The sequence below is a fragment of the Geobacillus zalihae NBRC 101842 genome, from assembly GCF_001544135.1.
In the GTDB taxonomy this organism is placed as follows: domain Bacteria; phylum Bacillota; class Bacilli; order Bacillales; family Anoxybacillaceae; genus Geobacillus; species Geobacillus zalihae.
Genome location: NZ_BCPV01000006.1, coordinates 1 through 57,671, shown reverse-complemented (window position 1 = coordinate 57,671; position 57,671 = coordinate 1). Strand labels below are relative to the sequence as shown.

Here is a 57,671-nt window from a genome sequence, read left to right as displayed (position 1 = left end):
ACAAACGATTCGCAACTTGGCGAGAGCAGGAGTGAAAGTGATTTGTTACAACTTTATGCCGATTTTTGACTGGACCCGTTCTGATTTAGCCAAAAGGCGGCCTGACGGATCGACGGTGCTCGCCTATGAGAAACAAAAGATTGAACAAATCGATCCGGAGGAAATGATCCGCCGCATTGAAAGCGGAGCGAACGGGTTTTTGCTTCCGGGATGGGAACCGGAACGCTTGAAAACAATCAAGCCTCTTTTTTCGCTATATAAAGGGGTAACCGAAGATGATCTATTTGATCATTTGCGTTACTTTTTGGAACAAATCGTTCCAGTAGCGGAAGAGTGTGGCGTTCGGATGGCTCTCCATCCTGATGATCCGCCCTGGTCGGTGTTCGGATTGCCGCGGATTGCGACCAATAAGGAGAATTTGGATCGAATCGTTCATATGGTCAACAGCCCGGCGAACGGGTTGACATTATGCTCCGGATCGCTTGGAGCCAATCCGGCCAACGATGTTCCGGACATTTTCCGCCATTTTTTGCGAATGGGACGAGTGCCATTTGCTCATGTACGGAATGTCGAAATTCACGCGAACGGCGATTTTGAGGAAACGTCTCATCGCAGTTGCGACGGTTCGTTGAATATATGCGAGATCATGAAAGCGTTGCATGAAGCTGATTTTCAAGGGTACATTCGACCAGATCACGGCCGAATGATTTGGGGGGAACAAGCTCGTCCTGGTTACGGGTTGTACGATCGGGCGCTTGGCATTATGTACTTGCTGGGCATTTGGGATAGTTTGGAGAATGAAAAAAAGAAGCAGGAAGGTGAGAAGACATGCTCCCGATCCATCCAAGTTTAAAAGGCAAGGTAGCGGTTGTAACGGGCGGGGGTGGGGTATTATGCAGCTGCATGGCGAAAGAACTGGCCCGCCAAGGAATGAAAGTGGCGATTTTAAACCGAACGCTCGAGAAAGCTGAAAGAATCAAGAATGAAATTGAAGAGCGAGGAGGTGAGGCGCTGGCCATTTCGTGCGATGTTCTGGATGTCGAACGCGTCAAACAGGCGGCAGAAATGGTAGCGGACGTTTACGGGCCGTGCGATGTCCTGATTAATGGGGCAGGCGGAAACCATCCGCAAGGCATTACGACAAAGGAAATACTCGAGTTGCAGGATCTAGAGAATCAAGACATTACAACGTTTTTCGACTTGACGACAGAAGGGTTTTCCTATGTTTTTGATTTAAATATTCTTGGGACGATCATCCCGACGCAGCATTTTCTTAAACAGATGATAGGAAGAGGGGGAACCATCATCAATATTTCCTCGATGAGCGCTCCGCGGCCGATGACGAAAGTGCCGGCGTACAGTGCGGCTAAAGCGGGAATTGAAAACTTCACGAAATGGCTGGCTGTGCATGTCGCTGAGATCGGGGTTCGCGTCAATGCGATTGCCCCGGGATTCTTTTTGACGAAGCAAAATGAACATTTGCTCAAGCAGCCCGATGGATCGTATAGCGAGCGGACAAAAAAAATCTTGGCGCATACGCCAATGGGGCGGCTAGGTAGACCAGAAGATTTGTTAGGAACGCTTCTTTGGCTTGTCGATGATCAAACAAGCGGGTTCGTCACCGGCACCGTGATCCCGGTTGACGGAGGATTTTTAGCTTATGCCGGAGTTTGAAGGGAGAATAAACAAAGTCTCCCTTCTTTTTTCGTCTTATGTTATACTGATTTTAGCAAAAAAATTAAAGGTGATGAATGATGCGCACTGGTCTGTTGGATGGGAAGCTTTATCGGGCGTGCGAATGGGTGACAAGGCTCGCATACGTTAACTTGTTGTGGATTTTTTTTACTATTATCGGGCTGGTGATCTTCGGGATTGCTCCTGCGACAGTGGCGCTATTTACCGTTATAAGGAAATGGATATTTTTTCACGATACAGAGATTCCTGTGTTGAAAACGTTCGCCCGCACGTATAAGCGCGAATTTTGGCGAGCCAATCGGATCGGTTTGTTTCTTTTGGCAATGGGGTATATTTTTTACGTTGATATGCTTTATCTCGCTCATGTTTCGCCGGAATGGAAATTTCCATTTTCTGTAGCCTTGCTCGTCGTTTTTCTTTTTTATACCGTTGTATTGTTGTATGTGTTTCCGCTTTATGTCCATTACGAATTGCGTTTCTGGCAATATATGAAGTATGCTTTGTTGATCGGAATGGCCAATCCGCTTATGACACTTGTCATGTTGATTGGCCTCGGAATTCTGTTGTTCGTCCTCATGTATATTCCTGGGCTGATCCCGTTTTTCAGCATCAGCACGATGGCTTTGGTCGTGATGGGCACTGCATTGCGCGTATTTCGAAAAATGGAAGAAAAGCAGGAAATGTGGCAACAAGGAAAATAAAATGATGCGTGTGAAATGGGCAAATCAAGGCGACCTGCAGCGAAAAGGAGGAAACTCACCTCATCCGTTGGTGAAATGCGCGTTGCCATAACGAACCGGTTTGAACGTATGAAAATCCGATTTGGAGAAAGGTCGATTTTTTTACAGGGGAATGGTTTCGCCAAAGGATGTACTTGGCTTGTAAAGACAAACCTCATCATATTGCGTGAGGAATTAATTGGTGAAAAAGAAGAATGTGGTTTTCATTTTCTTGTCAAGTACAATTTTTAGCGAAGAGCTAAGGGAATAAAGATACTACCTTTCTTAAAACAGAAACAGAGAGGGGATCGTTACTTTCGACCTCCCTCTCTTTCCTTTTCGATCAGTCTCACTTATGATCGATAATGGCCCAATACGCAGGTTTTACGTGGTATTCGGGGTCGAACAGAAACGGCGCATCTTTTCCTTTCCCTTTTTCCACTTTTGCGTACGGAGCGTTCGGGTCAACCACAACATTCCCGTTGGCGTCATAGTACACATCCGCACGGCTGTCGAGCCACGTATGGTTGTCGGCGATGCCCCAGAAGGTGACGTTGCTGATTTTATCGCCAAGTTTTTCGTACAGCTTAAACAATCGGTCATAGCGAGCCGCTTGGTCCAAAAACTTTTGTTCCGGAATGGCGTCATACGACGGGTAGGCGCGCGGCGGCCAGCCGTACATGCTCACATCCAGCTCCGTAATTTGATTGTCTAACCCTAGATCGGCAAACATGTTGATCGTTTTTTCGATTTCTTCTTCAGAAGGCCAGCCAATTTGGATGTGGGACTGGTGGCCAATCCCGTCAATGGGAACGCCTTCTTCTTTTAATTGTTTCACTAAGTTATAAAGAGCGCTTCGCTTCGGTTCCACTTCGGTATTGTAATCGTTGATGTACAGTTTAATCTTGTTGCCGCCATATGTTCTCGCCGTTTGGAATGCTACCTTGATATAATCGATGCCGGCGATTTGATACCACGGGGAATTGCGCAATTTTCCATCATCCCCGACTACCTCGTTCACGACGTCCCAATATTTGATGTCGTCTTTATACCGTTCGACAATCGTTTTAATATGGGTTTCGAGCCGTTTCAGTAACAGCTGTTTATTTTGTTCGCGCTTTGCCGGATCCGTTTCATTGACCATCGGCTTGCCTTCCTTGTCAAGAAAGAACCATTGAGGTACTTGGCTGTGCCAAACGAGTGTATGGAAACGAATATCCATATGATGTTTTTTAGCAAATCGGACGATTTGATCCGCCTCAGCAAAATTGAATTTTCCTTCTTCGGGTTGGATGTTGATCGGTTTCATAACGTTCTCAGCGACAATGCTGTTAAAATGGCGTTTCAGCATTTGGACGTCTTTTTCGTTTTGCAACTGATAAGGTTCAACGGCCGCCCCAATAGTGAAGGAATCTTTGTAGCGCTGATCCAATTGAGGGGCGTGCAATGCGCTGATTCGCGGCTTTTTAGCGTACGCTGGTTCCGTTTTTGCCAATGCATTCGTCATCCCTAAAGGAAGCAGCAGCATAAACGAGAATCCAACGATCATCGCTTTCCGTGATTGTTTCCACACGATCAGGTCTCCTCCTTAACTTTTTCTATAGTATTCATCGCAAAACGACATGAACAATAGAAAGCGCTTACCACTTCCTTTCTTTGTAGTGGTCAACTTTGCGAGACAGATGCCGGATTGCGCGAGAAGACCGATGGTTGTTGAGAGGTTGACCTGATTTTATTTTAACAACACCAACTTGGTTTATCAATTAAATATACTAAGTTTTTTTATTATTGGCAAAACAGAAGCGGCCATTTTCATGTCCGGGTAAATCCGCTCTGTTGATCCGCCGCTTCATGCCAAGGAGAAGGAGCGGGATCTACTAGGACGGTTTTTCAGAAAGGAGTCAAGACGGAGGAGGGCTTATTCAGCTACCAACCTTTGAAGGAAGAGGAACATGAACCATGACGTCGATGGGTGTGGAAGGATGAATTCTGGCAAGATAAGGATTGATGTCCTGCCTAGAGCGGGAGGACTCTTGAAAATTTAAAAGATTCTTTATAAAATTAGTTTAAAGGATAAACATACTTAGTGGACTGAAGCGATTGAAGGAATTCAAATTTCAGAAAGGAATAAAGCGATGACTGTTACGGTTCAAACGGTGATGGAACGATTGACAGCCGGTGCAGAGCGCCTTTCCTCTACAGTAGATACGCTTAAATATGGGGATCCGGGCACGGAGGTGAGGGGGATCGCCGTCAGTTTCATGCCTACGTATCGCGTCATTGAGCAAGCTGTCCGAATGGGGGCCAATCTTCTCATTACTCATGAAGGGTTGTTTTATAGTCACGTTGACCATGATGAAACGGTAAAAAACGACCCGGTGTATCAAGAAAAAGTTCGCCTAATCCGTGAATCAGGCATTGCCATTTATCGTTTTCATGACTATTGGCATCGCTACCAGCCTGACGGGATTGTGGATGGTTTAGTCCGTGCTTTGGGGTGGGAGTCGTATGTTTCTAAATACGAACCGACTGCTGCAATTTTGACAATCCCTAGGATGGCGGCTACGGAGATGGTCAGCACAATAAAGGAAAGATTAGGCATTTCATTCATAAGGGTTGCGGGGGATGTCTCGGCCTTATGTACGCGTGTCGCGCTGCTGGCCGGCTATCGTGGCCACGGATCTTTGGCGATTCCGTTGTTTGAAAAAGAGAAGCTTGATGCCATCATTTATGGGGAAGGACCTGAATGGGAAACGCCGGAATACGTTCGAGACGCCGTACAGCAAGGGAGGCAACACGTATTGGTAGTGTTAGGGCATGCAGAAAGTGAGGAGCCCGGTATGAGATACTTGGCTGAGAAGCTAAGGGCCATGTTTCCGGCCATTCCTGTGTATTTTCTCTCGGAAAAACCAATTTTTCATTTTTTGTAATCATTGAAGGAGGAAAGAAACATGATCCTTGGCAAAGGGCAGAAGCTGTTGTTTATTGGCGACTCGATAACGGACTGCGATCGCGCCAAGCCAGAGGGGGAGGGATTATTCGGCGCGTTAGGCACAGGATATGTATCCTATGTCAACGGTCTTTTGCAAGCCGTTTATCCGGAACTTGGGATTCGGGTTGTCAATAAAGGAATCAGCGGCAATACGGTTCGGGATTTGAAAGCAAGATGGCAGGAGGATGTGATTGCCCAAAAGCCGGACTGGGTATCAATCATGATTGGGATTAACGATGTTTGGCGGCAGTACGATTTACCATTCATTAAAGAAAAACATGTGTACGTGGATGAGTACGAAGAAACGCTCCGCAGCCTTGTGATGGAGACGAAGCCGCACGTTACGGGAATCATCCTTATGACCCCGTTTTATATCGAAGGGAATGAGCACGATCCGATGCGCCGGACCATGGACGAGTACGGTCTCGTTGTCAAACAAATTGCCGAAGAGACAAACAGTATATTCGTTGATACCCAGGCTGCTTTTAACGAGGTATTAAAGACTCTTTATCCGGCGGCATTGGCTTGGGATCGCGTTCATCCGTCTGTTGCGGGACATATGATTCTAGCAAGAGCGTTTTTGAAGGCGATTGGCTTTGATTGGGGGAAATGAAATAACACCCAGCTGCTTGAAGGAACAGACATGTTTCTAAAAAAGCAAGGACTATCGTTTGGAAGGAAAAAGGGGGGATCGGGATGCATAAAGTCATGTTAGTCGATGATGAAATGTTTGTGCGGGAAGGCATGAAAACGTTGATTGATTGGGAAGGATGCGGATATCGAATTTGTGGGGAGGCGGATAATGGAGAGCAGGCGCTCCGTGAGGTAGCCAGGTTGCGTCCCGACCTTATCGTGACGGATATTCGGATGCCAGGAATTGATGGGCTTGAATTGATTCAGAGGGTATCCCGAAGCGGACAAACAGGAACGAAGTTTATTGTAGTCAGCGGATACAATGACTTTTTCTACGCGCAGCAATCGATTAAATATGGGGTTTGCGACTTTTTATTAAAACCGATTGATAAAAGAGAGTTTGAACAGTCGTTATCAAGAATAGCGGAAGTATTGAATCAGGAGAAGGAAACGAGAAAGAAGCAGCAAGCTGAGTTTTTGTTTTATGAATGGGTGACAGGAAAAAAGGGGACAAGTCTCAGGGAAATGGGAGATTGGGGAGTCTCTTCATCTATACTTTCGGGTTATGCGATCATCGAGATCAACAGCAAGGCCGATATGGTTCATCTAGCTGCCGATGCCGCCTACAAAACTAAAATTAAGGAGATTTATCATCGCGTTGTCAAACAGCCGATTCATTTCCCAATCTATGAGCACGGAAGGCAGCGATATGGGCTGTTATTTATTGGGGAGGGCGAAGAGGAGATACGTCATAATCTATACCGGTTCTCTGAGCAACTCGTGAACGTACCTCTTGATGTGACGATTTATGTTAGCGCTTTTTCGTCGCCTGCTGATTGTCTTCAAGAACGGATTCGGGAAGCAGGTGAAGCGTTGCGTTATAAATACGTCAACGACGAGAGAATCGTTTTTTATGAACAGGTAAAAGAAATCACGCTTTCTTATCCCAGCGTTGATGATGGACAATGCCAAACATTGGTGGAGTATATAGAAGAGGCGCGGCTGGAGCAGCTGATGACCGCCATAAAAGATCTGTTCGTCCAGTTTCGTGTTCGCCGCTTGTCCGCTGAGGCTGTGCAGACGTTTATTCTTTATTTCGTACAGAAAGCGCTTCAGCTCGTCAAACGAGCAGGAGCGTGTGAGGAACAACTGACGACTTTGCCCCGAGTGCTAGAATGTCAAGACTATCCTTTCCGTTTGGAAGAATTGAGGAAAAGGGTGATGGATTTTGCGGTGGAATGTTGCTGGGTAGTGGAAGAACAAAGGAAGCCGCTTTCACTATGTGAAATTCATAAAATAAAGAGATATATTGAGGAGCATTATACGGAAAATATCAGCCTAAAAAGCATTGCTAAACAATTTTATATGAACCCCGTTTATTTAGGTCAACTGTTCAAAAAAACATATGGTTTCTATTTTAAAGAGTTTTTGTTGCAGCTGCGCATTGGGCAGGCAAAGAAGCTTCTGCGGACGACGAATTTGCGCATCTATGAAGTGGCGGAGAAAGTAGGATTTGGGAGCGTGGATTACTTTGTTACACAATTCGAAAAAATGGAAGGGCTTACACCTTCGGAATACCGAAAGAAGTCAACACATTCCATATTATAGAAAATGGCTTGAGTCATTCCATCATATGAGGCTAAAAAATAAACTGACTTTTCTTTATTTGTTTGCTGTGTTGATTCCCACTACCGTCACGAACGGATTGTTTTATTATGTGGTGACGAATCAAGTAAGAACACAGAAACTGCACGATGCCTCATTAGTAATAGAACAATTGGCAAAAGATTTTGAGCAAGGAATCGATCAAGTTGTTGGCATTTCCTCTTTGTTATATACGGACAGCCGAATTAACGAAATGCTTGATCGACAGTATACTTCGGATGCGGAGTACGTCCAGCATTATCATGATGTATTTCCTGAATTTAACAAGTATCGTTATATGCATCCTTTCATTCGTTCCATCGTTTTTTTTACCGACAATTCGACTGTTATCTTTTCTGGTTCCGTTCAGCCCATTACTCCTCAGCTCCAACAAGCCGGATGGTACAGGGACATACGTTCATTTCCTGTCCTAGTTCGCACCGAGCGTTCGCTTAGTATTGTCCGAAAGTTGGATTATTTCTCCTTTTATAATAAGACAAACAGGATGGTTCGAATTGAATTAGAACCGATGGCTATCGATCATCTGCTTCGCACTAGGGCATTTCCTGGAGAGATTTATGTTGTTGATCGTCAAGGAAACATTCAATATTCGACTCGTGTGCAAAACAACGTTCATAATAAGGGGAAGCCACCTGCCCGGACCGAGAAGGGACGCATAGTTATATCCCACCGTTATAAAACGGCTCATTACCTCCATGGCTGGAGCATTGTTGGCGTCGTTTCCGAGGAAAAACTGGTGAACAACACTCGTTATTTCATGGCTTTTATCTTTTCGATCGCTTTTGTGAATTTCGTTGTTCCTACCATCATTCTTTTTCTTGTCTCTAAACCATTGCACGCAAGAATCGTCAATATTTTGAGTTACATGAAAAAGGTGGAGAGGGGGAAATTTGAAACGATCCATTCGGAACTTTATGATGATGAAATCGGGCAATTGGCTAAGGCGTTTAACCGTATGTCATTAACGATCAAGCGGCTCATTCAAGATGTTTATATGGCTAACATCCAAAAGAAAGAAATGGAACTGCAAAAAAAGCAGGCTCAATTAAATGCCTTGCAAAGTCAAATGAATCCTCACTTCCTTTTCAATGTGCTCGAAACGATTCGAATGAGAAGCCTCATGAAACATGAAGATGAAACTGCTGAAATGATCGAACATATGGCAAGAATTTTGCGGAAATCCATTTCATGGGGAAGTGACTGGGTCAAAGTGCGGGAGGAAATGGATATTGTTTCCCGGCTGCTTTCCATCCAGCGCTATCGATTTGGGGATAAGCTTCAGTATAGGATCGATATCGATGAGTCTGTCTTAGAACATACGATTCCGAATATGATCATCCTCCCGTTTGTTGAAAATGCATGTAAACATGGGGTGGAGTCCAAAGCAGGAAAAGGAAACATTGATATACAAGTGCGTGCAGAAGGACCGTGGTTGACGTTTACGATTCGCGATAACGGCCCGGGCATGAATGAGCAGCAATTGCTGCAACTCTGGCGTTCTCTCAATGAAGAGGAGGGGATTACTGAGCACGTAGGTGTTAGAAACGTCTACTATCGCCTTAAAATGTATTACGGTGAGCATTTTACGTTCCAAATGTACAATAACCGTGGATTCGTTGTGTTTCTCTCTCTCCCAATCCATGATGTGAAGTAGGTATCTCGAAAACAAAACGAGACACCTTTTTGTTCATCGGAACTTGTTGATTGCTACCGCCATCGTTCCATATCTTAACTTTTTTAAATATCGCCTTAAGTTTGTTAGGTTAAGAAAAAAGAAAAGCGATGTTACAATGGAAGCGATTACAAGAAAGGGGGCGAGATAATGGGCAATGGACAACTGATGATTAAAGGGGGGAGAGGAGTGAAAACAGCGCGAAAAAAAACGTGGGGAATCGTCTTTCTTTGCCTAATGATGATCGTAGCATTAGTGGGCTGTAAAGAAAGCGCAAGTGTGGACAATAAGGGAAATCCCTCATCAGCTGATGATAAGAAGCCATTTACTTTCACGTATTTTAACGCTGGAACATCAAAGAAGAACATCGAAGCCAATCAAACTAAAATCGGGAAAATATTTGAAGAGCAAACTGGGGTTAACGTCAAAATGGAATTTTTGGTGGGGGATATTAACACGAAAATTGGTACTATGATTGCCAGCGGGCAATATCCTGACGTATTGGTTCCGGATACTGCAATCGACAAGGTTCTCGATGCTAAGGCATTTATTCCTTTGAACGATCTGATTGATAAGTACGCTCCTAACTTAAAGAAATTATATGGTCCTTATTTGGAACAATTAAAGGCTGAAGACGGCAAGATTTATTTCCTGCCGTTTGGAGTTAATCACGGATATATTCCGAATCCTGACATTGATCAAGGAGCGTTTTGGATTCAACGCCGGGTGCTTAAAGAATTTGGCTATCCGAAGATTAAAACATTGGACGAATACTTTGACTTGATTGCCAAGTATAAGGAGAAGCATCCGGAAACAGATGGGAAACCAACGATTGGCTTTACTGCTTTAACTTATGACTGGCGGTTTTTCGTCATTTCTAACCCTCCTGCTCATTTGGCTGGATATCCGAATGACGGTGAAGTTATTGTCGACATGAAAACGCATGAGGCTAAGGTATATGGAAATGGGGAATATACGAAACGGTGGCTGAAAAAGCTCAATGAGATCAATGCGGCTGGGTTGTTCGATAAGGAAGCGTTTGTTTCAAATTATGATGAATATTTGGCAAAAATTGCCTCTGGTCGTGTGTTAGGATTTTTTGATTACGGATGGCAAGTCAACCAAGCACTGAACTCATTGCTGCAGGCAGGAAATGATGACTTGCGTTACATGCCGTTGCCAATCGTTTTTGACAAAAATATCAAGGATCAATATATTGATCCGCCGTCTTTCGCATCGAATCGCGGTATCGGGATTACAGTCAGCGCCAAAGATCCTGTTCGCATCATCAAATATTTCGATAATATGGCGAAAGAAGAAAATCAGAAGCTGATGACATGGGGAATCAAAGGGGAAACGTATGAAGTGGATGAGAAAGGGCGTTTCTATCGAACACCAGAACAAATCAAGAAGACGTCCGATGAACAGTTCCGTGAACAGTTTGGCTTCTCGTATTTTGAGTGGTATTGGCCGCGCGGCAACGGGGTGTTCTCGGATGGAAATGCGTGGGAGCCGCGCCGGCAGCCGGAAGTTGCCCAAGCTAGCTATACAGAAGGGGATAAGAAAATCTTAGCGGCCTATGGGGCAAAAGTATTTTCTGATTTATTTGCCAAACCGGATGAGCGGCCTTGGTATCCGGCGTGGAGTGCGCCCATCAAACAAGGTTCTCCGGCTCAAATTTATCAGCAAAAGAAACAAGATTTACAGAGAAAGTATTTCCCAAAATTGGTGCTTGATCCGCCAAGCAAGTTCGAGAAAAACTGGAAGGAATATGTGAAGGAATACAATAAATTGGATATTAAAGCATTTGAAGATGAAATCACAAAATATGTAAAAATGAAAGTTGAACAAAGTAAGAAATGAGAGAAAAGTGGATCCGTCTGGGCCGGTCGGCTGTGAATATATAGTTGGCCGTGCCCTTCTTTTCTGAAAAAGGAGGAAAATATACCCATCCGTGACCGCGAAGCGCACCCTAGGTCTGTAAGATATCCACAAAACTGAAAAAGGATGTAAGGGATTTTGTCGAAAAATATTTTTTGGACACCCCTGAGAGGCCGCAAAGCCTTGATACATCAACATTTCTAGAGGGAGGAAGGAAAAGTGGAGATTGAAAAGCATATAAAAACTATCACACCGGCTCCCGCTGCAGTGGAATCCCACTTATCTAAACGGAAAAACATCTGGAAAAAAATAGTGCAGCAAAAAACATTGATTTTGATGAGCTTTCCGTTTTTGATTTGGTTATTTATTTTTAAATATTTGCCGCTGTGGGGGTGGACCATCGCTTTCCAAGATTATCGCCCCGGCTTGCCGTTCAGTGAACAAGAATGGGTCGGATGGAAGCACTTTCGTTTTCTTTTTCAAGATGAGGCCTTTTTTCGAGTGTTGCGGAATACGTTAGCGATGAGCATCATCAACCTCGTTCTCGGATTTGTGACGGCTATTACGTTAGCGATTTTATTAAATGAGTTGCGCAATGGAAAATTTAAGCGAATTGTTCAAACGATTAGCTATATGCCGCACTTTTTATCGTGGGTCGTTGCGGCGAGCATCATTTCCTACGCTTTGTCATTAGAAAATGGCATTGTCAACATTGTTTTGCAAAAATTGCATGTTATTGACGAACCGATTTTATGGCTAGGGGTTGGAGAGTATTTCTGGGGAATCATTGGCGCCTCAGAAGTGTGGAAAAACCTAGGGTGGAACACCATTATTTATTTAGCGGCGATCGCCATGATTGATCCAGAACAGTATGAGGCGGCGGAAATCGACGGAGCTTCTCGCTTGCAACGCATTTTTTATATTACACTTCCTTCTTTAAAGCCTACGATTGTCATTTTGTTGATTATGAATTTAGGGAATATTTTGGAGACCGGGTTTGAACCCCAATATTTGTTAGGGAATCCGATGAACCTCGATTATTCGGAAAACCTTGACATTTTTGTGCTGAAGTATGGCATCGCCATGGGGAATTTTGCTTTAGCTACCGCTGCTGGGATTTTTAAAACCGTTGTCAGTTTTATCTTTCTGTTTAGCGCAAATTATATTGCTAAACGTTTGGGGCAGGCTAGATTGTTTTAAGAAGACGATTTCGTTAGGGGGAAAGGAGATTGAAGCAGATAGTGAAAAGATGGAGGATGCGTTATACGTCATGGGGAGATATGGTTTTTGATGTTTGCAACTATAGCTTGATGCTCGTTCTTTGTGTCGTTATGCTTTATCCGATGTTGAATACGTTGGCCATTTCTTTAAACGATGCCAATGACGCGATTCGTGGGGGGATTTATCTTTGGCCTCGGGAGTTTACACTTTACAACTACGAATATGTGTTAAAGGAAAATACGCTGCTTAATGCGTTACTCATTTCGGTTTTAAGAACCGTCTTAGGCACCGCCATTTCTGTTTTCTGTACAGCGATGGTGGCTTATGTCATCAGCCGGCCGGAATTTGTTTTTCGTAAGTTTGTCACGATTGCTTTTATCTTGACCATGTATTTTAATGGGGGGTTAATTCCTACCTATTTGCTGATGAGGGATCTCCACTTAATTGGAACGTTTTGGGTATATATTATCCCAGGCATCATTGGGGTCTTTAATTTGATTGTGATTCGTTCGTTTATTGAAGGTCTGCCGAACAGTCTGATCGAATCGGCACGGATTGACGGAGCAGGGGAATTTCGGATATTTCTTCAGATTGTATTGCCCCTTTCCTTGCCTGTGTTGGCTACAGTTTCCTTGTTTGTGGCCGTGTATCAATGGAACTCTTGGTTCGATGTTTTTCTCTATAATTCTTCCAACCCCAATTTAAGCACCTTGCAATATGAATTAATGAAGATTTTGCAAAACACGAATGCAACGATGTCTGGAAAAACAGCGGCTGATGCATTTGCGAATGCTCATGCGGATGCTAATACTGTCACTCCATCGTCCATTCGGGCCACAATGACCATTATCGCCAGTGTTCCGATCATCCTTGTCTATCCGTTTTTACAAAAATACTTTATTAAAGGATTGACACTGGGAGGAGTGAAGGGGGAATAAATCTAATCAGTCAATGTTTCGGCTAGAAGGGAGATGAAAAACAACAGATTCGCTCGACTTGTTGGAAATCAAAAGGAATAAATGGATGGTGTAACAAGGTTTTTCCATTTCGGAAACCATGCTGGACAGCCGTATTTTCCCTTAAATCACCGGTTTCCTAGAAGGCCGCGGAACACAGCGCTAGTTCGCTGAACAGCGGGATTCGCCAAAACGTCGATTCTTCGTTTAGGCTGAAAATGGCTGTTGCTAGACATGTGATGTTCACAAGCGGAAAGCGGTACCAGGTTCTCTCATTGAAAGCAGAAAGGCAGGAAAAGAGAGGGGAGAGAAAGTGTTGAAAATCAAAAACCCCATTTTAACCGGATTTCATCCCGACCCGTCCATTTGCCGAGCGGGAGACGACTATTACATTGCCGTTTCGACGTTCGAATGGTTCCCGGGGGTGAGAATTTACCATTCGAAAGATTTAAAAAATTGGCGTTTAGTAGCGCGCCCGTTAAACCGGTTAAGTCAATTGAATATGATAGGAAATCCGGATTCTGGAGGAATTTGGGCTCCGCACTTGTCGTATAGCGATGGGAAATTCTGGCTTATTTATACAGATGTGAAAGTCGTTGAAGGACAGTGGAAAGATGGCCATAACTATCTTGTGACGTGCGACACGATCGATGGTGAATGGTCGGATCCGATTTATTTAAATAGCTCTGGATTTGATCCGTCTCTCTTTCACGATGAGGATGGAAAAAAATACTTGGTGAACATGTATTGGGATCATCGGGTCGGCCATCATCCGTTTTACGGGATTGTGCTTCAAGAATACAGTGTGGAACAGAAAAAATTGGTTGGTGAGCCGAAAATTATTTTCAAAGGAACGGACTTAAGAATTACAGAAGGGCCGCATTTGTATAAAATCAATGGTTATTATTATTTATTGACGGCGGAAGGGGGAACGCGATACAACCATGCGGCGACGATTGCCCGTTCGCGCGCTCTCTATGGTCCGTATGAGGTGCATCCCGACAATCCGCTGATTACGTCTTGGCCTTACCCGCGCAATCCGCTGCAAAAGGCTGGCCATGCGTCGATTGTCCATACTCATACGGATGAATGGTTTCTTGTTCATTTAACTGGTCGGCCGCTGCCAAGGAAGGGACAGCCGTTGCTGGAACACCGCGGCTATTGCCCGCTCGGACGTGAAACAGCGATTCAGCGGCTTGAATGGAAAGATGGATGGCCCTATGTGGTCGGAGGAAACGGGCCTTCGTTAGAAATCGACGGGCCGAACGTTGAGGAAGTTCCGTGGGAAAAAGATTACGATGAAAAAGATGATTTTGATGGTGATACATTAAATCACCATTTTCAAACATTACGAATTCCTTTAGGGGAAGACATCGCTACCTTAAAGGCTCGTCCGGGACATTTGCGGCTGTACGGAAGAGAGTCGCTTACTTCCCGGTTTACACAGGCGTTTGTCGCCAGACGATGGCAGCACTTTCATTTTGTTGCCGAGACGAAAGTGTCCTTTCGCCCCACAACCTTTCAGCAATCGGCTGGTCTAGTAAACTATTACAATACGCAAAACTGGACGACGCTTCAAATCACATGGCATGAGGAAAAAGGACGGATTCTTGAATTGATGACATGCGACCATCTCGTGGTTGATCAACCGTTGCGGGGACGGGAGATTGTCGTTCCTGATGACGTTGAGTATGTGTATTTACGGGTAACCGTGCAAGCGACAACGTACAAATACTCTTATTCTTTCGATGGAATGAATTGGATTGATCTTCCTGTCACGTTTGAATCATATAAACTGTCGGATGACTATATCAAAAGCCGGGCTGCGTTTACCGGGGCGTTTGTGGGCATGCATTGTCGGGACGGTTCGGGGCAAAACAACTATGCGGATTTTGACTATTTTTTGTACAAAGAATTATAGAATACTTTGTTTATATGATAGACAAACAATCATGAAAGCGTTATAATAAAACTGAAACAAATCATTCTCGCTTATTTAAGGAGGACTTGGACATGGCGTATTTCCCGAATATCGGCACCATTCCATATGAAGGACCAGAGTCGCGCAATCCGTTGGCGTTTAAGTTTTATAATCCAGAAGAAAAAGTCGGCGACAAAACAATGGAGGAGCATTTGCGCTTTTCGGTCGCCTATTGGCATACGTTCACGGGGGATGGATCGGATCCGTTTGGCGTCGGCAATATGATTCGCCCGTGGGACAAATACAGCGGGATGGATTTGGCGAAGGCGCGCGTGGAGGCGGCGTTTGAACTGTTTGAAAAGCTGAACGTTCCGTTTTTTTGCTTCCATGACGTCGACATCGCGCCGGAAGGGGAAACGCTCAGCGAGACGTACAAAAACTTGGATGAAATCGTAGATATGATTGAAGAGTACATGAAAACAAGCAAAACGAAACTGCTGTGGAATACGGCGAACTTGTTCAGCCATCCACGCTTCGTTCACGGGGCGGCAACGTCATGCAATGCCGATGTGTTCGCCTATGCGGCGGCGAAAGTGAAAAAAGGGTTGGAGATCGCCAAACGGCTCGGAGCGGAAAACTACGTGTTTTGGGGCGGCCGGGAAGGTTATGAGACGCTGCTGAACACGGACATGAAGCTGGAGCTTGACAATTTGGCTCGCTTCTTGCACATGGCGGTCGACTATGCGAAAGAAATCGGCTTTGACGGCCAGTTTTTGATCGAGCCGAAGCCGAAAGAGCCGACGAAGCACCAATACGATTTTGATGTCGCGACGGCGTTGGCGTTCTTGCAAACGTACGGGCTCAAGGATTACTTCAAATTCAACATCGAAGCGAACCATGCGACGTTGGCGGGCCATACGTTTGAACATGAGCTGCGCGTCGCCCGCATTCACGGCATGTTGGGCTCGGTCGATGCCAACCAAGGCGATACGCTGCTTGGCTGGGATACGGACGAATTCCCGACCGACTTGTATGCGACGACCTTGGCGATGTACGAAATTTTGCAAAACGGCGGCCTTGGGCGCGGCGGCTTGAACTTTGACGCGAAAGTGCGGAGAGGTTCGTTTGAACCGGAAGACTTGTTCTACGCCCATATCGCCGGGATGGACAGCTTTGCGATCGGCTTGAAAGTCGCTCATCGCTTGCTGGAAGACCGCGTGTTTGAACAGTTCATCGAAGAGCGGTACAAAAGCTATACGGAAGGCATCGGCCGCGAGATCGTCGAAGGGACGGCGGACTTCAAAAAGCTTGAGGAGTATGCCTTGCAGCTCGGCGACATTCGCAATGCGTCCGGTCGTCTTGAGCGCTTGAAAACGCTGCTCAACCAATATTTGTTGGAAGTCAGCGTGCCGAGCGCATCCCGTTCGTGAAAGAGGGATGAGGATGGAATACGTCATTGGCGTCGATTTAGGAACGAGTGCCGTCAAAGTGCTGCTTGTCGACCGACACGGCGTGGTGAGAGGGGAATGGACCGAGTCCTATCCCCTTTACCAGCCGCATTCCGGTTATAGCGAGCAGCGCCCGGACGATTGGGTGGAAAAAACGATCGTCGCGCTCCGCCGCGTCTGGGAGACGGCGGGCGTTTCCCCCGAGTCGATCGCGGGGATTAGTTTTTCCGGACAGATGCATGGGCTGGTGTTGCTTGACGGCGACGGGAATGTCGTGCGCAACGCGATTTTGTGGAATGATACGCGAACGACGGAAGAGTGTCGGGAAATTGAAGAAAAGGTCGGCCGCGACCAGCTGCTTTCCATTGCCAAAAATGAGGCGCTGGAAGGGTTTACGCTGCCGAAACTTCTGTGGGTGAAAAACCATGAACCCGAACTGTACGAGCGGGCGCGGGTGTTTTTGTTGCCGAAAGATTATGTCCGCTTCCGCTTGACCGGGCACATGGCGATGGATGTATCGGATGCGGCGGGGACGCTGCTGTTGGATATTGAAACGAAAACGTGGAGCGAGGCGATTGCCCGTGCGGTCGGCGTCGATCTTTCGCTTTGTCCGCCGCTTGTTGAAGCGACGGCGTTCGTCGGGACGCTGCGCCCGGAGATTGCCGAGCAGACCGGGCTGCCGTCATCGGTGAAAGTGTTCGCCGGTGGGGCCGACAATGCGTGCGGTGCGGTTGGCGCGGGCATTTTGGCGGAAGGGCGCATGATGTCGAGCATCGGCACGTCAGGCGTCGTGCTGGCCTATGAACAAAGCGGGGAAAAAGATTTCGCTGGAAAAGTGCATTACTTCAACCACGCCGAGCCGGATGCCTACTATATCATGGGAGTGACGCTGGCGGCGGGCTACAGCTTTGACTGGTGGAAGCGGACGTTTGCGGAAGACGTGCCGTTTGCCGAGATCGTCAAGCGCGCCTCCGAGTCGCCGATCGGCGCGAACGGCTTGTTGTTTACGCCATATCTTGTCGGCGAGCGGACGCCTTATGCCGATGCCGATGTTCGCGGGTCGTTTATCGGCATCGACTCGCGGCAGACGAAATGGGATTTCGCCCGCGCGGTCATGGAAGGGATTACGTTCTCGCTCAACGAGTCGGTGGAGATCATCAAAGCGAGCGGCAAAACGATCGACTCGGTCGTCTCGATCGGCGGCGGAGCAAAAAGCGCCGAGTGGCTGCAAATCCAAGCCGATATTTTCGGTCTCCCGGTGGAGAAGCTGAAAAACGAACAAGGACCGGGGCTCGGCGCTGCGATGATCGCCGCGTGCGGCGTCGGTTGGTTCGATTCGCTCAAGCAATGCGCGGATGCGTTCAAACAAGTCGAATCCGTCGTCGAACCGCGGCCGGATGCGGTCGCCCGATACAAAGAGCTGTTTGCGATTTATCGCGATGTATATCCGCGTACGAAAGAACTGGCGAAACGGTTAAAGGTGTTTCGGCCGTGACGACAAACTCCCTAAACCAGTGGATGGTTTGGGGAGTTTTTTGTTTGATCAGGCCACGGGGCAGGATAACACGCCATGCTTGTTGAAAGAAGAACTGAAAAGGGGGAAGCGAAACATGGACATTCGAAAAGAATTTGAACATCTTCAATATTTCTTTGACTCGTATTACAATCAGACGTTTTATAATGCTGAATTGGAAGAACAGCTGTTGCAATTTCTAGCGGATGAGCCGAAATGGGTGGTTCGTGCCTTGAAGTTGGAAGTAGAGAAACTCGAACGCATCCATCATCGCAGCGATACGGAGACATGGGCAAAAATCGAAGAACTTGTCCATGAAAACAGCATGCGCTATTTTTCGTTTGAGGACGGCAAAATGTTTATCGAAGTGGCCAGCCGTTTGTTAAAAGATGTTGAATAAAGCGACCAATGCACAAACAAGCAGCCCGTTTGTTGGACGCCGGGGAACAGCGATTGGATATGGTTCGTGTCCGTCTATTGATCGAACCGCGGATAACATCTGTTTTTTTGATAGCGGATAACATCTGTTTTTTGATAATAGTATTTGAGGTGTGAAACGGACTATGCTGGCCGGGTAGCTGCTGGCATCGTCAGACGCAAAGATTCGTTTGCCAAGGGGCAGGAAATCCCTGCACAAAGCGCGAAAAAATAGGAGAGGGGCAAAACGGTTTTAGCTGAAAGAAGGGAGATACACATGTTCTCTACACTTCCCATCCCGATCATTCAAGCGCCGATGGCAGGCGGAGTGTCGACGCCCGCGCTGGCCGCGGCGGTGTCGAACGCCGGAGGGCTTGGGTTTTTGGCTGGCGGGTACAAGACAGCGGAGGCCATGAGGAAGGAAATTCACGAGCTGCGGACGTTGACGGATCGGCCGTTTGGGGTAAATGTGTTTGTGCCGGGGGACAAAACAGTGGATGAGGAGGCGGTCGAACGGTACCGTGTAGCACTGGCGGCGGAGGCGGAGCGGTTTGGGGCGTCAGTCGGCGAGCCGAAATGGGAGGACGACGACTGGGCGGCGAAGCTTGATGTGCTTCTTCAGGAGCGAGTGCCGGTTGTGAGCTTTACATTTGGTTGCCCGGACAAAGAAGTGATCGCTGCCTTGCAAAAGGCGGGATCGTTTGTGATCGTGACGGTCACGGCGGTGGAGGAAGCTGAAATGGCAGCCGAAGCTGGGGCGAATGCGCTTTGTGTGCAAGGGGAGGAAGCGGGCGGGCATCGGGCGTCGTTTGGCAACGATCCGGAACAAGATGAGGCGCTTGAGTTGTTTCCGCTGCTGGCCCGAGTGCGGGCGGCGGTCCGGGTTCCGCTCGCGGCGGCGGGCGGGATCATGGATGGGCGCGGCATTGCGGCGGCGCTTAAAGCCGGGGCGAGCGCGGTGCAGCTCGGGACGGCGTTTTTGCGCTGTCCGGAAAGCGGGGCGCACCCGCTTCATAAACAGGCGCTTGCCGATCCGCGGTTTGTGGAGACGGCCGTGACGAGGGCGTTTACCGGCCGGCCGGCGCGCGGGCTTGTGAACCGGTTTATGGCGGAGTATCGCGCCATGGCGCCGGCGGCGTATCCGCATGTGCACCATATGACAAAACCGCTGCGAGCTGCAGCCGCCAAGGCGGGCGACCCGGAGGGAATGTCGCTTTGGGCCGGGACGGGATATCGGCTGGCGCGGGAGCTTCCGGCGGCGGAGCTTGTCGAAGAGCTGAAGAGGGAGCTCGAGGAAGCTTGGCGAGCATAGGAGTTTGGTTATGCGGATGGAAAGAAAACGCGTTCATTCTTCCGAAAAAATGTTGAATAAGGGGGAGAGAAAACCATGACCGCATCCCGCATCGTCTTTCCGCCGCTCAGCTATGTCGGCTGGGGGGCGCTTACGCAGTTAGTTCCGGAAGTGAAAAGGCTTGGGGGCACACACGTGTTGGTGATCACCGATCCAGCGCTTGAAAAAATTGGCCTCGTCGAGCAAGTGACGTCCCCGCTCCGGCAAGCAGGATGCAGCGTGCATGTGTATACGGATGTTGTGCCGGAGCCGCCGCTTGAAACGGGGGAAAAGGCGGTGGCGTTTGCCCGCGGCGGAGAGTTTGACCTTGTCATCGGCGTCGGCGGCGGCAGCGCGATGGATTTGGCGAAACTGGCCGCTGTGTTGGCCGTGCATGAAGGTTCGGTCGCCGAGTATTTAAACTTGACGGGAACGAGAACGCTTGAGAAAAAAGGATTGCCGAAAATATTGATTCCGACGACATCAGGCACCGGGTCGGAGGTGACGAACATCTCCGTCTTGTCGCTAGACACGACGAAAGATGTCGTGACGCATGACTACTTGCTGGCCGATGTGGCGATCGTCGACCCGCAGCTTACGGTTTCCGTCCCGCCGCGGGTGACGGCGGCGACTGGGATCGATGCGCTCACCCATGCGGTCGAGGCGTACGTGTCGGTCAATGCGAGCCCGACGTCGGACGGCTTGGCGCTTCAGGCGATGCGCCTCATTGCCCGCTCATTGCGCAAGGCGGTGGAACATGGAGCGGACCAACAGGCGCGCATCGATATGGCGAACGGCAGCTACCTGGCTGGGTTGGCGTTTTTCAACGCCGGCGTGGCGGGCGTGCATGCGCTCGCGTATCCGCTCGGCGGGCAGTTTCATATCGCCCATGGTGAATCGAACGCCGTGCTCTTGCCGTATGTGATGGGCTACATTCGCCAAAGCTGCACGAAACGAATGGCGGACATGTTAAACGCCCTTGGCGGCAACTCAAGCTTTTTATCAGAGGAGGAGGCGTCGCGCCGCTGCGTCGAGGAGCTCGAGCGCCTCGTCGCCGATGTCGGCATTCCGAAGACGCTCGGCGGTTTTGGCATTCCGGAAAGCGCGTTAGAAAGTCTGACGAAGGACGCCGTCCAGCAAAAACGGCTGCTCGCCCGCAGTCCGATGCCGCTTTTGGAAGCCGACATCCGCGCGATTTACCAAGCGGCGTTTGCCGGGGCGATCGTGGAACCGAACAACCAGTGAGAACACAAAAACAGGGGCTGCTTCAGGCTCCTGTTTTTTCTTTGGCTGTTGGAAATAGGGTCTCGCTCCTCAGGTTGGATCCCCTTCCGCTCAAGGGGTGACGTTTTTCACGTTTTCTTGATGGTGAAGCAGGAATTTCCACATCGTGGAGCGAACTCATATACATAAGTCCCCTAAATTCGACAAAAGACGATTCCAGTTCTTGTGAAGGGAGAGCGTTTATGTTTACGACTGTCATTACGCCGCGTGTGTCGGAGACGGACGGCGTCGGCCATATTAACAATACGACCGTGCCCGTTTGGTTTGAAGCGGGGCGGCATGAAATTTTCAAGCTGTTTACGCCTGATTTGTCATTCAAACGTTGGCGGATGGTGATCATCCGTATGGAAGTCGATTATGTCAACCAAATGTATTATGGGCAAGATGTGACCGTGTATACCGGCATTGAACGCATCGGCAACACAAGCCTCACGATTTATGAAGAAATCCACCAAAACGGGGTGGTGTGCGCCAAAGGGCGGGCGGTGTATGTCAATTTCAATTTTGACACCCGGCGGCCCGAGCCGATTCCGGATGACATTCGGGCGAAATTGCGCGAACATGTATGGCAGCCAGGCGAGTAGACGAAAGGGGGTGAGTGCGTGAAGGAGCATCATCTTTGGGAGCAAGTGAAAACGAAGCTTGCGCAAAAGCTGCCCGGCCCGTCGTTTGACACGTGGTTTGCCTCGACGTCGGCGACGGTGGATGACGATTGGCTCATCATCGAATGCCTCAACGACATTCAATGTGAATGGCTGCAAACAAGATACGGCGAACTCATCAGTGAAACCGTCCGCGAAGTGTTCGGCCGCGAGATGCGCATCTTCGTCTCTGTCCACGGCGAGCGGCAGAAAATCGAAGAGCGGCTCGAACAGCGATTCGGCGCTCCGATGACCTTCCGTCAATACGTCACCCGCCTTGAGCGGCAGATGGAGGAGCTGGAGCGGCGCATTGACCACTACGCGCGCATCATCGATGAACTGCTGGAATCCCGTCCGATTCACTGATGATCCCCTTAACGAGCAAACCTCCAACAAGAAGCGGCCTCCGCTCCATCAAGCGGAAGGTCGCTTTTTTATGTTATAAAAAGTTACATATTTCCGACAAATACGTATATTAATCTGATTTTTTATATGTTTTTTTGTTAAAATCGCGTTATATAATCTCACATAAAAAATGCATGCTTCATGTTTGACGTGATATGATGGGCACAGCCAAGGCAAAGGGGAAATTGTGAGGGTGATGCGAACAAGAACGGTCGGATTATGGGAGCTGTTGGTGATGACGATTTGGCTTTGGCTGCATCGATGACGATAAACAAGGCAACGAAGATGGAGGGATGGCGACGTGAGACGAAAACTCGTGTTAATCGGCAACGGCATGGCAGGGGTTCGCTGCATCGAGGAGATTTTAAAATTTGACCGCGAGGCGTTTGAGATCACGATTTTTGGCAGCGAACCGCATCCGAATTATAACCGCATTTTGTTGTCGAAGGTGCTGCAAGGAGATACGCGCCTTGATGACATTACGTTGAACAGTTGGGAATGGTACGAACGAAACGGCATTCGGCTGTTTGCCGGCGAAACGGTGACGGAAGTCGACATCAAGCGGCGGCTTGTTCGGACCGACCGTGGGCGGGTAGTCGAATACGATGAATTGATTTTCGCGACAGGGTCGAATCCGTTTATCTTGCCGGTGCCGGGGGCGGATTTGCCCGGGGTGACGGCGTTTCGCGATATCCAAGATTGCGAGCGGATGATCGAATATGCGAAGACGTACAAAAAAGCGGCGGTCATTGGCGGCGGCTTGCTTGGCTTGGAGGCGGCGCGCGGCCTGCTTCACTTAGGAATGGATGTCGATGTCATCCATATTTTCGACTATTTGATGGAACGCCAGCTTGATCCGACCGCTTCCAAGCTGCTGCAGCGGGAGCTGGAGAAACAAGGGATGAACGTTTTGCTTCGCAAGGAGACGGCCGAATTGTTCGGCAACGGCCGTGTGGAAGGAGTGCGGTTTAAGGACGGTACGTCCATTGCCGCCGACTTGGTGGTGATGGCGGTCGGTATTCGTCCGAATGTTGATTTAGCGCGGAGAAGCGGCATTGAAGTGAATCGAGGGATCGTTGTCAATGACTACTTGGAAACGAGCGTGCCGCACATTTACGCGGTCGGTGAATGCGCGGAACATCGCGGTGTTGTGTATGGGCTCGTCGCTCCGCTTTATGAGCAGGGGAAAGTGCTGGCAGAGGCGATTTGCGGCCGAAAAGGAAAGCCGTATGAAGGATCGGTCGTTGCGACTCAGCTGAAAGTGTCCGGTGTCGACGTGTTCTCGGCTGGTGAATTTATGGATGGCGAAGGGACGGAGTCGATCAAACTGTATGACGAAGCACGCTCGGTGTACAAGAAAGTCGTCGTTCGCCAAGGGAAAATCGTTGGGGCGGTGCTGTTTGGCGATACGAGCGAAGGTCGAAAGCTGTTCGATATGATCCAGCGCGGCGATTCGGTTGAGGCGCTCTCGCTGTCGCTGTTTGCCCCAGCCGCTTTAGGCGGGAAGGGAAGCCTTGCGGCGGCGATGGCCGACACCGATGTGGTTTGCGGCTGCAACGGGGTGACAAAAGGCGCGATTTGTCAGGCGATTGCCGAACACGGGCTTAAGACGGTCGCCGAGGTGCGCGACTATACGAACGCGTCTCGCTCGTGCGGCGGATGCAAAGGGCTTGTCGCCGAGCTGCTTGAGCATATGCTTGGTGAAGAAGCGAACCGGTATGCGGTGAAAGAAACGATCTGCGGCTGCACGGACTTAAGCCGTGAGGAAGTGATTGCATCGATCAAAGAAAAACGGCTGATGACGGTCAAAGAAGTGATGAGTGTATTGGGATGGAAAAACGAGGAAGGCTGTTCCAAATGCCGTCCGGCGCTCAATTATTACCTGGGCATGTTGTATCCGGGCGAGTACGATGAAGAAGCGGAATCCTTGTTTGTCAATGAGCGGCTGCACGCCAACATCCAGGCCGACGGCACGTACTCCGTTGTCCCGCGCATATATGGCGGGGTGACGACAGCCGAACAGCTGCGGAACATCGCTGATGTCGCGGAAAAATACAACGTGCCGATGATTAAGATCACCGGCGGGCAGCGCATTGACTTGCTTGGGGTGAAAAAAGAAGATTTGCCGCGCATTTGGGCCGATCTCGGCATGCCGTCAGGCTACGCCTACGCCAAGGCGCTTCGGACGGTGAAAACGTGCGTCGGCAAGCAGTTTTGCCGCTTTGGGACGCAAGATTCGACCGGGCTTGGCATTCGGATGGAACAAACATTTGAGCGGCTGAAAACGCCGCATAAAGTGAAAATGGCCGTCTCCGCCTGCCCGCGCAACTGTGCGGAATCGGGCATTAAAGATGTCGGCGTCGTCGGCGTCGAGGGCGGATGGGAGATTTATGTCGGCGGCAACGGCGGCACCCATTTGCGTGCAGCTGACTTGCTTTGCACGGTCAAGACGGAAGACGAAGTGATCGAGATGACCGGTGCTTTTTTGCAATATTACCGCGAGTCCGCGCATTATTTGGAACGGACGTCCAAATGGGTCGAGCGCGTCGGGCTTGAGCATATCCGCGAAGTGTTGTTCGATGTGGAAACGCGCTGCGCGCTGCTTGAGCGGCTTCACAAAGCTCTTTCCGCGACAACAGATCCGTGGCGGGACATCGTCGAAAACGAGAGACTGCAGCAACTGTTGTTCCGCGATATCGGCGACAAAGAGCCGGTGCCGGTGGAATGAAGGGGGATGACGGCGGGCGGAAAAAGTTGATGTTCCGCCGCCTGGATTGATCATGGGTTAGGATCAATGCTGGAACGAAGAGAGGGAAATGATGGCCATCGTCCAGCCGGAAACGAGGTTTTCGTTTGCGAAACGACGATTTTACGTTGTTGTTCATGAAAGTTTGTAAAGGAATGGCCAAACAGGATCAGACATCGATGCAGGGGGAGGACGAAGAGAGGATGAAGGTGGAAGTGGGAACATTGGAACAGCTGCCGAAGCGGCTCGGAAAATGCGTGCGGGTCGGGAATCGTGAGCTGGCGTTGTTCCGGACGGGTGACGATCAAGTATTTGCCGTTGAAAACCGCTGTCCGCATAGAGGAGGTGATCTGTCGCAAGGCATTGTCAGCGGCGAGTATGTGTTTTGTCCGCTTCATGATTGGAAAATTTGCTTAAGAGACGGTCAGGCACAGGCGCCGGATGAAGGGTGTGTCAAAACGTACCGCGCGGCGGTGAAAGACGGCTTGGTATATGTCGAGCTGTAGGAAGCGGGGGAATGGCGATGACGAACGAATTGCTGCGCTACTTTCGCGCCAAGGAAAAAGAACGGGCGTCAGAAACGGCTGCCGCGACGCAATGTCCGTTTTGCAGCGTCCAGTGCACGCTTCAGCTGGTGGAGGAGCGGATTGTAGAGCGGCGCCGCTACAAGGCGGTCCCGACCGACAACCCGACGTCCAACGGCCGCCTTTGTTTAAAGGGGATGAACGCCCACCAGCACGCTTTGCATCCCGAGCGGCTGTTGGTTCCGCTTGCGAAAGTGGACGGCCGGTTTGTGCGGGTCCGTTGGGAGGAGGCGCTTTCGCTGATCGCGGAACGAATCATCTCCATTCAGAAGGAAGATGGAGTCGATGCGTTTGCTGTTTACGGCGGCGGATCCTTGACGAACGAGGAGGCGTATTTGCTCGGGAAATTTGCCCGCGTGGCGCTCAAGACGCGGCACATCGACTACAACGGCCGTTTTTGCATGTCGGCGGCCGCGGCCGCGATGAACGACGCGTTTGGTCTTGACCGCGGGTTGACGAATCCGCTCTCCGACATTCCACTCGCCCAGACGATCATTTTGGCTGGGACCAATGTCGCCGAATGCCAGCCGACGTTGATGTCGTATTTTTATGAAGCGAAGAAGAACGGCGCTTTTATCATCGTGGTGGATCCGCGGGAAACGAAAACGGCGGCGTTGGCGGATCTGCACCTGCCGCTCAAGCCCGGAACGGATGCGGCGCTGGCCGTCGGCATCGGGAAAGTGCTGCTTGACGAAGGATATATCGATGAAGCGTTTGTGCGCGAGCGGACGGTTGGGTTTGCCGAATGGAAACAGCACATAGAAGCAGTGGAGATGGATGAGATCGTCCGGCTGACTGACGTGCCGGAAGAGAAGATTCGCTTGGCGGCGCGAAAGTACGGGGAGGCGGCCGATGCGATCGTGCTCACGGCGCGCGGCTTGGAGCAGCAGACGGACGGCTATGCGGCGGTCAGACAGTGGATCAACGTCGTGCTGGCAACCGGAAACATCGGCCGTCCTGGCTCTGGGTTTGGCTCGATCACCGGACAAGGGAACGGGCAGGGCGGGCGCGAGCATGGACAAAAAGCCGATCAGCTGCCGGGCTACCGAAGCATTGAGCATTCGCAACACCGGCGGTATATCGCAAGCGTATGGGGCGTTGCGCCGGATGAGCTGCCGCGAAAGGGGGTGTCAGCGTATGAAATGATGCAAAAGATCGATGCGGGCGAGATCACCGGGCTGTTGGTCATGGGGTCGAACCCCGTCGTCTCGAGCCCGAATGCGGCGTTTGTGGCCAAAGCGATGCAAAAACTGAAGTTTCTTGTCGTTGCGGATATGTTTTTGTCCGAAACAGCCGAGCTGGCCGATCTCGTGCTGCCTGTTTCGTCGTATTTGGAAGACGAAGGCACGGTGACGAACGTCGAAGGGCGGGTGTGCTTTCGGCCGGCGGCTCGGAAGCGTCCTGGGGAGGTGAAACATGATTGGGAAATTTTATGCGCGATTGCGCACAAGCTTGGCAAGGGCCGCTTCTTCCCGTTCACGTCAGCCGAAGAGATTTTCAACGAACTGCGGTTGGCGAGCCGCGGCGGCAAAGCAGATTATTACGGTGTGACGTATGAGCGGCTTCGGCGCGAACGTGTCTACTGGCCTTGCCCCGATGCGCATCATCCTGGGACTCCTCGGTTGTTTACGGAACGGTTTGCTCATCCGGACGGCAAGGCTCGGTTTGCGGTTTTGCCGTTTCGGCCGGAGAAAGAGGAGACGGATGAATGGTATCCGCTTTATTTAACGACCGGACGGGTGCTTGCTCATTATTTGAGCGGAACGCAAACGCGGCGGAGCCCGGCGCTTTCGGCGCGGCAGCCGGAGGCGGTCGTGGAAATCCACCCGAGGACGGCCAAACGATACGGGATCGGCCCAGGGATGCTTGTGCGCATTGAAACGCGCCGCGGTGCGGCGGTCGTCCGCAGCCGATACAATGACCAAATTCGCGAGGATACGATTTTTGTCCCGTTCCACTGGAGCGGCCTTGGGCAAATCAACAACGTCACATCCGATGAGCTCGATCCGCATTGCCGCATGCCGGCGTTTAAGCGGTGCGCAGCTCGGGTGCGGCCAGTGGTCGATTTAGGGAGAAATTGACTTGTGTGGTTCATTTCGCCGGAAAAAGCGCTCTCTTTTCCGTCCGCGGCGGGGAATCATCCCCAGCGGGGCGCGCGGACCGAGACGCGCCATAAGAAAAAAAACTTCCCAGCAATACGGCGGGAAGTAGGTGGAGAAATCGCTTTCATTTCCATTTTAGCATAACGAACATTCTGTGCCAAGGGGGAGTTGGGGGAAGATGGCGAGGAAATCGTTTTGGCGCGTCGGGCATGCGCCGACGCTATTGTCGTCGTTTCTCTATTTTGATATTAGTTTCATGATTTGGAACTTGCTTGGTGCGCTCGGGGTGTTTGTCGCTGAACAGTTTGCGCTCACACCGGCGGAAAAAGGGCTGATGGTCGCCATTCCGGTGTTGGGCGGGGCGCTGCTTCGCATTCCGATGGGGCTTTTGGCAGACCGCTGGGGCGGGAAGCGGGCCGGTCTGCTTGGCATGGCGGTGACGGCTATGCCGCTTGTGTGGGGCTGGCGGTTTGCAGATCAGATGTCGGATGTGTATGCGCTCGGATTTTTATTAGGGGTGGGCGGAGCCAGCTTCGCTGTTGCCTTGCCGCTCGCGAGCCGCTGGTATCCGAAAGAGTATCAAGGGCTGGCCATGGGGATCGCCGGGGCCGGCAACAGCGGGACGGTGCTGGCGACGCTGTTTGGTCCGCGCCTGGCGGAGATGTATGGTTGGAACGCGGTGTTCGGGTTGGCGCTCGTACCGCTTGTTGTCGTCTTCCTTTTGTTCGCTTGGCTGGCGCGTGAATGTCCAACAGCGGTGAAGCCCATTTCCTTGCGTGAATACCGAGCAGTCCTCCAGCGAAAAGAAGCATGGCTGTTTTGTTTCTTCTACAGCTTGTCATTCGGCGGATTTGTGGGGCTGACGGGTTACTTGGGCATTTTCTTCTTTGATGAATACGGCATCAGCAAAGTCACGGCCGGCGATTTCGTCACCGCCGTCGTGTTTGCGGGCAGTTTCATCCGGCCGATTGGCGGCTATATCGCCGACCGGATCGGGGGAATGCGGCTTCTTTCCTTGTTGTTTGCCGCTGGGACTTTGTTGCTGGCTTGCATCGGTACATTGCCGTCTCTTTTCGTCCTGTTCGGATTGATGGTTGCTCTTTTCCTTTGTTTTGGCGCGGCGAACGGTGCGTTGTTCCAAGTTGTTCCGACGTGGTTTCCGAAAGAGGTTGGCTTGTTGACGGGCATCATTGGCGCCGCTGGCGGACTGGGAGGGTTTTTGCTGCCGAACGTGCTCGGGGTGATGAAGCAGTGGACCGGTTCTTCGGCGTATGGGTTTTGGATGCTGGTCTTCGTTTTCATGGCCGCGGTAATGGCTGCTCGCCGCCTTCAAGGAACTACGGTTGCGGTCGAATCGTTCTCTCAAAAAGCAGCAGAATGAATAGGGTAACCCAAAGAGACGCTGCAAACTTTCAAAGGAAATCGTTTGATTGAACGAAAAAACTGGTGGAACACAGTCCTTTCTTTAGGTTGACAAAGAGGGGGGTTCGCGGCGTTTCTTAAGTTTTTCCAGCCTTGGCGCTGATTTCGGAAGGATTTCTATTGAAGAATGAGGGTGAAAAAAGGTGCCCGTGAAGAAATTCAGGGCACTTTCGCATGATCGTTTTATAATCGATTTTGCAAAAATCGAAGCAGCTCATCCGCTTGATTGCCGATGAGGGCGATCAGCTGTTCAAACATCGCATCGCGCTCGAGGTCAAGTTCAATGATGCGCTTGGCCAGTTCGAGGGCTTGTTTGTCCATGGCGGCGTCCTCCTTCGATCGTCTGGGCGGGGTGGAATCGTTCATATTCGCGGCGCAGTTCGGCCATTGTCCACTCTTCGAGACGCTCGCGGTCGGCGGCTAAGCCGAACTGCATCAGTCGTTCGATGTAAAACTGCTTTTTCTTCCGCACGGCGCTTCTCATCCATGTCCCCATTCGATTCCCTCCCTGTTTTTACCTTTACCATATCATCTTTTTCTTCAGCATACAGCAAATGTGTTAAGCACATTTACAGGAAATTTAAAAAATATGTTAATTTTATTTACAAAAGTTAGCGGGCTAACATCATTTTTTGTATAATTACGTTAGAAAATATAACGAATTGAGGTGAGGAGTATGACAGCTCATCCGCAAGAAGATCACTACAAATACAAAAAAGTCATTTCGATCGGTGTCGTCAGCGAACTGACCGGGCTGTCGCAGCGGCAAATTCGTTATTACGAGGAACGGAAGCTGGTGTTCCCTGACCGTTCCAAAGGAATTCGCAAATATTCGTTCGCCGATGTGGAGCAGTTGATGAAAATCGCCAATCAGCGCGAGGAAGGGGTATCGACGTGGGAAATCCGTCAGGAAATGACGAAAGAGCTGCGCGAGCGGATGTTGAAAGGGCAAATGAATGCGCATTTTCGGATGCGTTCCTAGAAGGCAGGTGAAAAATGGCTGTCACGCGCAAATCAGCGGCATTTCGCCAAAAAAGAAAGATGGCCTCGCAAGGTTTCTCTAATTGAAAAACGTCTGGGATCAGCAACTTTTTGTACTAAATCACCAGCCCTCTAGGGGTTCGGACAGATTCGAATTTTGGATGCATCCCTGCTTGGAAGCAGAGCATGCGGAAAACCGCCTGGCCGTGTGCCAACAGGATGTAAACACAGCGGCGTTTGTCCAATAATAAGAGCATAGTTGCTTGGCGCGCACAGAGATTCGTGCGCGCTTTTTTTTGTTGCAGGATCAAAAGGTTGGTTTAAAAATATTAATCTTTTTTATTAAATGACTAGACAAATAAATATAAATGTATATAATTTAAATTGAAAACGATATCATTTGTTTTACTCAATGCAAAGAGGAGGAATGAACCATGAAACGGATTTTATTGGCGTGCAGTTCTGGAATGTCGACAAGCTTGCTAGTGACGAAAATGCAGGAGTATGCCAAATCCGTCGGTGAGGAGGCAGAGATTTGGGCGGTCGGCCAAGATCAGGCGAAAAAAGAGATGGCCAAAGCTGATGTCGTCCTTATTGGTCCACAAATGAGCTTTTTGAAAGGGGAATTGCAAAAAGAAGCGCAAAAATATGGCATTCCAGTCGATGTCATTGACATGGTGGCTTATGGGATGGCGGATGGCAAAAAAGTGTATGAGCAGGCATTAAAATTGATGGGGGACAAGTAAGATGGAAAAAATCGATGTCAATCAACTCACCAATGAACAAGTCGCTTTCCAGCTGATTTTGCATAGCGGTAATGCCCGCAGCAAAATCGTCCAAGCCATCCGTGAATACCGGACAGGACGAGTCGGAGATGCGGAACGGCTGATCCAAGAAGCAGAGCAAGACTTAAGCATAGCTCATGATGTTCATTTTCAACTTATTCAAAAAGAAGCTGGCGGCGAGCAACCCAATATTACATTGCTTCTCATGCATGCGGAAGACCATGTCATGTCAACGCTGGCGATGAAAGAGATTGTAAAAGAAATGCTCGCACTGTTGAAGGAACGAAACGTGTGAAGGGAGGATGGCGGCATGAACCAAGCATTATTCGAAAAACTAAGCAAAATTCTCGTTCCGATCGCGGGAAAGTTGAACAATAGCCGTTATTTACAAGTGTTGCGCGATGCATTTATGTTGGCGTTTCCGTTGACGATTTTCGGTTCAATCGCGGTCGTCATCGCTAACTTGCCGTTTTTGGACAAGGTGATGAGTGAAAACAGCCTCAATACACTCAAGGAGATGCTCGGCGTTGCTCCAAATGCAACGATGGGCGTGATGACGATTTTCGTTGTATTCGGCATCGGCTACTATTTATCGAAAAGTTATGAAGTCGAAGGGGTTTTTGGCGGTGCGATCGCGTTAGCTTCTTTTCTCTTGTTGACGCCATTCGTTTTGCAGGTTGAGGGGAAAGAGGCTGTGCAAGGAGTCATCCCGCTCGACCGCCTAGGAGCGAAAGGGATGTTTCTTGGCATGATTACCGCATTTACTGCTGGTGAAATTTACCGGAAGGTTGTACAAAAAAATATTACAATCAAAATGCCGGCCGGGGTGCCGCCGGCGGTTGCGAAGTCGTTTGCGGCGTTGATTCCGGCGGTGGTCACCCTGACCTTCTTCCTCGTTGTCAATATCATTGTAACACAAATTTTTAAGACAAACATGCATGATGTCATTTACAATGCAGTGCAAGCACCGCTTGTCGGGCTCGGAAGCGGCATTATTGCAACGATGATCGCGATTTTTGTCACGCAAATTTTGTGGTTTTTCGGGCTGCACGGGCAAATCATCATTAACTCGGTGATGGATCCGATTTGGAACACACTGTCGCTCGAAAACTTAAATGCGTATACAAAAACGGGGGAAGTTCCGCATGTCGTCAGCAAACAGTTTATTGAAATTTACACGGTCGGCATGGGCGGAACGGGAATGACGCTCGCTGTCATTTTCGCCATCTTGCTCTTTATGAAGAGCAAGCAAATGAAGCAGGTGGCTAAGCTCGGGCTCGGACCCGGAATCTTTAACGTCAATGAACCGATTATTTTCGGTTTGCCGGTCGTGATGAATCCGCTCGTCATCGTCCCGTGGATTTTGGCGCCGATGGTCGTCACGTTGGTGACCTATTTGGCAATGTCCTCAGGCCTTGTACCCCCGCCTAACGGCGTAGCGGTGCCATGGACGGTGCCGATTTTCATCAACGGCATTATGGCGACGAACTCGCTGGCCGGCGGATTGCTGCAAGTGGTCAATTTCCTGATTGTGCTTGTCATTTGGTTTCCATTCTTAAAGTTCATTGACCGGATGAACTTGCAAAAAGAGCGGGAAGAGGGGCAAGACGCTGCGAAAAGTGCATCATAACGATACAGCAAATGAGGTGAATCGCGATGGAACAACGATTAAAGCAACCAATCACGTATCGCTTTCCTGCCGGATTTTGGTGGGGAAGTGCGACATCCGCGACGCAAATCGAAGGAGCGGCAAACGAAGGGGGGAAAGGGAAGAACATTTGGGATCATTGGTATGAACAAGAGCCTCACCGCTTTTTTCAAGGCGTCGGCCCAGAAGTGACATCCGATTTTTATCATCGTTACAAAGAAGATATTGCGTTAATGAAGGAGATCGGCCATAATTCATTCCGGTTTTCCATTTCATGGTCGCGCTTGATTCCGGATGGGGTTGGTGAGGTCAACTCGGAGGCGGTGCGGTTTTACAATGCGGTCATCGATGAATTGCTGGCGAATGGGATTGAACCGTTTGTGAATTTGTACCATTTTGATATGCCGCTGGTGATGCAAAACATTGGCGGATGGGAAAATCGCGAGGTTATCGATGCTTATGCCCGCTATGCCAGCCTTTGCTTTCAACTGTTTGGCGATCGGGTGAAAACATGGTTTACGCACAATGAACCCATTGTCCCTGTAGAAGGCGGGTATTTGTACGATTTCCACTATCCGAATGTAGTTGACTTCCGCCGCGCCGTGCAGGTGGCTTACCATACGATGATCGCCCATGCCAAAGCGGTTGCCGCCTTCCGCAGGGCGGCGATACAGGGTGGAAAGATCGGCATTATTTTGAATTTAACGCCGTCTTATCCGCGCAGCCAACATCCGGCTGATGTGAAAGCGGCGCATATCGCTGATTTGTTGTTTAACCGCAGTTTCTTGGATCCTGCGGTAAAAGGAGAATACCCGCAAGATTTAATCGAGCTGTTGGCTGAACACCGTTTTTTGCCGGTGACGGAAGTCGGTGACCGCGAACTCATCAAAGAAAATACGATCGATTTGCTTGGCATCAACTACTATCAACCGCGCCGCGTCAAGGCGAAAGAAAATATGCCAAATCCGGAAGCCCCGTTTTTGCCTGAACGGTTTTTCGACTACTATGCCATGCCGGGGCGGAAAATGAACCCGTATCGTGGTTGGGAAATTTATGAAAAAGGAATTTATGATATTTTAATCAATATTAAGGAAAACTATGGAAACATTGAGTGCTTTATTTCCGAAAACGGCATGGGCGTTGAAGGAGAAGAACGGTTCCGTGATGAAAGCGGCATGATTCATGACGACTACCGGATTGAATTTATTCGCGAGCATTTAAAATGGGTGCATCGCGCGATTGAAGAAGGGGTCAATGTGAAAGGATACCACCTTTGGACATTTATGGACAACTGGTCGTGGACGAATGCCTACAAAAATCGGTACGGATTGGTCGCTGTTGACCTGGACAATCATTTGAAACGGACGATTAAAAAGAGCGGCTACTGGTTGAAAACAGTGGCGGAAAACAATGGGTTTTAAGTGAAAGAAAAGGCGTCCCGGACAGCGGGGCGCTTTTTGTCGGTCGGGAAACCAGGACGGCGAAATCGGTGAAGGAGAAAGCCGCATTGAGTATTGTGCAAACAGATGATTGTTCGTACAATGAAAATAGGATAATGACAAGGGATGAAAACGATGCCGAAATATGAGCAAATTTCGAATGAGATCCGCAGACGAATTAAAGAGGGAGTGTATTCCCTAGACGCGCCGATTCCAGACGAAATCTCGCTCGCCGAGGAGTTTGGCTGCAGCCGGATGACGGTAAAGCGGGCGCTTGATGTGCTCGTATCCGAAGGGCTGTTGTATCGAAAGCGCGGTCATGGCACGTTTATTGTAAAATCCGCCATGCTTGACGGATTGGTGAATGTCGTCAGCAACGAAACACTTGGCTTGACGAGTTTATTGAAAGGGCGAAAGGTGACAAGCCAAATCATTACGTTCGAAGTATTGTTTCCATCCGATGAAGTAGCCGCCCATTTGTGCATTGACACGAACACACCGGTGTACCACTTGATTCGGCTGCGCAATGTTGATGGGGAGCCGTACGTCATTGAACGGACGTATATGCCCGTCCATTTGATCCCGGGGCTCAATGAAACGGTGCTTCATGGCTCGATTTATCGTTACATCACTCACGAGCTCGGCTTAACGATTGCAGGGTCGCACCGGAAAATCCGCGCAGATAAACCGAATGAGCTTGATCGCCAGTACTTGCAGTGCGCGCCCGACGATCCAGTGCTGGAATTGGAGCAGGTTGGTTTTTTGAACAACGGGGAGCCGTTTGAATACTCGTTTTCCCGCCATCGGTATGACAAATTCGTATTCGTCACGGTAAGCACCCGCCGCTAAATGACGCCTGCTTTCGCGATCCGGGGAAGGCAGGCGCATTTTGGTGCCGTTCAGGGGGGGCTCTTTCTGTCTTTCTTCATAAAAGGTTGGTGACAACCAATCTTTTTATTTAATTCGGGTGGTAGTTGATCAGAAAGAAGAGCAGATCTGACAATGTTTCTCCAATTGAAATAGGGTTGGAATAATCCGCCTTTTGCATGAAATCACCACCCTTCTAGAAAGCTGGTGATTTAGTGAAAAGTCGCAGAAAACGGAATCTCTTCTCAAATGGAGAAGTCCTGTAACATCAACGCTTCTCTTTCAGCCGAAAGCAACGGGTTCGGCGAAATCGGTCGTTTTTCACCAGTCCTCTAGAGGGCCGGTGATTTAGTACAAAATGCCGCTATTCCATCTTTTTCTCAATTAGAGAAGCCTTGCGAAATCAGCCTTCTTTTTTTGGTGAAATGCCGCTGATTTGCTCGTGGCAGCCGTTTTTCACCGGCCTTCTAGGGCACAAGGCGCTTTCTGACACATCTTTTGTTTGATCGAAACAGCTGTGGTGCTTGATTCATTCGGAACGGCGGCTAAAAACTGCTTGTACAGGGGAAGTGTTCGATTAGGGCGAGGAAACAGAGATGTGACTTCAGTACGCGCGTCTCCCGACTGGTCATGCAGCGATCTTTTCTCCTTTTTTCTCCATTTATAATGCCGCTCGATCGATTCCATAATGTAAATGGATAGAACGAGCAGGGGAAGGATGCCGCCAATGAGAAGCAAAGCGACGCAGTGGCTGTTGTCTGTATGGGGACTGATGGATCCACTCTATTATGCATGTTCCCGCCTTGAATATGCTGGTGGGAAAGAGAACGGCTGTCGTTCCATTTTTCGCGTCCGTTTGCTTCGATACAAGGGTGAAACCATTCACCTTTCGGACGGAACGACGATTGCGGCCAATGACTGGCTGTTGAAAATTCACCTTCATAATGTTCGTCTGCTTCGCGAACTGATGCAGTATCGAAGCGATATTCAAAAAGGACGTTATATTTTCGAACAAGTGAAGGCCAGTTTGCCGTATGTTGCCCATTATCTTTACCATCACGAACAGTCCGCCAGCATAAAAGGGATTATCGGCGTGACGATGTTAAACAAAGGTTGTGAGAGACTCGGATTTGATGTCATTAACATTGGCAATTCATTTTACCGTTGGTTTAAAATGGCATCCCATTGGCCGATGATGACAGTGGCCCAACACCGTCTCATGCCGCTTGTCCGTCCGCCGAAATATTTGGTGATGTCAAAGGGAAAATTGTTTTCGTTGTACGGCTGCCATCTCATCCACTAACTCCCTCTTTCTTCTCTCCTCCATTTCACTATAATGGGTATCGAGGGAGGAGAGAAGACGATGACATTCTTTTTTGTTTTTCTTGCAATCTTGTCATTGCTTGCTTTGGTCATTCGCAAAGCCCACCGCAATACGTATGAAGCGGTTTTGCATAAAGTCCAAGTCGGTCGTTCAGAGGATGGAGATGGAGCCCTTCGGATTTTGCAGCTATCGGATTTGCATCTTGAAAAACTGTCGATCACCCCGGACGATTTATACGAAAAGCTGAAAGAGGAAGCGATCGATTTGATCGCGTTGACGGGCGACTTTTTGGACCGTGAGGAAAGCATCGCCAAGCTCGGTCCGTATTTGGCCGCGCTGAATGCATTGAAACCGACGTACGGCATGTATGCGGTGTTTGGCAACCACGATTACGTGCTGCAAGGCGAACCGTTTGCGCGCTTGAAAGCGACGCTTGAGGCGCACGGCTGCGTCGTCTTGCAAAACGAGACGAAAACGATCACCGTCAACGGTCAAACCGTCAATATCATCGGCATCGATGACTTTTACACGGGGCGCAGCGACATCGAAAAGGCGTATGCGGGCGTGAAAGACGGCATCAACCTTGTGTTGACGCACGATCCGGACATCGTGCCGCATATGAAAGACTATCATTTTGACTACTTGTTGTCCGGCCATTTCCACGGCGGACAAATTCATTGGCCAAAGCCGTACCATTTGGCGAAAATGAGCAAAACGCTCACCGAGCGGAACATGATCAAAGGTTATCATGAATGGGAGGGAAAACCGTTTTATATCAACGAAGGGCTTGGGCAAACCGGGGTGAACATCCGGATCGGCTCGAAGCCGGAAGTGACGCTCCACTTGTTGGCGCTGCCGTCCCGAAGAGAAGCGGTGAAAGCTGTCTAATTGGCAGCTTTTTATTTTTTTAGGTAGGAAAGCGGTTTCGCTTGCGCGTGCCACCATGCGGCGCGCTTTTTGTGTAGACTCGTCTCCCCGTTGTTGGGGGAAAATCAATGACAGTTTGCATAGACAAGGGAAACCATCGCCATACTTTTTAAAGAAAGGAGTGAATGGCCAATGGAACCGTCGTGGAAAGCTCTCTTGCCATTTTTAGTTGTCATCCCGATTTCGATTTGGACGAAGCAAGTCATCCCCGGGCTGTTTGTCGGGCTGTTGGTTGGCAGTTATTTGATGACCCCGTCCTTGCTTGGCGGGTTGCGGACGATGCTTCATTACGTTGTTGACAACTTAATGCAGACGAACAACATTCGCATCATCATTTTCTTGTATGTGTTCGCCGGTCTTGTGAGCATGATCAAATACACCGGCGGAATCAAAGGATTTGTCCATCTCGTCAGCCAAAAAGTGAAATCGGCCAAAACCGCTATGCTGCTGACGTGGATTTCGACGATGGTGACGTTTAGCGACCCCGATTTTCGCATCGTCACCGTCGCGCCGATCATGAAGGCGCTGCGCAAACGGCTCGGGCTGTCGTCCCAGCAAATCGGCTTTGCCATTGAGGTGACATCCAACCCGGTTGTCGCGCTCATCCCAATTGCCACCGCGTTTGTCGGCTATATGGTGTCGGTCATCGATAAGGCGCTTGATACGGCCGGCATCGGCGCGGAGCCGTACATCGTGTACGTCCGAAGCATTCCGTTTAACTTTTTCTCGTATGCCATTATTGCCGTCGGGCTCTACTACAGTTTTTTTGTCTATTCGCGCCAAAAACAAGCAGCAGTAAGCGAAAAGCGGAAAGAGGCGCCGATTCGGAGCTGGAACGAGCGGTTGGCGCTCGAAATGGCGGAAGAACAGCGGCCGGCTGACCATGAACCCAATGAAGCGCAAGGGGAAGAAGGGGACGCGATGCAGACATGCCCGCGCGCCTACCAAAAAGAAACGCCGGTCAAGCCGTGGAATTTGATCGTTCCGCTTTCGATCGTGCTTGTCTTGACGTTGTTTTTAAGCTGGTGGGACGGCCGCCGGGGGGCAAGAACGTTTTGGCAGGCGTTTTTGCAAAGCGATGCGCTCGGCGCGATGTTGGAGGCGCTGTTGTTTACCGTCATCATTACAGTTGCTTTCTTCCTTTGGCAGCGATTTAAATTGAACGATTTGTTGACGCATTTTGTCAAAGGCGGCAATGAGCTGATTTCCGTCATTTTAATGCTGGCGCTCATTTGGGCGCTGTCGGCTGTGGCGGAGGATTTAGGGTTTTCGCAATACATTACGGGCCATGTCAAAGAATGGATTCCGCCGTTTTTCGTCGCCCCGATTTTGTTTTTGCTTGGCGCTGTCATTTCCTATTTCATCGGCTCGTCGTGGGGGACGTGGGGGATGTTGATGCCGCTTGGTGTGACGCTAGCGAGCCAGTCGGGAACGAACATTTTGCCGGTCATCGGCGCGGTGTTTGCGAGCGGGACGTTCGGGGCGTTTGCGTCGCCGCTTAGCGACAATACGGTGACGCTTTGCACCATTTTGGATTTGCCGGTGATGGAATACGCGCGAACGAAGCTGATTCCGTCGTTGATCGCCGCCGGCATCGCCGCCGTTTTGTTCGGCGCGACATCGTTTCTTTTGCATTAACGCCGTTATCGCCCTCTTTCGCCTTCCGTGATACACTAAAAGAAAAAAGAAAGGGGAACGCTGATGGGAGAGGCGGAACGGCGGCTTGAGGAGCTCGGCCAATGGCGGGAGGAAGATCCGAAAGAACGGCTCGAGCAGCTGAATGAGCGGCTCGCGGTGGAGGATGCGTATTATCGGGCCGCAGAAGATGAGAGGGCGCGCGAACGGTATTACCGCCATCTGCCGCTTGAAGGGGACGGATTGATGTTGTTTGTCCGCTATCATGAACTGGCGGCGCACACCCATAAGCGGCGGCTGCCGTATTTTTTCAGCAAGGATGAGTATTTGTACACATGGGTCGACTTGCACCCGGACGGAACGGTGCGCAGCTTGTATTCCGGCGAGAGGAAAGATCCACGAACACTGATCGTTCAAGATGTGGAAACGATGAAGCGGCGTTATGAAGAGTTTCGTCAACTGTTGAGAAGGACGAAAAATGGATGGGGCGATGTGCACGAGCGGGTGAACACGATCGAGCAGCAATGGAAATTCAATGCGGAACATGTTGTCCCGCAGTCGTGGTTTGGCGCCCGCGAACCGATGAAAGGCGATTTGCATCATTTATTCGTTTGCCAGCCGGAGTGCAATACGATGCGGTCGAATTTTCCGTACGCGGATTTCCCGTTTTACAATCCGGAAGATCCCGACGAGCAAATCCAAAACCGCTGCGGCGTCGTCCATAACGGCTATTTCGAGCCGGAATACGGCAAAGGGACGGCGGCAAGGGCGATGCTTTACTTTCTGCTTCGCTACCCGAAGGCGATCGCGAAATCATTCCGGCGCAAAATCGATATTCCGCTCCTTGTCCGTTGGCACGAACAATTTCCGCCAACGGTGTATGAGCATCATCGCAACAGCGCGATTTTCTTCATCCAAGGCAACCGCAATCCGTTCATTGATTTCCCGGAACTAGCGGGAAGGATGGTGTTTCCGTTTGAGGGGGGCGCTGTGAAATGAGATTGAAGGCGAATATCGGCTTTTTTGTTTCCAAAGCGCATCTGAATCGCTTGGAAGTGGAGAAACAAGAGTGATGGCAAAAAAGCTGTCTCCCGAAATAAACGACCGTCTTTCGGGGACAGCTTTTTGCCTTGCTGCTAGACAAAGTGTGAAAGAGATCAAGCGGAAATGGTTTGTTCGTCCGCCGCGTGGCGGTCTGCTTGTTTGCGGAAGTACGTTGCGACAATCGGGCCGGAAATATTGTGCCAGACGCTGAAAATAGCGCTTGGAACGGCGGCGAGCGGCGAAAAATGGGCGGTCGCTAAAGCCGCACCAAGCCCAGAGTTTTGCATGCCCACTTCAATGGAAATCGCCTTTTGTTTTGGCGGCGACAGGCGAAACAGTTTGGCAAACCAATACCCAAGCAGCAAGCCCAATCCGTTGTGAGCGACTACAATCAGAAAAATAAGAAGCCCGCTTTTGGCAATGGCCGCTTGGTTTTGCCCGACGACGGCGGCGACGATGGCAACAATGGCGATGACCGAAACGAGCGGCAGCGCCGGGATGCACGCTTTTACTTGCTTTTGGAACAGCGCCTGGGCGATGAGCCCTAAAACAATCGGAATCAGCACGACTTTAACGATCGACCAAAACAAGGCGGCAGCGGACACCGACAGCCATTTTCCCGCTAAAAGCAAAATGAGCGACGGCGTCAAAATCGGCGCTAAAATCGTCGAAACAGAAGTGACGGCGACCGACAGCGCCGTATCCCCTTTCGCCAAATACGTCATGACGTTGGACGCCGTCCCGCCCGGGCAGCAGCCGACTAAAATAATGCCGAGCGCCACCTCACGTGAAACCGGCAGAAAGTAAGCGAGCAAAAACGCGACAAGCGGCATGATCAGAAACTGGGCAACGACGCCGATTAACACATCAAGCGGACGCTTGAACACCTCTTTAAAATCGTTCGCTGACAGCGTCAATCCCATGCCAAACATCACGATGCCTAGAAGCGGCACGATATACGGAGCGATCCACGTAAACGCGCCGGGAGCGAAAAAAGCAAGCGCTCCGAACAAAAGCACCCAGATCGCAAACGTATTGCCGACAAAGTTGCTGATTTTTCCTAGTGTGTTCATTGAGCTTCCTCCTTGAGCAAAGATGGGAAAGATATACAAAAGATTATATACACTTTTCAGAAAAATTCAACTGATGAGGTGGCGAATTTTGAAGAAATGATGACAATGAGGAATGATTGTGAAAAAAGTCACTCCTTTCTTCTTTGCTTATGGTATGATTGGAATTGAGAAGAAGAATCATTATTGAATCACAGGAGAGACGGATAGAAAAACAGGGGGAAATGATCATGGTGCTGACTGATTTGCATAAAGGGGAAACAGCGGTCGTCGTCCGTCTGGCCATTGAGCAGGAGGCACTGAAACAGCGTCTTCTTCATCTAGGGGTGAAAGAAGGGAAAACGGTGCGGTTGAAAGCCGCGATGCCGTTTGGCGGACCGGTGATGATCGAAATCGATGGACAGGCGATCGGCTTGCGGCGCAAAGAGGCGTCATCGATCGAGGTGAAATAAATGTCCTACATCGCTTTATTTGGCAATCCAAACACCGGCAAAACGTCATTGTTTAACTGCTTAACTGGGTCTTATGAATATGTGGGCAACTGGAGCGGGGTGACGGTCGAGAAAAAAATCGGAGTGCTCCGCCAGCACGGGGTTTCGGTGGTCGACTTGCCCGGCGTGTATTCGCTTCAGCCGCTGTCGCGTGATGAAGGAGTGGCGACCGATTTTTTATTGACCGAGCCGTGCTCAGCGATTGTCAATATCGTTGACGCGTCGCAGTTGCGCCGCAATTTGCATTTGACCGTTCAGCTGCTGGAATTTGGCCGTCCCGTTGTCATCGCGCTAAACATGGTCGATGTGGCGGAAAAACGGGGCGTGAAAGTGGACGCCGCTAAACTGTCGAAGTATCTTGGCGTTCCTGTTATCCCGGTCATCGCCCGAACAGGAAAAGGAACGAACGAATTGGTTCACGCCGTTTTGGCGGCAAAAGACAAGCCTCATTCCTCCATCGCCGTCGATTACGGCGTCGAGGTGGAGAATGCCATCCGGAGCATTGCCGAGCAGCTGCCGGACGATGTGCCTGGAAACAAACGATGGGCGGCGTTGCAGTTTTTGGAGGGGAATGAACGCATCGCCGCCTATTTGCGCGGGCGATTCGATTTGTCACCGTTGTTGGCGATCCGTGAGGAGACGGAACAGGCGCTCGGCTGTCAGGCAGCCAAGCATATTTATGAAACGCGTGACCGTTGGATCAGTGAAACAATCGCTGCGACGGCCATCGAGTTTGAGCAAAAACCGCTGACGCTAACGGAAAAAATCGACGCGGTTGTAACAAACCGTTATGTCGGGCTGCCGATTTTTTTGGCGCTGATGTATGTGGTGTTTATGCTGACGTTTAACTGGCTGGGGACGCCGCTTGCCGATCGGCTTGATGCGTTTTTCTCCGGTCCGCTGGCAGATGGGTTGTCCCGTTTTCTCGACTGGGCAGGGGCATCGCCGTTTATCAAGGCGCTCGTCTTGGACGGCGTTGTTGCTGGGGTCGGCGGGGTGTTGGTGTTTGTGCCGCAAATTTTCATTTTGTTCTTTTTCATTTCTTTGCTTGAAGACTCCGGATATATGGCGCGCGTGGCGATGGTGATGGACCGGGTGATGGAAGCGATCGGGTTAAACGGCAAGGCGTTTATCCCGATGATCATTGGCTTTGGCTGCAACGTTCCTGGAGTGATGGCGGCGCGGACGATTGAGCAGCCGAAAGAGCGGCTCATGACGATCTTGGCGCTGCCGTTCATGTCATGTTCCGCCCGCTTGCCGGTGTACGCCTTGTTTGCCGGCACGTTTTTCGCCCGCGAGCAGGCGCTTGTCGTGTTTTCGCTTTACGTGCTTGGCATTGTAGTGGCTTTGGGGCTTGCCAAGTTGTTCTCATCGACGCTCTTGAAAAACGAAAATTCGCTGTTTGTCATTGAATTGCCGCCATACCGCGTGCCGCAGGCGCTCACACTATGGCGAAGCACATGGGAAAAAGGGAAAGGATTCATCCGCAAAGCAGGAACCTTTATTTTCGGCGGTTCGGTCGCCATTTGGCTGCTGACGTATGTCGGGCCGCGTGGGGTTGGCGTTCCAATGGATGACAGTTTGCTGGCTGCGATCGGCGGGTTGATCGCACCGTTGTTGTCGCCGCTTGGCTTTGGCGCCTGGCAGGCAGGCGCCGCGTTGATCACCGGTTTTTTGGCGAAAGAAGTTGTGGTGTCGACGATGAATATTATTTACCACGTTCATGAGGAGAACGGGCTGAAGCAGGTGATCGCCTCCCATTTCACGCCGCTGTCGGCGTTCAGCTTTATGGTGTTCGTTTTGCTTTACACTCCGTGTCTGGCAACCGTGGCGGCGATCCGCAAAGAAACCGGATCGTGGAAATGGACGCTGTTGTCGATTGGCATCGCCTTAACGGTTGCTTATATGATTTCACTTCTTGTCTACCAAGCTGGAAAGATAGTAGGTTTTCCATGAAAGGAGAGAATATGATGATGGCGAATATCATCATTGGCGGAGCGATTTTTGCCTACGCCGGCTGGACGCTGGTCCGACACGTGAAAAAAAGCGCCAAAGGGGCGTGCGCGTCATGCCATGCAGCGGACCATTGCCGAGGCAGCTGCGGGACGGAGAGATAATCCGTTCAAGACAAACGGATTCCTGACGATGATCGGAATCCGTTTTTTCATTTTCCGACGAAAGACTTTCGCTTCCATGGTTGTAGGATAGCCAAAAAATAAGCGGGGATGCAATGGGTAAGCTGCTTCAACGGACCATCCGTTTCAACGGGCTCTGGAGGAAAAAAATCAGGCCGCCCTTTGTTTTGGCTGTTGGGTGTTGTTGCCTCAATGATGGCCGAAACACCGGGGGTAGAAAGCTTTTTTCGTTCAACCGTTGAAACTCAAGGGAAGACCGTGAGTGTGGAGGATAAACTTTTGACAATACTCAATACCTGCCGCAAGGTAAAAGTATGAAAAGCTGCGAATAGCGAAAAGGCGTCTTTGGATCAAGGTTCGCACAGTTGCGTAAAAACAAAGCAGCAAAAAAACGATGTTGTTGTCCTGTCATCCAAGTTTACTGTGTTGGCGATGGAATTTCACGCAATAATTGAACTTGACCCGGCTTTGGCCCGCTCTTTTCCTCACTCTTTTCCTCATTCTTTTCGTTTTTGGATGGGACGGATGTAACTCTCTAATTCGTGGGCAAGATGCTGGATGCAATCATTTCCCCGGAACTTGGCATCCTCGACAAGGTACACCGTGAAATCTTCCGCTTCTTTATTGGTCATCGTGAACTCATATCCATTCAAATCAAGGAACGTGACGAATACGGTTAAAGCCGTCCGCTTATTGCCGTTGTGGAAAATATGACCTGTCGCGATGGAATGGTAATAGCAGCAAGCCTTTTCAATAATCGAAGGGAACTGTTCCTCCCCGAACAATTTCGTTTTCGGTCTTTCCAACATCCACGCGAATTTATCGGGGAATTGGATCCCCGCTTGTTCTGCGTCGTCGTACATTTCCATGACCGTGTAATGGATAAATATGATTTCTTCCGCTGTCAAATAATAAACCATGTTTTCCTCCAGCTGCTCCTTTATCTATATTTCAAGTTGCGCAGCGCTTCGTCATATTTGGAGATCGCGCGGTTCATCGCCATCACGACTTCAGGACGGACTCCTTTTGGAATTCGGTTTGCGCGTTTCATCACGATTTCCCCTCGTTCCTTGTCGTAATATATTTCGATTTCATCGCCTTTATTTAGGTTTAGCATCGTGGCTAAATCTTTCGGGATGCTAACGGACAAACTATTCCCGACTTGGCTAATCCGACGTGTATACGTTTTGTCATCCTTGCTTCCCAACATTTCCGCGTCCATTTCTTTTTCATCTCCTTTCCATAATATGGACAAAAAGGACGTTTTTATCCATAAAATTATTACTGTATAAACAATTATAACAATGATCTTCCGAAAAGCAATACGGAATAATAAAAAAGGGCTTTTTGTCTTTCAACGAGAAAAACGCATGCCGCATTTGCAGTCGGGGGATCATTCCATTGAGGGTAGGTTCTTTTTCACTATTCAATGGATATACATGACGCTGTTTTTGTCGTTTCTTGTTTCAAAGAATGACGAAAACGAAAAGAAGGAAACGATATTCATCAAAATTTGTTTGTAGTTAGGACGAACGGACTATTTACATGGAATGAAAAAAACGGTAAAAATAGAAGTGAGGACAGTAGTTTAGAAAAAAGAGAAAATTCTGTTTATCAAGGGGACAGCATTATGGTTTACGATGGAATCATTTTGTCGTTGTTGATCGGCTGGTTTCGCGGCGGAAGCCTGAAAGGGTTGGCCAACATGAAATTGCGCGGCGGTTGGTTGTTTCCGCTCTTGTTGGCGGTGCAGTTTATCGTCTTTTTCCTTCAAGAACGCATCGAGTGGATCGCCAAAATGAGCAACGTTATTTTTCTTCTCGTCTATATCACAGGACTCGCATTTCTGTGGCTCAACCGCCATCAGCCGGGGTTTCCGGTCATCTTCGCCGGCGTCTTGCTTAACTTTATCGTCATGGCCGTAAACGGCGGACGGATGCCGGTATCGATCGAAGCCGCCCAATTTCTCGGCCGCGAATACATCGAAGCGTTAAAAGCCGGTCTGTACGGCAAGCACCAGGCGATCACATCGGATACACTTCTGCCGTTTCTCGGCGACATCATTCCGCTGTCTCCGCCGTACCCGCGCCAACAAGTCATCAGCATCGGCGACGTCGTGATGAACGTAGGGGCGTTCTTGTTCATCCAGCATCTGATGCTCAGCGCACCGCGGCATAGAGCAGATGATGCTGAAGAAACAACGGGTGCTCCTGCGATCAATAAATAAAATGTTAAGGGGGAAAAGGACATGAAATTCAAAGCAAAACAAGTATTGATCAATTTGTTCATCCTCGGTTCGGTGATTGTGGCGTTGACGTCGGGGTTTAAACTCATTGAGTAGAAAATAATAATGTTGATCTAATAAAGAGGGAGGCGATACTCCTTCTTTAAAATTTTTTAGCTGAGAGTGATTTTGTATGGTTTTTGAACGGTTAAAAAACAAAGAAAAACTATATACTGTTGTTGTCTCTCTTTTAGGGATGTGTATATTTGCTACAGAGGTTGATATCCATTCTCAATCCTTAAAAGATTGGGTTTTAGTATATATATTGACTGGTTCTGTCGTTTTGTTGAATCTTTTTCCTATTATCTTGCCCCCTAAAGCTAATTCTTTTTCAATGGATTCTGCTGTTTACTTGGCTACCCTGTTTTTATATGGATTGAACTTTACGTTACAGGTTCTTTTTATTTTTAGTTTGATAGAATTGTATCGTAATCAACGAATGTCTGCATGGAGACATTTATTTAATTTCTCAATGTATTGTTTGATGATATCAGGTGCTTATTACTCATTTTTATTCTTCGATGGGAATATTGGGAAGATAAATGTCCATCATTTACTTCCTTATTTGATTAGTTTGCTAGTTTATTTTAGTATTAATGTATTATTGATTTTTCTTTTCTTCTATTTCATTGGACAAATATTTAAAGGTGCTCTAGAGTTAGGCGTCTTAAAAGAGGCGTGTGTTGGTTATTCAGTAACATTGCTTCTTTCAATGGTTTTAGCCATTTTATTGTCGGAAGAGAAATATTTTGGCTTGTCCTTATTTATTATTTTAGTAACGATATTGTCTATTGTTTTTAGGAAATTTTTGGAATTATACCAGTTAGTATCCAACCGCGCCAACAGAGATCACCTCACCGGCCTATACAACCACGGTTTTTTCAAAGAAACGCTCAAGGAGCAGTTTTCCGACTGCAAGCTGTTGAAACAGCCGTTGACCTTGGCATTTCTGGATTTGGACGATTTTAAAAAATACAATGACCGGAACGGGCATTTGCAAGGAGATCGTTTGTTGGCTTTTTTTGGGAAGCTGCTGCAACAAGCGGTGGAAGGGACGAACTTCACGGTCGCCCGCTATGGCGGCGAAGAGTTTGCCATTTTAATGCCCAACACGACGAAAGAAGACGCGTACGCGTTTTTAAACCGGTTGCGCAAAGAAGTGAACGATACATATTTTGACGGCGTCGAGCATATTCCGTATCGTTGCCTGTCGTTTTCGTGCGGCATCGCCGAGATGGAAAAAGATATGCATGAAAGCGATGAGCTCATCCACCGCGCCGATCAGGCGCTTTATTACGCGAAGGCGCAAGGGAAAAACAACGTTCAGTTGTATGATAAACATAATATGTGCTTGGATGAAATTAAGTTTAAACAAGACTTGGAAGCGCTCGAGCAACAAGTGAAATTCTTTCTTTCGAAAGATGTCTATACATACCGCCATAGCAAACGGGTGTTTAAATATGCACTTGAATTTGGTAGCCGCCTTGACGAATTGACGGTCCATGAACGGCAGACGCTTGCCCTGGGAGCGATCATTCATGACATTGGAAAAATCGAAGTGCCCCGGGATATTTTAAATAAGTCCGGAAAATTGGAAAAGCACGAATGGGAGATCATCCAAAAGCACGTGGCGTGGGGGCGCGAGATTGTAGCGGCGGAGAAGCGGTTTGATGAGTTGCTTCCGCTTGTCGAGCTGCATCACGAACGATATGATGGGAAAGGGTATCCGTACGGGCTGAAAGGGGAAGAAATCCCGAAATTGGCCCGCATTTTGTGTATTATCGATTCATTTGACGCGATGACGACCGAGCGGCCGTACCAGCCGACGAAAACGCTTGAAGAGGCGCTTGAGGAAATCGAGCGCTGCGCTGGGACGCAGTTTGATCCTGTGTATGCGGCGAAGTTTGTCGCGTTTGTGCGCGAGCATTATTTGCCGCTTGCCGAGATGGAGCAACTGAATTAAGCGACAGAAGGCACTTGCCGATGGCAAGTGTTTTTATTTTGGTTTTGAATGTTTTTGAATGGTTTTTCTTATTTATTGAATGATATTGATAGAAAATGAATGTTTTTGATTGATTTTTTCGTTGTCTTGGGATATGATAGAGTTGTAAGCGATATCCCCGGTGATCGGAGGTGGGAGTGTGCTAACCGAAGAACGCCACCGCTTCATTTTGGAGCTGTTGGCGCAAAAAGGGGTTGTCAAGCTGCAAGAGCTCGTTGACGCGACCGGGGCGTCAGAGTCGACGATTCGCCGTGATTTGACGCAGCTTGAGACCGAAAAGAAACTGCGCCGTGTGCACGGCGGGGCGGCCTTGTTGCAGCAAAAACGCGAAGAATTAAGTGTGTCGGAAAAGTCGCTGAAATATATAGAGGAAAAGCGGCGGATCGCCGCCTATGCGGCCAGCTTGGTGCAAAAAGGAAACTGCATCTATTTGGACGCGGGAACGACAACGCGGGAAATGATTCCGCACTTGGCTGGCAAAGAGGTCATCGTGGTCACGAACGGCGTGATGCATGTCGAGCGGCTGCTTGAGCATAACGTCACGACGTATTTGGTCGGCGGCATGATCAAGCCGAAAACGAAGGCGTTGATCGGGCGCGGCGCCATCGAGTCGCTGCGGCAGTACCGCTTCGACCAATGTTTCATCGGCGCCAATGGCGTTCATTACGATTATGGTTATACGACGCCGGATCCGGAAGAAGCGCTGGTGAAATATACGGCGATGCAGCTGGCGCAACGTGCGTATGTGCTTGCTGACCATTCGAAGTTGAATGAAAGCTCGTTTGCGAAAATTGCGGATTTGCATGAAGCGGTGTTGATCACCGATGAATTGGATGAAGAGTGGAAAGATTTGTATCGAACTAAAACAACGGTAGAGGTTGTGGCTCCATGATTTACACATGTACGTTGAATCCATCTGTGGATTATATCGTTCACCTCGATGAGCTTCATGTTGGCGAACTGAATCGTTCGCTGAAAACGTTCACATTTCCAGGCGGGAAAGGGATCAACGTATCGCGCGTGTTGAAGCGTTTCGGTGTTGACAGCACGGCGCTTGGATTCGTCGGCGGGTTCACCGGCGGGTTCATTGAAAGCGAGCTTCGGAAAGAAGGCATTGCTTGCGATTTTGTTCATGTCCCAGGGCAAACGCGCATTAACGTCAAACTGAAAGCGGGGCGGGAGACGGAAATTAACGGTGAAGGCCCGATGATTGCCGATGACGATGCCGCGCAATTGATCGCGAAAGTCGGAGCGCTTTCGGCCGGTGATGTGCTTGTTCTCGCTGGAAGCGCGCCGACGTCGCTGTCGGCGGACATGTACGAGCGATTGGCGGCTCGAGCGGTGAAACGGCGTGTTCGTCTTGTTGTCGATACGAGCGGTCCGGCGCTCGAGGCGCTGCTCGCCTGCCGGCCGTTTCTTGCCAAGCCGAACCACCATGAGCTGGCCGAACTGTTTGGCGCCGCTGTGCTGACGAAAAAAGAAATCATCCTCTATGGCCGCCGGTTGGTTGAAAGAGGAGTGGAACATCTCATTGTGTCAATGGGCGGCGCGGGGGCGTTTTACTTCAACGAGGAAACAGCGCTGTTTGCCGAAGCGCCGCAAGGAACGGTGAAAAATTCGGTCGGGGCGGGCGATTCGATGGTCGCTGGATTTTTGGCCGCTCAAGCGGATGGGAAATCGATTGAGGAAGCATTCGCTTACAGTGTCGCCGCTGGAAGCGCGACCGCGTTTTCGGAAGATTTGTGTACGAAAGAGGAAGTGGAAGCGCTCGTCGACCGCGTCCATATCGTGCATTTATAAATTGAAAATAAAGGGGGATTGGGCCAATGAAGATTACAGATTTGTTGACAAAAGAAACGATGATTCTCGCGCTTCAAGCGAAGACAAAGGGCGAAGTCATTGATGAACTGGCTGAAAAGCTTGCCGAAGCGGGAGCGGTCAGCGATGTGGAAGCGTTTAAGCAAGCCATTTGGGCGCGGGAAAAACAAAGCACGACCGGCGTTGGCGACGGCATCGCCATTCCGCACGCCAAAACGGCGGCGGTCAAGCGCCCGGCGGTGGCGTTCGGCCGTTCAGTGGAAGGCATTGATTATGAGTCGCTCGATGGCAAGCCAAGCCATTTGTTTTTCATGATCGCCGCGCCAGAAGGCGGGGAGCAGACGCACCTTGAGGCGCTCGCCCGCTTGTCGTCGATGTTGATGGATGCATCGTTCCGTGCTCAGCTTGAAACCGCTTCAAGCGAGGAGGAGATTATCCGTTTGGTTGCCGCGAAAGAAAGCGAGCAAGAAGCTCCACAGCAAGCGGTGCGGGCAGGGAACGGGCGGAAAGTGTTGGCAGTAACCGCTTGTCCGACCGGAATCGCTCATACGTATATGGCCGCTGATGCACTGAAGGCGAAAGCAGCCGAAATGGGGGTATCCATCAAAGTCGAGACCAACGGCTCAGATGGAGTGAAAAACGCTCTCACCGCACAGGAGATTGAAGAAGCCGCGGCGATCATTGTCGCAGCCGATAAACAAGTCGACATGGACCGTTTTGACGGGAAACCTGTCATCCAAGTGCCGGTCGCTCGTGCGATCCGCGAGCCGGAGAAGCTGATCGAGCAGGCGCTGCGCCAAGACGCGCCGATTTATCGGGCAAGCGGTGCGGCACGGGGCAGCGTGGGAGCGGCGAAACCGCGAACCGGTTTTTACAAGCATTTGATGAACGGCGTATCGAATATGCTTCCGTTTGTCGTCGGCGGCGGGATTTTGATTGCCATTTCCTTCACGTTCGGCATTAAGGCGTTTGATCCGAACGATCCGTCGTATCATCCGTTTGCCAAACTGTTAATGGACATTGGCGGCGGCAATGCGTTCGCGTTAATGGTCCCTGTACTGGCTGCATTCATCGCCATGAGCATTGCCGATCGACCAGGGTTTGCGCCGGGGATGGTCGGCGGCTTTCTGGCGGCGAACGGCGGCGCTGGGTTTTTGGGTGGATTGATTGCGGGCTTTTTGGCCGGGTATTTGGTCGTCGGATTGCGGAAATTGTTCAGCCGCTTGCCGCAGTCGCTTGAGGGGATTAAACCGGTGCTGCTCTATCCGGTATTCGGCATTTTTCTCACTGGCGTCATCATGATGTATGTGGTCATCGATCCTGTCAAAGCGTTGAATGAAGGGTTGAAACATTGGCTTTCCGGCATGGGAACCGCGAACTTAGTGCTGCTTGGTGCGGTGTTGGGCGGCATGATGGCGGTTGATATGGGCGGACCGATCAACAAAGCGGCGTATACGTTTGGGCTAGCCATGATTGAAGCGGGCAACTTTGCGCCGCATGCGGCGATTATGGCTGGCGGGATGGTGCCGCCGCTCGGCTTGGCGCTGGCGACAACGTTCTTTAAAAAGAAATTCACGAAAGCCGAGCGGGAAGCCGGAAAAACGTGCTATATCATGGGCGCTTCGTTCATCACGGAAGGGGCGATACCGTTTGCGGCGGCTGATCCGGTGCGGGTTATTCCATCGATTATCGTCGGCTCGGCTGTTGCGGGAGCGTTGACGATGTGGTTCCATATCGGGCTGCCGGCGCCGCACGGCGGAATTTTCGTCATCCCGATCGTCAAAGGCAGCGCATGGCTTTATATATTGGCTATTTTGATTGGTTCCATCGTGACCGCATTGATGGTCGGGCTGTGGAAAAAAGAAGTGGAAGAATAATAGAAGAAGAGGCGTTTCGCCAAAGGCGAAGCGCCTTTTTGATTTTTCTTGCCAAATTTTCATGACAATGGCCATTTCTCATGGTAAAATGAACGGTTGTAAATGAGAGGAGAACCCATGATGAACACGTTTTTGCAGCTGAATACGATTTTTATCAGTATATTGATTGAATCGTTGCCGTTCGTCGTGCTTGGGGTGTTTGTTTCCGGAGTCATTCAAATGTTTGTCAGTGAAGAGACCGTACAACGGTGGGTGCCGAAAAATCGCTTTTTGGCAATTGTTTATGCGGCGTTGATCGGGGTGTTTTTCCCTTCATGCGAATGCAGCATCGTGCCGATCACCCGCCGTCTCGTCGCCAAGGGGGTGCCGCTTTACGCGGCCGTGCCGTTTATGTTAACGGCGCCCGTCATCAATCCGGTTGTGCTGTTTTCGACATATATCGCCTTCGGAAGCAGTTGGACGATGGTATTGTGCCGGGCGCTGTTCGCTTGCGCCGTCGCCGTCGCTGTCGGTGCCGTGATAGCGATTCGGCATGAAGGCAGCGAGTTGCGCCATGAACGGCGCGAGATGCCGATGATGCCCCGTACTTGGAAAGAGAAAATCGTCGGCACCCTGCGCCATACGATCGATGAATTTTTTGCGACCGGGAAGTATTTGATCATTGGGGCGTTCATTGCTTCGGTGATGCAAACGTATGTGAAAACGTCGGCGCTTGTGTCGATCGGCAATGGGAAAGTGGCGGCCTCTTTGGTCATGATGGCGCTCGCCTTCGTGCTGTCGCTCTGTTCCGAGGCGGACGCCTTTATCGCCTCGTCGTTTCAAAGCACATTTCCGTTTCACGCGCTGGCAGCGTTTCTCGTTTACGGGCCGATGCTCGATGTGAAAAATACGCTCATGTTGTTTCAGTCATTCCGCGCCCGGTTTGTGTGGAAACTGATTTCCTATATCACGTTGTTTGTGTTTGCCGGATCGCTATTGATCTAGCAAGGAGGTGGCGGCATGATTCGCATGTATATTTTGCTTGGGTTTGCGTTTTTGTTTTTTCATTTATATATTACTGGAGAGTTGAGCAAATACATTAATATGCGGTATTCGTATATTTCGTTTAGTGCGATGTTTGTGTTTGCTTTTTTAACGATCGTGCAATTTGTGCTGGCAAGCCGCAACGAGGAACCGCACGATCATGGGGAAGAATGCTGCGGCCATCATCATCATGAGCCGTCCGCGCGCTGGAAGCGGGCGGTGAATTACCTTATTTTTGTTTTTCCGCTTGTTTCCGCCTTCTTGTTTCCCGTTGCGACGCTGGATTCTGAAGTCGTAAAGGCGAAAGGGATTCATGTTCCTGGGATGGCGGCTGACAGCAGCGATCCGTTTGCCCAGCGGCAGTTTTTGCGTCCGGATACGAGCATGTATTATGGGCGGGATGATTATCAAAATGCCATGGAAAAAGAGCTGAAAAAATACAGCCGTCTCCCTCGCTTGGAGTTGAATGATCAAAATTATTTAAATGCCATGGAAACGATTTATCAGTTTCCTGGCGAATTTGCCGCCCGCGACATTGAATTCACCGGGTTTGTCTACCGTGAAGAAACGGCGCGCGCCAATGAGGCGTTTCTCCTTCGCTTTGGAATCATTCATTGTGTTGCGGATTCAGGGGTGTACGGGCTGCTCCTTCAGTTTCCAAAGACGGCGCCGCTTCAAAATGATGAATGGATTCATGTGAAAGGTACGCTATCCACCATGTATTACCAGCCGTTTCATATGACGCTTCCGTATGTAAAAGTGACGTCATGGGAGAGGGTGGCCAAACCGAAGGAGCCGTACGTATACCGCCAATTCAATGAATAAGAGCGAGCCGCGGACTGGCTCGCTCTTTTGGATAAAGTTGCGCTCATTCCTTTTGCCGCGCTTGTTTCACCATGGTGATTGCGCTTGTTTGGCTGAACGAATTGTCGAATGGGGAAAGGGCCGTCAACGCTTGGGCGGCATCGATCACCTCGCCGAGTTTCAAGCAAAGCAAGCGCTCCTCTTCCAATCCGCGCCGCCGCCATTCAGCCCATAGGCGGTCAAGCGCTTCTTTCGGCGTATCGTCCGCGAGGCGGAACGCCCCGTAATGCATCGGCACAAACAGCCGGGAGCGGCAGTCCAAAAACGCCTGCACCGCTTCTTCGGGTGTGGTGTGCTGCGGCCCCATGAACCATTCCGGTTCGTACGCGCCGATCGGCAAGAGCGCATAGTCGATGGAAAAGCGTTCGCCGATGTCGCGAAAGCCGCGGAAGTAGCCGCTGTCGCCGGCGAAGTAGATGGTGGGCGCGCCGTTTGATGTGATCACCCATCCGCCCCAATGCGACGTGTTCGTGTCCCACAGCGTCCGCCGCGTCCAATGCTGGGATGGAACAAACGTCAGCGACACATCACGGAAGACGACCGTTTCCCACCATGACAGTTCGGTGACATGGCGGTAGCCGCGGCGGCGGAACAAGCGGCCGAGGCCGACCGGCACGAACACGTGCGGATCGCCTTTTAAGCGGCGGAGGCTGCCGAAATGCAAATGGTCGTAGTGGCCGTGGGAGATGAGCACAACGTCCACGGGCGGCATCTTGTCAAGCGGAACGCCGGGAGCCGTCAAGCGTTTGGCCGCGCCCATCCAATTCGCCCAGACGGGATCGGTGACGATGGTGATGCCATTGAGTTGAACGACAAAGGTCGAATGGCCGACCCAACAGAGCTGCGGCCTGCCATTCGGCTCCTGAAGCCTCTCGTATTGAGGCGGTGAAACATGCGGCACGACGTAGGACAAATCTTTTTGTTTTTGTTTCCGCTCCCGCTGCCAGCGGCGGAAATCGGCCCATGTTTTGTGCGTCGAGACGCCGTCTAAGTTTTCATAGCGCTTGGCCAACGATTTCTCACTCCATTTTTTGTGTTATATTATTTAGAGTAGCAAACCTTTTTTGCGAAGTACAAAATGTTTGCCCAGGTGGTGGAATGTATGCTTCGTTCGTTTACAATCCGCACGGCAAAGCGGGATGAAATGATCGACATTACTTCATTCGTCGAGGAGACGGTGCGCCAGGCTAACGTGACGGAAGGGATCGCTGTCGTTTATTGTCCGCATACAACGGCTGGCATCACCATTAACGAAAACGCGGATCCAGATGTCAAGCGCGACATGATGCGCCGCTTTGATGAAACATATCCGTGGGAGCATCCGCTTGACCGCCATATGGAGGGAAACACAGCCGCCCATATGAAAGCGAGCACGGTTGGTGCGTCGCAGCACGTCATCATTCATGAAGGCCGCCTGCTCCTTGGGCGGTGGCAAGGCGTCTATTTTTGCGAGTACGATGGGCCGCGCCACCGGACGTTTTACGTGAAAGTCATTGGAGGATGAAACCATAATTATATTATGTGAATATTAAACATAAGGAAAGACGATGGCTGAATCATACCGTCAGCAAATGGGGAAAAGCATAGAAAAGACCCGGGCGAATCGTTTGCCCGGGTTTTTCTATTGGCAAAAAGCCGGCTGGCGCCGTTGCCCTTACGCCGGCGTCGTCAAAATGAGCGGTCCGTTTTTCGTAATGGCGATCGTATGTTCATATTGCGCTGAATACGAGCCGTCGATCGTTCGCGCCGTCCAGCCGTTCGGATCCATTTTGCTTTGCCATGCCCCCATGTTGACCATCGGTTCGATCGTGATGACCATCCCTTCCTTTAAACGCATCCCTTTTCCTTTTTCACCGAAGTGGGGGACATACGGTTCTTCGTGGATCGTCGGGCCGATGCCGTGTCCGGTGAAATCGCGGACGACGGAAAAGCCGTGCGCTTCGACGTACGTTTGAATGGCGTGGCCGATGTCGCCGATCCGATTGCCGAGAACGGCTTGCTCGATTCCTTTATAGAGCGACTGCTCGGTGACGTTAAGCAGTTTTTGCACGTCTTCACCGACGTCGCCGATGGCGTACGTCCAGGCGGAATCGGCGAGCGCTCCGCGCAAATTGACGACAAAGTCGATCGTGACGATATCGCCTTCTTTCAGCGGCTCGTTGCGCGGAAACCCGTGGCAAATTTCATCGTTAATGGAAGCGCATGTCGCATACGGATAGCCGCGGTATCCTTTTTGTTCCGGTTTGGCGCCGTATTTAGCCAAAAACGTTTCAACGAACCGGTCGATTTCCATCGTTGTGACGCCCGGTCCGATGCGTTTGGCGATCTCTTGATGACAGGCGGCCAAGAGTTTCCCCGCCTCGCGCATCAATTGAATTTCCCGTTCCGTTTTGACGTGAATCATGCAACTGTCTCCTTTTCCCTCGATGTGTTTCGCTTCGATAAGTATTGTAGCAAAAAGAACGGTGATGTGAAACCGCGGCAATCCATTCTGAACTGCGGATCGATTCCAAGATTTCACCTCAAAATAGGATGCGAAAGAGGCGAAGATGCTCAGGAAAAAGAAAGGCCCTTTGATGGGGCATACAGAATTTCGAGTGATTGATCCTTGCCTGCAAAAAGCTTTTCCAGCTCGCCTCTGCTATGTCAAAAGGCGGCAAACAGCTGTTTTTCTTTATCAGAAATCGTTGAGGAAGAAGGAGACGGTGCGAGCGGCAAATAAATCGACACCGTCGTTCCTTTATGTATTTCGCTTTCGATGCGAATCGTTCCGTTCATCGATTCAATGATGCGGTAGACGACCATCATCCCGAGCCCCGTGCCTTTGACGCCTTTCGTCGTAAAATACGGTTCGCCAAGCCGTTCGAGCTGTTCTTTCGTCATGCCAACGCCGGTATCGGCGATGCGGATGAGCACGCGTCCGTTGTCAATGGAGACGTATACTTGCAACGTCCCGCCGTTAGGCATCGCTTCGATGGCGTTTTTCATTACGTTGAGCAAACATTGACGGAATTTTTCGCGCTCACCGATGACGGAAAATGGCGCAAGCGTCGCTTGAATATCGACGCAGCTCATATTGGCGAGCGGGCGGAGGATGTCAATGACTCGCTCGATTTCGAGCTTCACGTTCAGCTTTTCCGGCGTCTCGGGCGCCGGCTTGGCAAACGTCAAGTAATCGGTGATGATCGCTTCAGCTCGGTCAAGCTCCTCAATGGCGATGCGCGCATACTGGCGGCGTTTGTCGGCAGCGAGCGGCTGCTCTTCGATCAGTTGGATAAACCCACGCGCCGCGGTGAGTGGATTGCGAATTTCATGGGAGATGGAAGCAGCTAAATGGGTGACGGCTTCCATTTTCTCGGCCCGAATCACTCGTTTGCGCAGCGCGATGTTATGGTGCACCATTTCCTGAAACGAACAAACGATGAGCATGCTGATGGGCTGTACAAACAAAAAGATAAGCGCAACGGAAGGCGGAGGAGAAACCGCAGCAGCCATCCACTCCGCTATGGCGACGGTCAACAGGCCAGAGCCGAAGCTGAGCGATACAGCGAACAGCGTGCGCTGTTTGGTTGGCAGCTCGACAAACCGTTTTGTCAATAAACTGCTTGTTGCAGCGATGGCGATGGAAACGACGACGGTGACGAAGACGCCAGCTCCGCCGAACAGCGAGCGGTAGGCGATCGATGTCAACGCTAAAACCGTCGCCGCCCCCGCTCCGCCGTACAAACCGCCAAGCCATAGAGGAATTTGCCGCAAGTCGAAGATGAAATCATTCTCTGTTCCGACCGGGAGGGTGATGCATAACATGATCACGACGGCGTAACAAATGGTCGGCAAATAAAGGCGGAATCGTTTTGGCCTCTTCTCCTGCTCCGTACAGAGGGGAACGAGGAACACCGGCAGAAGGATGAAAAACAAGTTGAGCAAAAAGTCTTTAAAAATATTCAGCATCGCGGCACCTTCTTTCCCATCGTCAAGCTGCATAACCAGAATTTCTACAAAAACTGCGAATATATTACATTGTAACCGGAAACCGACCCGCATGTTAAGGTCGAATTCATAGCCTTTTTTTGATATAAATCTTGTTTTTTCGACAAGAGCAGGAAAAAAGAACTATTTTTTGTTTATTTAGTAAAGTGTGAGTAAAATATTTGTGGGTGACATTCCGAAATGATCCCCGACGAGGGTTGCGAACTTTTGTTCGCGACCC

The 57,671-nt window shown here is 50.0% G+C and carries 52 protein-coding genes (1 of these 52 running past the window's edge); 43 read left to right on the top strand and 9 right to left on the bottom strand.

The annotated features are described in order from the left end of the window. From uxuA to GZ1_RS03925, 3 genes are all read left to right on the top strand, one after another. Positions 1-853 carry the 3' portion of a mannonate dehydratase gene (gene uxuA, locus GZ1_RS03935; protein WP_060787926.1) on the top strand. The gene continues 263 nt to the left of window position 1, outside the view, so only the last 853 of its 1,116 coding nucleotides appear in the window; the start codon falls outside the window, past its left edge; it ends in the stop codon at positions 851-853. Continuing rightward, positions 829-1,674 carry an SDR family oxidoreductase gene (locus tag GZ1_RS03930; RefSeq protein ID WP_060787925.1) on the top strand — a complete coding sequence of 282 codons (846 nt, stop codon included), beginning with the start codon at positions 829-831 and terminating at the stop codon, positions 1,672-1,674. Before uxuA ends, GZ1_RS03930 begins: the two co-directional genes overlap by 25 nt. Positions 1,675-1,754: 80 nt before the next feature. Beyond that, positions 1,755-2,396: a YesL family protein gene (locus GZ1_RS03925; protein ID WP_033012676.1), complete on the top strand. Its 642-nt coding sequence runs from the start codon at positions 1,755-1,757 to the stop codon at positions 2,394-2,396. Positions 2,397-2,763: 367 nt separating this feature from the next. Here the strand turns inward: GZ1_RS03925 and GZ1_RS03915 are convergent, their stop codons facing one another. Continuing rightward, complete coding sequence (locus GZ1_RS03915) at positions 2,764-3,987, bottom strand: endo-1,4-beta-xylanase (protein WP_060787924.1); 1,224 nt, start codon at positions 3,985-3,987, stop codon at positions 2,764-2,766. A 562-nt stretch (positions 3,988-4,549) separates the two neighbouring features. Here GZ1_RS03915 and GZ1_RS03910 point away from each other — a divergent pair. The 19 genes from GZ1_RS03910 (at position 4,550) to GZ1_RS03820 (ending at position 29,206) form a co-directional block, all read left to right on the top strand. Then, entirely contained in the window at positions 4,550-5,344 is a 795-nt protein-coding gene (locus tag GZ1_RS03910; protein WP_060787923.1) for a Nif3-like dinuclear metal center hexameric protein, read from the top strand. Between the two features lie 21 nt (positions 5,345-5,365). Further along, on the top strand, positions 5,366-6,019 hold the full coding sequence (locus GZ1_RS03905) for an SGNH/GDSL hydrolase family protein (protein WP_060787922.1): 654 nt from the start codon (positions 5,366-5,368) through the stop codon (positions 6,017-6,019). Positions 6,020-6,102: 83 nt separating this feature from the next. After that, entirely contained in the window at positions 6,103-7,647 is a 1,545-nt protein-coding gene (locus GZ1_RS03900) for a response regulator transcription factor (RefSeq protein ID WP_060787921.1), read from the top strand. Between the two features lie 109 nt (positions 7,648-7,756). After that, positions 7,757-9,358 carry a cache domain-containing sensor histidine kinase gene (locus GZ1_RS03895; protein WP_255211269.1) on the top strand — a complete coding sequence of 534 codons (1,602 nt, stop codon included), beginning with the start codon at positions 7,757-7,759 and terminating at the stop codon, positions 9,356-9,358. A 168-nt stretch (positions 9,359-9,526) separates the two neighbouring features. Then, complete coding sequence (locus GZ1_RS03890) at positions 9,527-11,239, top strand: ABC transporter substrate-binding protein (RefSeq protein WP_157074356.1); 1,713 nt, start codon at positions 9,527-9,529, stop codon at positions 11,237-11,239. A gap of 237 nt (positions 11,240-11,476) precedes the next feature. Beyond that, positions 11,477-12,457: an ABC transporter permease gene (locus GZ1_RS03885; protein WP_013145204.1), complete on the top strand. Its 981-nt coding sequence runs from the start codon at positions 11,477-11,479 to the stop codon at positions 12,455-12,457. Between the two features lie 56 nt (positions 12,458-12,513). Continuing rightward, positions 12,514-13,416, top strand: coding sequence for a carbohydrate ABC transporter permease (locus GZ1_RS03880; protein ID WP_044745014.1), 903 nt, complete (start codon positions 12,514-12,516; stop codon positions 13,414-13,416). Positions 13,417-13,747: 331 nt separating this feature from the next. Continuing rightward, entirely contained in the window at positions 13,748-15,355 is a 1,608-nt protein-coding gene (locus GZ1_RS03875) for a glycoside hydrolase family 43 protein (protein ID WP_060787919.1), read from the top strand. Between the two features lie 92 nt (positions 15,356-15,447). Next, positions 15,448-16,785: a xylose isomerase gene (gene xylA, locus GZ1_RS03870; RefSeq protein ID WP_060787918.1), complete on the top strand. Its 1,338-nt coding sequence runs from the start codon at positions 15,448-15,450 to the stop codon at positions 16,783-16,785. A gap of 13 nt (positions 16,786-16,798) precedes the next feature. Further along, the gene (gene xylB / locus GZ1_RS03865) at positions 16,799-18,298 is read left to right on the top strand and encodes a xylulokinase (RefSeq protein ID WP_060787917.1); all 1,500 of its coding nucleotides are present in this window, start codon (positions 16,799-16,801) and stop codon (positions 18,296-18,298) included. Positions 18,299-18,413: 115 nt separating this feature from the next. Then, on the top strand, positions 18,414-18,716 hold the full coding sequence (locus GZ1_RS03860; protein WP_060787916.1) for a hypothetical protein: 303 nt from the start codon (positions 18,414-18,416) through the stop codon (positions 18,714-18,716). Between the two features lie 294 nt (positions 18,717-19,010). After that, positions 19,011-20,045 (top strand): nitronate monooxygenase, encoded by a 1,035-nt coding sequence (locus GZ1_RS03855; protein WP_060787915.1) that lies wholly within the window; start codon positions 19,011-19,013, stop codon positions 20,043-20,045. 75 nt (positions 20,046-20,120) lie between these two features. Continuing rightward, positions 20,121-21,308: an iron-containing alcohol dehydrogenase gene (locus GZ1_RS03850; RefSeq protein ID WP_060787914.1), complete on the top strand. Its 1,188-nt coding sequence runs from the start codon at positions 20,121-20,123 to the stop codon at positions 21,306-21,308. A gap of 221 nt (positions 21,309-21,529) precedes the next feature. Beyond that, positions 21,530-21,931: an acyl-CoA thioesterase gene (locus GZ1_RS03845; protein ID WP_015374955.1), complete on the top strand. Its 402-nt coding sequence runs from the start codon at positions 21,530-21,532 to the stop codon at positions 21,929-21,931. An 18-nt stretch (positions 21,932-21,949) separates the two neighbouring features. Continuing rightward, positions 21,950-22,354 carry a DnaA N-terminal domain-containing protein gene (locus tag GZ1_RS03840; RefSeq protein ID WP_014195972.1) on the top strand — a complete coding sequence of 135 codons (405 nt, stop codon included), beginning with the start codon at positions 21,950-21,952 and terminating at the stop codon, positions 22,352-22,354. Between the two features lie 340 nt (positions 22,355-22,694). Next, a complete protein-coding gene (nirB, locus tag GZ1_RS03835; protein ID WP_060787913.1) occupies positions 22,695-25,121 on the top strand; it encodes a nitrite reductase large subunit NirB in 2,427 nt (808 codons plus the stop codon). A 221-nt stretch (positions 25,122-25,342) separates the two neighbouring features. Next, positions 25,343-25,645 (top strand): nitrite reductase small subunit NirD, encoded by a 303-nt coding sequence (gene nirD, locus GZ1_RS03830; RefSeq protein ID WP_033006119.1) that lies wholly within the window; start codon positions 25,343-25,345, stop codon positions 25,643-25,645. Between the two features lie 11 nt (positions 25,646-25,656). After that, positions 25,657-27,804, top strand: a complete 2,148-nt coding sequence (gene nasC / locus GZ1_RS03825) for an assimilatory nitrate reductase catalytic subunit NasC (protein WP_060787912.1) — start codon at positions 25,657-25,659, stop codon at positions 27,802-27,804. Between the two features lie 199 nt (positions 27,805-28,003). Then, positions 28,004-29,206, top strand: a complete 1,203-nt coding sequence (locus tag GZ1_RS03820; protein ID WP_060787911.1) for a nitrate/nitrite transporter — start codon at positions 28,004-28,006, stop codon at positions 29,204-29,206. Positions 29,207-29,430: 224 nt separating this feature from the next. On the opposite strand, the gene ykzB is transcribed toward GZ1_RS03820, so the two are convergent. Both ykzB and GZ1_RS18025 read right to left on the bottom strand, forming a co-directional pair. Beyond that, complete coding sequence (gene ykzB, locus GZ1_RS19185; protein WP_015374950.1) at positions 29,431-29,568, bottom strand: protein YkzB; 138 nt, start codon at positions 29,566-29,568, stop codon at positions 29,431-29,433. After that, complete coding sequence (locus GZ1_RS18025) at positions 29,528-29,743, bottom strand: Fur-regulated basic protein FbpA (RefSeq protein ID WP_015374949.1); 216 nt, start codon at positions 29,741-29,743, stop codon at positions 29,528-29,530. The genes ykzB and GZ1_RS18025 overlap by 41 nt, the downstream gene beginning before the upstream one ends. Before the next feature lie 180 nt (positions 29,744-29,923). Here GZ1_RS18025 and GZ1_RS03815 point away from each other — a divergent pair, with 180 nt between their 5' ends. The 10 genes from GZ1_RS03815 to GZ1_RS03770 all read left to right on the top strand — a co-directional run bounded on the left by GZ1_RS03815 (position 29,924) and on the right by GZ1_RS03770 (position 39,852). Then, a complete protein-coding gene (locus GZ1_RS03815) occupies positions 29,924-30,229 on the top strand; it encodes a MerR family transcriptional regulator (RefSeq protein ID WP_015374948.1) in 306 nt (101 codons plus the stop codon). 433 nt (positions 30,230-30,662) lie between these two features. After that, positions 30,663-30,974, top strand: coding sequence for a PTS sugar transporter subunit IIB (locus GZ1_RS03810; RefSeq protein WP_013145220.1), 312 nt, complete (start codon positions 30,663-30,665; stop codon positions 30,972-30,974). Between the two features lies 1 nt (position 30,975). Continuing rightward, the gene (locus tag GZ1_RS03805; protein WP_015374947.1) at positions 30,976-31,308 is read left to right on the top strand and encodes a PTS sugar transporter subunit IIA; all 333 of its coding nucleotides are present in this window, start codon (positions 30,976-30,978) and stop codon (positions 31,306-31,308) included. A 15-nt stretch (positions 31,309-31,323) separates the two neighbouring features. After that, a complete protein-coding gene (celB, locus tag GZ1_RS03800) occupies positions 31,324-32,643 on the top strand; it encodes a PTS cellobiose transporter subunit IIC (RefSeq protein WP_020755838.1) in 1,320 nt (439 codons plus the stop codon). A gap of 26 nt (positions 32,644-32,669) precedes the next feature. Next, positions 32,670-34,082 (top strand): 6-phospho-beta-glucosidase GmuD, encoded by a 1,413-nt coding sequence (gene gmuD, locus GZ1_RS03795; RefSeq protein WP_060787910.1) that lies wholly within the window; start codon positions 32,670-32,672, stop codon positions 34,080-34,082. A 153-nt stretch (positions 34,083-34,235) separates the two neighbouring features. Then, a complete protein-coding gene (locus GZ1_RS03790; RefSeq protein ID WP_033006105.1) occupies positions 34,236-34,949 on the top strand; it encodes a GntR family transcriptional regulator in 714 nt (237 codons plus the stop codon). A 745-nt stretch (positions 34,950-35,694) separates the two neighbouring features. After that, positions 35,695-36,270 (top strand): YkoP family protein, encoded by a 576-nt coding sequence (locus GZ1_RS03785; protein ID WP_033006121.1) that lies wholly within the window; start codon positions 35,695-35,697, stop codon positions 36,268-36,270. Positions 36,271-36,330: 60 nt separating this feature from the next. Continuing rightward, entirely contained in the window at positions 36,331-37,179 is an 849-nt protein-coding gene (locus tag GZ1_RS03780; RefSeq protein ID WP_015374942.1) for a metallophosphoesterase, read from the top strand. A 171-nt stretch (positions 37,180-37,350) separates the two neighbouring features. Further along, positions 37,351-38,856 carry a Na+/H+ antiporter NhaC family protein gene (locus GZ1_RS03775; protein WP_015374941.1) on the top strand — a complete coding sequence of 502 codons (1,506 nt, stop codon included), beginning with the start codon at positions 37,351-37,353 and terminating at the stop codon, positions 38,854-38,856. Positions 38,857-38,919: 63 nt separating this feature from the next. Continuing rightward, positions 38,920-39,852: an endonuclease I family protein gene (locus GZ1_RS03770; RefSeq protein ID WP_060787909.1), complete on the top strand. Its 933-nt coding sequence runs from the start codon at positions 38,920-38,922 to the stop codon at positions 39,850-39,852. A 158-nt stretch (positions 39,853-40,010) separates the two neighbouring features. On the opposite strand, the gene GZ1_RS03765 is transcribed toward GZ1_RS03770, so the two are convergent. Next, positions 40,011-40,970: a bile acid:sodium symporter family protein gene (locus GZ1_RS03765; protein ID WP_060787908.1), complete on the bottom strand. Its 960-nt coding sequence runs from the start codon at positions 40,968-40,970 to the stop codon at positions 40,011-40,013. Positions 40,971-41,197: 227 nt separating this feature from the next. Between GZ1_RS03765 and GZ1_RS03760 the strand changes: the two genes are divergently transcribed. From GZ1_RS03760 to GZ1_RS18015, 3 genes are read left to right on the top strand one after another with little or no spacing between them, the layout of a single operon-like run. Continuing rightward, positions 41,198-41,419, top strand: coding sequence for a FeoA family protein (locus GZ1_RS03760; RefSeq protein ID WP_015374938.1), 222 nt, complete (start codon positions 41,198-41,200; stop codon positions 41,417-41,419). Beyond that, the gene (feoB, locus tag GZ1_RS03755) at positions 41,420-43,414 is read left to right on the top strand and encodes a ferrous iron transport protein B (protein ID WP_060787907.1); all 1,995 of its coding nucleotides are present in this window, start codon (positions 41,420-41,422) and stop codon (positions 43,412-43,414) included. It begins immediately after the preceding gene. 14 nt (positions 43,415-43,428) lie between these two features. Beyond that, positions 43,429-43,575: a FeoB-associated Cys-rich membrane protein gene (locus GZ1_RS18015; protein WP_075261408.1), complete on the top strand. Its 147-nt coding sequence runs from the start codon at positions 43,429-43,431 to the stop codon at positions 43,573-43,575. Positions 43,576-44,090: 515 nt separating this feature from the next. Here GZ1_RS18015 and GZ1_RS03750 read toward each other — a convergent pair. After that, positions 44,091-44,513, bottom strand: a complete 423-nt coding sequence (locus GZ1_RS03750) for a type II toxin-antitoxin system death-on-curing family toxin (protein ID WP_014195947.1) — start codon at positions 44,511-44,513, stop codon at positions 44,091-44,093. 20 nt (positions 44,514-44,533) lie between these two features. Next, entirely contained in the window at positions 44,534-44,815 is a 282-nt protein-coding gene (locus tag GZ1_RS03745) for an AbrB/MazE/SpoVT family DNA-binding domain-containing protein (protein ID WP_013145234.1), read from the bottom strand. Positions 44,816-45,223: 408 nt separating this feature from the next. Between GZ1_RS03745 and GZ1_RS03740 the strand changes: the two genes are divergently transcribed. From GZ1_RS03740 to GZ1_RS03710, 7 genes are all read left to right on the top strand, one after another. Further along, positions 45,224-45,820 (top strand): DUF5317 domain-containing protein, encoded by a 597-nt coding sequence (locus GZ1_RS03740; protein WP_033009937.1) that lies wholly within the window; start codon positions 45,224-45,226, stop codon positions 45,818-45,820. A 253-nt stretch (positions 45,821-46,073) separates the two neighbouring features. Beyond that, positions 46,074-47,840 (top strand): bifunctional diguanylate cyclase/phosphohydrolase, encoded by a 1,767-nt coding sequence (locus tag GZ1_RS03735; protein ID WP_373278082.1) that lies wholly within the window; start codon positions 46,074-46,076, stop codon positions 47,838-47,840. A gap of 178 nt (positions 47,841-48,018) precedes the next feature. Beyond that, positions 48,019-48,771 carry a DeoR/GlpR family DNA-binding transcription regulator gene (locus tag GZ1_RS03730; protein ID WP_060787905.1) on the top strand — a complete coding sequence of 251 codons (753 nt, stop codon included), beginning with the start codon at positions 48,019-48,021 and terminating at the stop codon, positions 48,769-48,771. Beyond that, positions 48,768-49,679 (top strand): 1-phosphofructokinase, encoded by a 912-nt coding sequence (pfkB, locus tag GZ1_RS03725; RefSeq protein ID WP_060787904.1) that lies wholly within the window; start codon positions 48,768-48,770, stop codon positions 49,677-49,679. The genes GZ1_RS03730 and pfkB overlap by 4 nt, the downstream gene beginning before the upstream one ends. 26 nt (positions 49,680-49,705) lie before the next feature. After that, positions 49,706-51,574: a PTS fructose transporter subunit IIABC gene (locus GZ1_RS03720; RefSeq protein ID WP_060787903.1), complete on the top strand. Its 1,869-nt coding sequence runs from the start codon at positions 49,706-49,708 to the stop codon at positions 51,572-51,574. Positions 51,575-51,691: 117 nt separating this feature from the next. Next, a complete protein-coding gene (locus GZ1_RS03715; protein ID WP_033004814.1) occupies positions 51,692-52,558 on the top strand; it encodes a permease in 867 nt (288 codons plus the stop codon). 15 nt (positions 52,559-52,573) lie between these two features. After that, a complete protein-coding gene (locus tag GZ1_RS03710) occupies positions 52,574-53,422 on the top strand; it encodes a TIGR03943 family putative permease subunit (RefSeq protein ID WP_060787902.1) in 849 nt (282 codons plus the stop codon). Positions 53,423-53,465: 43 nt separating this feature from the next. On the opposite strand, the gene GZ1_RS03705 is transcribed toward GZ1_RS03710, so the two are convergent. Further along, positions 53,466-54,473 (bottom strand): MBL fold metallo-hydrolase, encoded by a 1,008-nt coding sequence (locus GZ1_RS03705; RefSeq protein ID WP_013523837.1) that lies wholly within the window; start codon positions 54,471-54,473, stop codon positions 53,466-53,468. 90 nt (positions 54,474-54,563) lie between these two features. Between GZ1_RS03705 and GZ1_RS03700 the strand changes: the two genes are divergently transcribed. Beyond that, on the top strand, positions 54,564-54,965 hold the full coding sequence (locus tag GZ1_RS03700) for a secondary thiamine-phosphate synthase enzyme YjbQ (protein WP_013145243.1): 402 nt from the start codon (positions 54,564-54,566) through the stop codon (positions 54,963-54,965). 150 nt (positions 54,966-55,115) lie between these two features. On the opposite strand, the gene map is transcribed toward GZ1_RS03700, so the two are convergent. Together map and GZ1_RS03690 are read right to left on the bottom strand one after the other, a co-directional pair. Further along, positions 55,116-55,865 carry a type I methionyl aminopeptidase gene (map, locus tag GZ1_RS03695; RefSeq protein ID WP_013145244.1) on the bottom strand — a complete coding sequence of 250 codons (750 nt, stop codon included), beginning with the start codon at positions 55,863-55,865 and terminating at the stop codon, positions 55,116-55,118. Between the two features lie 242 nt (positions 55,866-56,107). Beyond that, positions 56,108-57,412 carry a sensor histidine kinase gene (locus GZ1_RS03690; RefSeq protein WP_060787947.1) on the bottom strand — a complete coding sequence of 435 codons (1,305 nt, stop codon included), beginning with the start codon at positions 57,410-57,412 and terminating at the stop codon, positions 56,108-56,110. Positions 57,413-57,671: the final 259 nt, after the last annotated feature.

Coding starts and splice junctions, on each gene's coding strand:
- GZ1_RS03905 (WP_060787922.1), top strand. CDS start 5,366: ATGATCCTTGGCAAAGGGCAGAAGCTGTTGTTTATTGGCGACTCGATA.
- map (WP_013145244.1), bottom strand. CDS start 55,865: ATGATTCACGTCAAAACGGAACGGGAAATTCAATTGATGCGCGAGGCG.
- pfkB (WP_060787904.1), top strand. CDS start 48,768: ATGATTTACACATGTACGTTGAATCCATCTGTGGATTATATCGTTCAC.
- GZ1_RS03735 (WP_373278082.1), top strand. CDS start 46,074: ATGTGTATATTTGCTACAGAGGTTGATATCCATTCTCAATCCTTAAAA.
- GZ1_RS03785 (WP_033006121.1), top strand. CDS start 35,695: ATGAGAAGCAAAGCGACGCAGTGGCTGTTGTCTGTATGGGGACTGATG.
- ykzB (WP_015374950.1), bottom strand. CDS start 29,568: ATGGACAAACAAGCCCTCGAACTGGCCAAGCGCATCATTGAACTTGAC.
- GZ1_RS03855 (WP_060787915.1), top strand. CDS start 19,011: ATGTTCTCTACACTTCCCATCCCGATCATTCAAGCGCCGATGGCAGGC.
- GZ1_RS03750 (WP_014195947.1), bottom strand. CDS start 44,513: ATGGTTTATTATTTGACAGCGGAAGAAATCATATTTATCCATTACACG.
- GZ1_RS03910 (WP_060787923.1), top strand. CDS start 4,550: ATGACTGTTACGGTTCAAACGGTGATGGAACGATTGACAGCCGGTGCA.
- GZ1_RS03715 (WP_033004814.1), top strand. CDS start 51,692: ATGATGAACACGTTTTTGCAGCTGAATACGATTTTTATCAGTATATTG.
- GZ1_RS18015 (WP_075261408.1), top strand. CDS start 43,429: ATGATGGCGAATATCATCATTGGCGGAGCGATTTTTGCCTACGCCGGC.
- gmuD (WP_060787910.1), top strand. CDS start 32,670: ATGGAACAACGATTAAAGCAACCAATCACGTATCGCTTTCCTGCCGGA.
- GZ1_RS03890 (WP_157074356.1), top strand. CDS start 9,527: ATGGGCAATGGACAACTGATGATTAAAGGGGGGAGAGGAGTGAAAACA.
- GZ1_RS03820 (WP_060787911.1), top strand. CDS start 28,004: ATGGCGAGGAAATCGTTTTGGCGCGTCGGGCATGCGCCGACGCTATTG.
- xylB (WP_060787917.1), top strand. CDS start 16,799: ATGGAATACGTCATTGGCGTCGATTTAGGAACGAGTGCCGTCAAAGTG.
- GZ1_RS03745 (WP_013145234.1), bottom strand. CDS start 44,815: ATGGACGCGGAAATGTTGGGAAGCAAGGATGACAAAACGTATACACGT.
- GZ1_RS03815 (WP_015374948.1), top strand. CDS start 29,924: ATGACAGCTCATCCGCAAGAAGATCACTACAAATACAAAAAAGTCATT.
- GZ1_RS03805 (WP_015374947.1), top strand. CDS start 30,976: ATGGAAAAAATCGATGTCAATCAACTCACCAATGAACAAGTCGCTTTC.
- GZ1_RS03900 (WP_060787921.1), top strand. CDS start 6,103: ATGCATAAAGTCATGTTAGTCGATGATGAAATGTTTGTGCGGGAAGGC.
- GZ1_RS03810 (WP_013145220.1), top strand. CDS start 30,663: ATGAAACGGATTTTATTGGCGTGCAGTTCTGGAATGTCGACAAGCTTG.
- GZ1_RS03930 (WP_060787925.1), top strand. CDS start 829: ATGCTCCCGATCCATCCAAGTTTAAAAGGCAAGGTAGCGGTTGTAACG.
- GZ1_RS03780 (WP_015374942.1), top strand. CDS start 36,331: ATGACATTCTTTTTTGTTTTTCTTGCAATCTTGTCATTGCTTGCTTTG.
- GZ1_RS03775 (WP_015374941.1), top strand. CDS start 37,351: ATGGAACCGTCGTGGAAAGCTCTCTTGCCATTTTTAGTTGTCATCCCG.
- GZ1_RS03880 (WP_044745014.1), top strand. CDS start 12,514: ATGCGTTATACGTCATGGGGAGATATGGTTTTTGATGTTTGCAACTAT.
- GZ1_RS03720 (WP_060787903.1), top strand. CDS start 49,706: ATGAAGATTACAGATTTGTTGACAAAAGAAACGATGATTCTCGCGCTT.
- xylA (WP_060787918.1), top strand. CDS start 15,448: ATGGCGTATTTCCCGAATATCGGCACCATTCCATATGAAGGACCAGAG.
- GZ1_RS03845 (WP_015374955.1), top strand. CDS start 21,530: ATGTTTACGACTGTCATTACGCCGCGTGTGTCGGAGACGGACGGCGTC.
- GZ1_RS18025 (WP_015374949.1), bottom strand. CDS start 29,743: ATGGGGACATGGATGAGAAGCGCCGTGCGGAAGAAAAAGCAGTTTTAC.
- GZ1_RS03770 (WP_060787909.1), top strand. CDS start 38,920: ATGGGAGAGGCGGAACGGCGGCTTGAGGAGCTCGGCCAATGGCGGGAG.
- GZ1_RS03740 (WP_033009937.1), top strand. CDS start 45,224: ATGGTTTACGATGGAATCATTTTGTCGTTGTTGATCGGCTGGTTTCGC.
- GZ1_RS03790 (WP_033006105.1), top strand. CDS start 34,236: ATGCCGAAATATGAGCAAATTTCGAATGAGATCCGCAGACGAATTAAA.
- GZ1_RS03850 (WP_060787914.1), top strand. CDS start 20,121: ATGACCGCATCCCGCATCGTCTTTCCGCCGCTCAGCTATGTCGGCTGG.
- GZ1_RS03760 (WP_015374938.1), top strand. CDS start 41,198: ATGGTGCTGACTGATTTGCATAAAGGGGAAACAGCGGTCGTCGTCCGT.
- GZ1_RS03710 (WP_060787902.1), top strand. CDS start 52,574: ATGATTCGCATGTATATTTTGCTTGGGTTTGCGTTTTTGTTTTTTCAT.
- nirD (WP_033006119.1), top strand. CDS start 25,343: ATGAAGGTGGAAGTGGGAACATTGGAACAGCTGCCGAAGCGGCTCGGA.
- GZ1_RS03765 (WP_060787908.1), bottom strand. CDS start 40,970: ATGAACACACTAGGAAAAATCAGCAACTTTGTCGGCAATACGTTTGCG.
- nasC (WP_060787912.1), top strand. CDS start 25,657: ATGGCGATGACGAACGAATTGCTGCGCTACTTTCGCGCCAAGGAAAAA.
- celB (WP_020755838.1), top strand. CDS start 31,324: ATGAACCAAGCATTATTCGAAAAACTAAGCAAAATTCTCGTTCCGATC.
- GZ1_RS03700 (WP_013145243.1), top strand. CDS start 54,564: ATGCTTCGTTCGTTTACAATCCGCACGGCAAAGCGGGATGAAATGATC.
- GZ1_RS03860 (WP_060787916.1), top strand. CDS start 18,414: ATGGACATTCGAAAAGAATTTGAACATCTTCAATATTTCTTTGACTCG.
- feoB (WP_060787907.1), top strand. CDS start 41,420: ATGTCCTACATCGCTTTATTTGGCAATCCAAACACCGGCAAAACGTCA.
- GZ1_RS03925 (WP_033012676.1), top strand. CDS start 1,755: ATGCGCACTGGTCTGTTGGATGGGAAGCTTTATCGGGCGTGCGAATGG.
- GZ1_RS03690 (WP_060787947.1), bottom strand. CDS start 57,412: ATGCTGAATATTTTTAAAGACTTTTTGCTCAACTTGTTTTTCATCCTT.